50 protein-coding genes (2 of these 50 running past the window's edge) are annotated in these 57,671 nt (G+C 40.1%); 27 read left to right on the top strand and 23 right to left on the bottom strand.

What is annotated here, in order from left to right; genetic code table 11:
* Together pyrE and R2Q78_RS18690 are read left to right on the top strand one after the other, a co-directional pair.
* On the top strand, positions 1-483 hold the 3' portion of the coding sequence (gene pyrE, locus R2Q78_RS18695) for an orotate phosphoribosyltransferase (RefSeq protein WP_316794073.1). Its footprint begins 177 nt before the window's first position; the window shows 483 of its 660 coding nt (coding positions 178-660); its start codon lies off the left edge, out of view; it ends in the stop codon at positions 481-483.
* A gap of 7 nt (positions 484-490) precedes the next feature.
* The gene (locus R2Q78_RS18690) at positions 491-889 is read left to right on the top strand and encodes an SRPBCC family protein (protein ID WP_316794072.1); all 399 of its coding nucleotides are present in this window, start codon (positions 491-493) and stop codon (positions 887-889) included.
* A 58-nt stretch (positions 890-947) separates the two neighbouring features.
* On the opposite strand, the gene R2Q78_RS18685 is transcribed toward R2Q78_RS18690, so the two are convergent.
* The 4 genes from R2Q78_RS18685 to R2Q78_RS18670 form a co-directional block, all read right to left on the bottom strand.
* Positions 948-2,615 carry a DUF3472 domain-containing protein gene (locus tag R2Q78_RS18685; RefSeq protein WP_316794071.1) on the bottom strand — a complete coding sequence of 556 codons (1,668 nt, stop codon included), beginning with the start codon at positions 2,613-2,615 and terminating at the stop codon, positions 948-950.
* A gap of 548 nt (positions 2,616-3,163) precedes the next feature.
* On the bottom strand, positions 3,164-4,381 hold the full coding sequence (locus R2Q78_RS18680; RefSeq protein WP_316794070.1) for an MFS transporter: 1,218 nt from the start codon (positions 4,379-4,381) through the stop codon (positions 3,164-3,166).
* Entirely contained in the window at positions 4,382-4,726 is a 345-nt protein-coding gene (locus tag R2Q78_RS18675; RefSeq protein ID WP_316794069.1) for a DUF1801 domain-containing protein, read from the bottom strand.
* A gap of 95 nt (positions 4,727-4,821) precedes the next feature.
* Positions 4,822-6,444 (bottom strand): ATP-binding protein, encoded by a 1,623-nt coding sequence (locus tag R2Q78_RS18670; protein WP_316794068.1) that lies wholly within the window; start codon positions 6,442-6,444, stop codon positions 4,822-4,824.
* 476 nt (positions 6,445-6,920) lie between these two features.
* Between R2Q78_RS18670 and clpB the strand changes: the two genes are divergently transcribed.
* Positions 6,921-9,539, top strand: a complete 2,619-nt coding sequence (gene clpB / locus R2Q78_RS18665; RefSeq protein WP_316794067.1) for an ATP-dependent chaperone ClpB — start codon at positions 6,921-6,923, stop codon at positions 9,537-9,539.
* A 138-nt stretch (positions 9,540-9,677) separates the two neighbouring features.
* On the opposite strand, the gene R2Q78_RS18660 is transcribed toward clpB, so the two are convergent.
* On the bottom strand, positions 9,678-10,883 hold the full coding sequence (locus tag R2Q78_RS18660; RefSeq protein WP_316794066.1) for an MFS transporter: 1,206 nt from the start codon (positions 10,881-10,883) through the stop codon (positions 9,678-9,680).
* Between the two features lie 197 nt (positions 10,884-11,080).
* Here R2Q78_RS18660 and R2Q78_RS18655 point away from each other — a divergent pair, with 197 nt between their 5' ends.
* Both R2Q78_RS18655 and R2Q78_RS18650 read left to right on the top strand, forming a co-directional pair.
* A complete protein-coding gene (locus R2Q78_RS18655; protein WP_316794065.1) occupies positions 11,081-13,363 on the top strand; it encodes a glycosyltransferase family 4 protein in 2,283 nt (760 codons plus the stop codon).
* 11 nt (positions 13,364-13,374) lie between these two features.
* Positions 13,375-14,391: a glycosyltransferase family 4 protein gene (locus tag R2Q78_RS18650; protein ID WP_316794064.1), complete on the top strand. Its 1,017-nt coding sequence runs from the start codon at positions 13,375-13,377 to the stop codon at positions 14,389-14,391.
* 5 nt (positions 14,392-14,396) lie between these two features.
* Here the strand turns inward: R2Q78_RS18650 and R2Q78_RS18645 are convergent, their stop codons facing one another.
* Entirely contained in the window at positions 14,397-15,863 is a 1,467-nt protein-coding gene (locus R2Q78_RS18645) for a glycoside hydrolase family 130 protein (protein ID WP_316794063.1), read from the bottom strand.
* A 388-nt stretch (positions 15,864-16,251) separates the two neighbouring features.
* On the opposite strand from R2Q78_RS18645, the gene R2Q78_RS18640 reads away from it, so the two are divergent.
* Complete coding sequence (locus R2Q78_RS18640; protein WP_316794062.1) at positions 16,252-16,854, top strand: outer membrane beta-barrel protein; 603 nt, start codon at positions 16,252-16,254, stop codon at positions 16,852-16,854.
* A gap of 58 nt (positions 16,855-16,912) precedes the next feature.
* Here R2Q78_RS18640 and R2Q78_RS18635 read toward each other — a convergent pair whose 3' ends face one another.
* Positions 16,913-19,420 (bottom strand): S9 family peptidase, encoded by a 2,508-nt coding sequence (locus R2Q78_RS18635; protein WP_316794061.1) that lies wholly within the window; start codon positions 19,418-19,420, stop codon positions 16,913-16,915.
* A gap of 129 nt (positions 19,421-19,549) precedes the next feature.
* On the opposite strand from R2Q78_RS18635, the gene R2Q78_RS18630 reads away from it, so the two are divergent.
* On the top strand, positions 19,550-20,431 hold the full coding sequence (locus R2Q78_RS18630; protein WP_316794060.1) for a polysaccharide deacetylase family protein: 882 nt from the start codon (positions 19,550-19,552) through the stop codon (positions 20,429-20,431).
* Between the two features lie 13 nt (positions 20,432-20,444).
* On the opposite strand, the gene R2Q78_RS18625 is transcribed toward R2Q78_RS18630, so the two are convergent.
* The 3 genes from R2Q78_RS18625 to R2Q78_RS18615 all read right to left on the bottom strand — a co-directional run bounded on the left by R2Q78_RS18625 (position 20,445) and on the right by R2Q78_RS18615 (position 22,140).
* Positions 20,445-20,900 (bottom strand): 3-oxoacyl-ACP synthase, encoded by a 456-nt coding sequence (locus R2Q78_RS18625; RefSeq protein WP_316794059.1) that lies wholly within the window; start codon positions 20,898-20,900, stop codon positions 20,445-20,447.
* 3 nt (positions 20,901-20,903) lie between these two features.
* Positions 20,904-21,479, bottom strand: coding sequence for a nitroreductase (locus tag R2Q78_RS18620; protein ID WP_316794058.1), 576 nt, complete (start codon positions 21,477-21,479; stop codon positions 20,904-20,906).
* Between the two features lie 100 nt (positions 21,480-21,579).
* Entirely contained in the window at positions 21,580-22,140 is a 561-nt protein-coding gene (locus R2Q78_RS18615) for a hypothetical protein (protein WP_316794057.1), read from the bottom strand.
* An 80-nt stretch (positions 22,141-22,220) separates the two neighbouring features.
* Between R2Q78_RS18615 and R2Q78_RS18610 the strand changes: the two genes are divergently transcribed.
* The 8 genes from R2Q78_RS18610 (at position 22,221) to R2Q78_RS18575 (ending at position 27,833) form a co-directional block, all read left to right on the top strand.
* On the top strand, positions 22,221-23,852 hold the full coding sequence (locus tag R2Q78_RS18610; protein ID WP_316794056.1) for an ABC-F family ATP-binding cassette domain-containing protein: 1,632 nt from the start codon (positions 22,221-22,223) through the stop codon (positions 23,850-23,852).
* A 161-nt stretch (positions 23,853-24,013) separates the two neighbouring features.
* On the top strand, positions 24,014-24,385 hold the full coding sequence (locus R2Q78_RS18605) for a DoxX family protein (protein ID WP_316794055.1): 372 nt from the start codon (positions 24,014-24,016) through the stop codon (positions 24,383-24,385).
* A 67-nt stretch (positions 24,386-24,452) separates the two neighbouring features.
* On the top strand, positions 24,453-24,833 hold the full coding sequence (locus tag R2Q78_RS18600) for a MerC domain-containing protein (protein WP_316794054.1): 381 nt from the start codon (positions 24,453-24,455) through the stop codon (positions 24,831-24,833).
* 91 nt (positions 24,834-24,924) lie between these two features.
* A complete protein-coding gene (locus tag R2Q78_RS18595) occupies positions 24,925-25,056 on the top strand; it encodes a hypothetical protein (protein WP_316794053.1) in 132 nt (43 codons plus the stop codon).
* Positions 25,057-25,065: 9 nt separating this feature from the next.
* Complete coding sequence (locus R2Q78_RS18590) at positions 25,066-25,695, top strand: ABC transporter ATP-binding protein (RefSeq protein ID WP_316794052.1); 630 nt, start codon at positions 25,066-25,068, stop codon at positions 25,693-25,695.
* Positions 25,692-26,927 carry an ABC transporter permease gene (locus tag R2Q78_RS18585; RefSeq protein WP_316794051.1) on the top strand — a complete coding sequence of 412 codons (1,236 nt, stop codon included), beginning with the start codon at positions 25,692-25,694 and terminating at the stop codon, positions 26,925-26,927. The genes R2Q78_RS18590 and R2Q78_RS18585 overlap by 4 nt, the downstream gene beginning before the upstream one ends.
* A 31-nt stretch (positions 26,928-26,958) precedes the next feature.
* Positions 26,959-27,399: a hypothetical protein gene (locus R2Q78_RS18580; protein ID WP_316794050.1), complete on the top strand. Its 441-nt coding sequence runs from the start codon at positions 26,959-26,961 to the stop codon at positions 27,397-27,399.
* Positions 27,396-27,833 carry a Fur family transcriptional regulator gene (locus tag R2Q78_RS18575; protein WP_316794049.1) on the top strand — a complete coding sequence of 146 codons (438 nt, stop codon included), beginning with the start codon at positions 27,396-27,398 and terminating at the stop codon, positions 27,831-27,833. The genes R2Q78_RS18580 and R2Q78_RS18575 overlap by 4 nt, the downstream gene beginning before the upstream one ends.
* Positions 27,834-27,894: 61 nt before the next feature.
* Here the strand turns inward: R2Q78_RS18575 and R2Q78_RS18570 are convergent, their stop codons facing one another.
* Positions 27,895-28,395 carry a peptidylprolyl isomerase gene (locus R2Q78_RS18570; RefSeq protein ID WP_316794048.1) on the bottom strand — a complete coding sequence of 167 codons (501 nt, stop codon included), beginning with the start codon at positions 28,393-28,395 and terminating at the stop codon, positions 27,895-27,897.
* Positions 28,396-28,402: 7 nt separating this feature from the next.
* A complete protein-coding gene (locus R2Q78_RS18565) occupies positions 28,403-30,418 on the bottom strand; it encodes a thioredoxin domain-containing protein (protein ID WP_316794047.1) in 2,016 nt (671 codons plus the stop codon).
* Between the two features lie 51 nt (positions 30,419-30,469).
* On the opposite strand from R2Q78_RS18565, the gene R2Q78_RS18560 reads away from it, so the two are divergent.
* Positions 30,470-31,567, top strand: coding sequence for a dipeptide epimerase (locus tag R2Q78_RS18560; protein ID WP_316794046.1), 1,098 nt, complete (start codon positions 30,470-30,472; stop codon positions 31,565-31,567).
* Positions 31,568-31,570: 3 nt separating this feature from the next.
* Here the strand turns inward: R2Q78_RS18560 and R2Q78_RS18555 are convergent, their stop codons facing one another.
* Positions 31,571-31,996 carry a GNAT family N-acetyltransferase gene (locus tag R2Q78_RS18555; protein WP_316794045.1) on the bottom strand — a complete coding sequence of 142 codons (426 nt, stop codon included), beginning with the start codon at positions 31,994-31,996 and terminating at the stop codon, positions 31,571-31,573.
* Positions 31,997-32,035: 39 nt separating this feature from the next.
* Here R2Q78_RS18555 and cls point away from each other — a divergent pair, with 39 nt between their 5' ends.
* Positions 32,036-33,529 carry a cardiolipin synthase gene (cls, locus tag R2Q78_RS18550; protein WP_316794044.1) on the top strand — a complete coding sequence of 498 codons (1,494 nt, stop codon included), beginning with the start codon at positions 32,036-32,038 and terminating at the stop codon, positions 33,527-33,529.
* On the opposite strand, the gene R2Q78_RS18545 is transcribed toward cls, so the two are convergent.
* The 4 genes from R2Q78_RS18545 to R2Q78_RS18530 form a co-directional block, all read right to left on the bottom strand.
* Positions 33,526-34,470, bottom strand: coding sequence for a glycoside hydrolase family 25 protein (locus R2Q78_RS18545; RefSeq protein ID WP_316794043.1), 945 nt, complete (start codon positions 34,468-34,470; stop codon positions 33,526-33,528). The genes cls and R2Q78_RS18545 overlap by 4 nt on opposite strands.
* Before the next feature lie 91 nt (positions 34,471-34,561).
* Positions 34,562-35,329 carry a GLPGLI family protein gene (locus tag R2Q78_RS18540; RefSeq protein ID WP_316794042.1) on the bottom strand — a complete coding sequence of 256 codons (768 nt, stop codon included), beginning with the start codon at positions 35,327-35,329 and terminating at the stop codon, positions 34,562-34,564.
* A complete protein-coding gene (locus tag R2Q78_RS18535; protein WP_316794041.1) occupies positions 35,329-38,052 on the bottom strand; it encodes a TonB-dependent receptor in 2,724 nt (907 codons plus the stop codon). Before R2Q78_RS18535 ends, R2Q78_RS18540 begins: the two co-directional genes overlap by 1 nt.
* Positions 38,053-38,177: 125 nt before the next feature.
* Positions 38,178-39,548, bottom strand: a complete 1,371-nt coding sequence (locus tag R2Q78_RS18530; protein ID WP_316794040.1) for a dipeptidase — start codon at positions 39,546-39,548, stop codon at positions 38,178-38,180.
* Positions 39,549-39,632: 84 nt separating this feature from the next.
* Between R2Q78_RS18530 and R2Q78_RS18525 the strand changes: the two genes are divergently transcribed.
* A complete protein-coding gene (locus tag R2Q78_RS18525) occupies positions 39,633-40,100 on the top strand; it encodes an Lrp/AsnC family transcriptional regulator (protein ID WP_316794039.1) in 468 nt (155 codons plus the stop codon).
* A gap of 115 nt (positions 40,101-40,215) precedes the next feature.
* Here the strand turns inward: R2Q78_RS18525 and R2Q78_RS18520 are convergent, their stop codons facing one another.
* A complete protein-coding gene (locus R2Q78_RS18520) occupies positions 40,216-41,082 on the bottom strand; it encodes an RNA polymerase sigma factor RpoD/SigA (protein ID WP_316794038.1) in 867 nt (288 codons plus the stop codon).
* The gene (serC, locus tag R2Q78_RS18515; RefSeq protein ID WP_316794037.1) at positions 41,075-42,205 is read right to left on the bottom strand and encodes a 3-phosphoserine/phosphohydroxythreonine transaminase; all 1,131 of its coding nucleotides are present in this window, start codon (positions 42,203-42,205) and stop codon (positions 41,075-41,077) included. Before serC ends, R2Q78_RS18520 begins: the two co-directional genes overlap by 8 nt.
* Before the next feature lie 551 nt (positions 42,206-42,756).
* Here serC and R2Q78_RS18510 point away from each other — a divergent pair.
* The 5 genes from R2Q78_RS18510 to murA all read left to right on the top strand — a co-directional run bounded on the left by R2Q78_RS18510 (position 42,757) and on the right by murA (position 49,385).
* Positions 42,757-43,272: a PH domain-containing protein gene (locus tag R2Q78_RS18510; RefSeq protein ID WP_316794036.1), complete on the top strand. Its 516-nt coding sequence runs from the start codon at positions 42,757-42,759 to the stop codon at positions 43,270-43,272.
* Positions 43,273-44,799, top strand: coding sequence for a PH domain-containing protein (locus R2Q78_RS18505; protein ID WP_316794035.1), 1,527 nt, complete (start codon positions 43,273-43,275; stop codon positions 44,797-44,799). It abuts the gene before it with no gap.
* Between the two features lie 89 nt (positions 44,800-44,888).
* Positions 44,889-47,210, top strand: a complete 2,322-nt coding sequence (locus R2Q78_RS18500; RefSeq protein WP_316794034.1) for an ATP-dependent helicase — start codon at positions 44,889-44,891, stop codon at positions 47,208-47,210.
* Positions 47,211-47,329: 119 nt separating this feature from the next.
* Positions 47,330-48,016, top strand: coding sequence for a DUF4290 domain-containing protein (locus R2Q78_RS18495; RefSeq protein ID WP_316794033.1), 687 nt, complete (start codon positions 47,330-47,332; stop codon positions 48,014-48,016).
* Between the two features lie 43 nt (positions 48,017-48,059).
* On the top strand, positions 48,060-49,385 hold the full coding sequence (gene murA / locus R2Q78_RS18490; protein ID WP_316794032.1) for a UDP-N-acetylglucosamine 1-carboxyvinyltransferase: 1,326 nt from the start codon (positions 48,060-48,062) through the stop codon (positions 49,383-49,385).
* A 62-nt stretch (positions 49,386-49,447) separates the two neighbouring features.
* On the opposite strand, the gene R2Q78_RS18485 is transcribed toward murA, so the two are convergent.
* Together R2Q78_RS18485 and dprA are read right to left on the bottom strand one after the other, a co-directional pair.
* Positions 49,448-50,809 (bottom strand): pyridoxal-phosphate dependent enzyme, encoded by a 1,362-nt coding sequence (locus tag R2Q78_RS18485; protein ID WP_316794031.1) that lies wholly within the window; start codon positions 50,807-50,809, stop codon positions 49,448-49,450.
* A 151-nt stretch (positions 50,810-50,960) separates the two neighbouring features.
* Positions 50,961-52,049 carry a DNA-processing protein DprA gene (gene dprA / locus R2Q78_RS18480; RefSeq protein WP_316794030.1) on the bottom strand — a complete coding sequence of 363 codons (1,089 nt, stop codon included), beginning with the start codon at positions 52,047-52,049 and terminating at the stop codon, positions 50,961-50,963.
* 144 nt (positions 52,050-52,193) lie between these two features.
* Here dprA and R2Q78_RS18475 point away from each other — a divergent pair, with 144 nt between their 5' ends.
* From R2Q78_RS18475 to R2Q78_RS18465, 3 genes are all read left to right on the top strand, one after another.
* Positions 52,194-52,565 (top strand): BlaI/MecI/CopY family transcriptional regulator, encoded by a 372-nt coding sequence (locus R2Q78_RS18475; RefSeq protein WP_316794029.1) that lies wholly within the window; start codon positions 52,194-52,196, stop codon positions 52,563-52,565.
* Positions 52,562-53,893 (top strand): M56 family metallopeptidase, encoded by a 1,332-nt coding sequence (locus R2Q78_RS18470; RefSeq protein ID WP_316794028.1) that lies wholly within the window; start codon positions 52,562-52,564, stop codon positions 53,891-53,893. Before R2Q78_RS18475 ends, R2Q78_RS18470 begins: the two co-directional genes overlap by 4 nt.
* A gap of 67 nt (positions 53,894-53,960) precedes the next feature.
* Positions 53,961-54,755 carry a TlpA disulfide reductase family protein gene (locus R2Q78_RS18465; RefSeq protein WP_316794027.1) on the top strand — a complete coding sequence of 265 codons (795 nt, stop codon included), beginning with the start codon at positions 53,961-53,963 and terminating at the stop codon, positions 54,753-54,755.
* Between the two features lie 8 nt (positions 54,756-54,763).
* Here R2Q78_RS18465 and rsmG read toward each other — a convergent pair whose 3' ends face one another.
* Together rsmG and R2Q78_RS18455 are read right to left on the bottom strand one after the other, a co-directional pair.
* Entirely contained in the window at positions 54,764-55,396 is a 633-nt protein-coding gene (gene rsmG, locus R2Q78_RS18460; protein ID WP_316794026.1) for a 16S rRNA (guanine(527)-N(7))-methyltransferase RsmG, read from the bottom strand.
* Positions 55,387-56,508: a glycosyltransferase gene (locus R2Q78_RS18455; RefSeq protein ID WP_316794025.1), complete on the bottom strand. Its 1,122-nt coding sequence runs from the start codon at positions 56,506-56,508 to the stop codon at positions 55,387-55,389. Before R2Q78_RS18455 ends, rsmG begins: the two co-directional genes overlap by 10 nt.
* Positions 56,509-56,590: 82 nt before the next feature.
* On the opposite strand from R2Q78_RS18455, the gene tgt reads away from it, so the two are divergent.
* Positions 56,591-57,671, top strand: partial view of a tRNA guanosine(34) transglycosylase Tgt gene (gene tgt, locus R2Q78_RS18450; protein WP_316794024.1) — the 5' portion only. It continues 50 nt past the right edge of the window; the window shows 1,081 of its 1,131 coding nt (coding positions 1-1,081); the start codon lies at positions 56,591-56,593; its stop codon lies off the right edge, out of view.

The raw sequence follows: 57,671 nt of genomic DNA, 5'->3' as shown, positions 1-57,671 counted from the left end.
CTTAGCCAGCTGATTCAGGAAGAATTTGGCTCAGTAGACTTAATTGCAGGTGTCGCAACAGCAGGTATCCCTCAGGGTGCTTTGGTGGCTCAGGAACTGGGACTACCATTTGCCTATGTAAGATCAAAGGCTAAAGAACATGGTACAGGGAGTCTGATTGAAGGAGAAATTGTAGAAGGACAGCGTGTAGTAGTGATAGAAGACTTGATTTCAACAGGAAAAAGCAGCTTACAAGCTGTCGATGCACTAAGAAATGCTGGATTATCAGTAGCTGGCCTTGTAGCCATCTTTACCTATGGTTTTGATCAGGCTGAAGAGAATTTTGCCGCAGCTAAATGCCGTTACGCCACATTATCTAATTACAATACGTTAATCGAATATGCGGCAGAACATAGTTTCATCGCACAAAAAGATGTAGATCTTTTAACGCAATGGCGTAGAAATCCTTCTGAATGGGGGAAACAATTAGAACAACTAACCTAAGAATAATATGACAGTTATCGAAAGCAGTGCTGAACTGAACCTGCCCTTAGAAAAAGTTTATGCTTTTTTAGCCGACTTAAATAATCATCAGCAATTAATGCCCGAGAATATTTATAACTGGTCGTCCACTGAAGACGAAGCTAGTTTCACAATTCAAAATATGGCTAAACTTGCAATCAGAATCTCTGAACGTAAGGAAAATCAGGAACTCACAGCAATTCCTACCGAAAAGCCACCGTTTGATGTGGAATTAAAATGGACTGTAGCTGATAACGGAAAAGGCGGTACGACTGCTAAACACATCATTTCTGCTGATTTGAATATGATGATGAAAATGCTGGCCTCAGGACCATTGCAAAAACTGGCTGATCATCAAACACAAAAGCTAGCTGAGGTATTAAAGTAACCTCCTTTAAATAAAATAAAAAAGCTGATCCTAAAAAGATCAGCTTTTTTTATGGCTATTATTGAGGCTCTAGCACCCACTGTTGATTGTTTCCACCACTCGTTCCGCTCAACGTATACAAGATCATCTTTGTACCACTAGTAGTACTGCTTCCCGGATTATCCAAAACATAATGATTGGATAGGTTACTTTGAATATAGTACTTACCACTTCCGACTGAAACAAGGTTCCACTGCTGATTTAAATTGTTTGTAACCTGATATTGAATTAAGTTTACACCAGAAGTCTGAATACTACCTGCAACATCTATTGCTTTGTTACTATTTCTGTTAATCAACACAGTAGCCCCACTCTGACTGCTCAATTGCCATTGCTGGCCGTAGTTAGTGCTGCTTGTGCTTTGAACTACATAAGCATTATTCGCCGTGCTGTTGTTTTCTATAGAGAGGTACAAACCGCTGGAGAAATTTTTAATCTTATACCAGGTAGAAGAACCGGATGCTGCAAATGCAGCAGTAACTGCAGCGGAAACCTGGTTAAATATATCTGTAATCGTTACTCTTGCAGTATAGTTACCTGCAGCAAGAGTTGTAGGAATTGCAGCAGTTCTTTTTTGCGGCAGCACCTCTTCAACTGTCTGAACTACAGTACCAGATCCATTCAATATTTCTACTTTGGAAGATAACTGAGGTGTTTTGGTTGCATTAGTAGTCCAGCTAACATTTATGGTTCCGGCAGTATAACTTGCAGAAACAGAACTTACAGTACCTACAGTAAGCGTCGGCGCTGATCCCTGATTTGTTTGCACAGGTAAGCTAAGCGTGCGTCCGGTTCCGAAAGCAGCACTAGGCTGTACATTACCACCATGTTCCATAAAGTATGCATCTTCTGTAGCATCATATCCGGAATTGAACGCTCTATCATAAATACCGTTTCGCCCTGCATCATTTGCATTTGCACTGAATGTTCTGCTCGAGTGTTTTTGCCAGGTGTTACTTGTATTTAAATTCCAACAATCTTTAAAAAATGCCTTTCTAATAAAACTTCCATCATAATTGGGATTAGTACCCACCCAATTTTCCAGAAAGGAATCATTGCCTGAACCAAGAAATGTAGTCCTCTCTACCATCGCCAATGTATAAGTATGAAACCAGGTACCTGTAGACATATTTTGGATAAATGTACCGACGAATAATTCTCCATCTCTCTTCCATGCACGCAGCGCAATGTTATACCAGGTATTTAAGGACCATTGATAAGGATTGATAGTCTTCCAGCCATCACCTTCTCCTCCGAATCTACTGGTTACCGTATTCGAGGCAGAGTAGGCCACCCTGGAATAAACTCCTCCAGTGGTGTTAGGGTCCCATAGCGACGAAATCAGAATGTTTGGGGTACCGAAGGATTGGTCAGGAGTCTGTTGTAAGCCAGCATAACCTCCACTGTAATTGTGCACAGAAAAATATTCTGTATTGGCAGACTGAGTAATTTTAATCTTGTGAATTTTTGCTATAGCATCGGAAGGAAAAGTAAAAAAAATATGCTGTGAAGGTGCGGCGTTCTCTCCTGCAAGTAAAGTCACATTATTAGATTGTTGTGTTCCAACCGCTAGTTTTTCTTGCTTAACCGTGTCTGCCACTGGTATTTTCGCACATGAAAAGAGGGTAAATAAAAAAGTAAATGCTAACATTCTTTTAGTCAGTTGTTTAATAGTTGGTTTTTTCATTTTTGTTTAGGTTATATTAGGATAATTAAGAATTCGCAACAGTCATGAATCAACGCACTGCAAAAGCCTACCCATAAAATAACCCAGGGCTTTTGTCCCTGTCTTTAATTGTGTTATTTAAAGACGATAATCTAAATTAACTATTGATTTATTAATCATGCCTTAAAACACAACACAAACGGTTGCGCAGCAACTGAAAACCACAGCACACCTATTTTTTGGATGATTATTTTTTCCTAAAAAGATACTAAATACCTGTATTTATCTGATTCACAGTATATTTTACAACTCTAAACGCAAAAAAAGGCAATTTCCCTATTTTTTCCAATGCAAACGTTTGAGTAATAATTGTCCGACTGATACCAGGCCGGATATAATAGTCAGTCTAGGTTGTGTTATATTTCTAACTGGTCTTCAGACTGTGTTCATATTGTATAAATTTTGCCTTCCTGTTGCAAAAGCAAGACAATAGCAAGAGAGGAGCAAGAGAAAAGCAAGACAAAAGCAAGAGAAATATACACTTCAACATTATCTCTTATGCTTCATATTTATTGACTTATCCTCATTTTCTTCATGACGAAATAAAATCCTATGGCGGTAAGAACCAACACTACAACCGTACCCCACCAAAGCATACTAAAGCCATAAGCAGCGGCTATTCTTGTTCCCACAAAAGGTGAAAATATATGAGCGGCAGAAAAAGAAAGTGAGTTAACCCCCATATACGCACCCCTTTTTTTAACAGAAGATCTTTGCAAGGTGATTGTTGCCATGAATGGCATTGCAAGAATTTCTGAAATACAAAACACAAACATGGCAATGTATAGCACCCAAACTCCATGAGCAAGGTTCAGAATCATAAACGAAATTGAACATAATATTGCCCCCCAAACAATTACCGTCAATGATGTAAATCGCTTTTCGGCAATATGGACGAGAAGCATTTCCAGTGAAAATACCACCAGACCACTGAAGGCCAAAATGACGCCTATTTCTGCTTCAGACAATTGATACACCGTCCGATAATACAATGGAAGTGTGCTGAGTAATTGAAAAAAACAAATTGCAAAAACACAGCATAAAATACTAAATAGCATAAATGGGCTATCTTTGTAAGGCGATCTATCTACGTGTTCGCCCTCCTCCTCTTTCGCTTCTTCTTTTGTGTTTTTCTCATTCCCTTTGCGATTACGGAAATAGATATAAAACAATACCGCAGAGAAAAAAGCGGCTATAGCATTTCCGTAAAATAAGAAAGTATAAGAAACCGCAGCTAAAAATCCTCCTAAGGCCGGACCAATAGAAAATCCTAAATTTAACGCCATTCTATTCAATGAAAAAGACCTGATGACATTGTCTGGCTTTGAGTAATAAGCTATGGAAACAGAGTTTGCGGGCCTGAAAGTCTCAGAGATAATACTCAGCATAAACACACCTATTGCCATAGTAACGACCGTATTCAGTTCAGGAAGCAAAAAAAACATTGGCACGGTAAGTATGAGACTTGCAAGCTGTACTTTGAAATGTCCTATCTTATCGGTAAGCCATCCACCCAAAAAAGAACCCGAAACAGCACCAACTCCAAAGCAACTTAGTATGGTACCGGTATCTTCCAATGTAAACTGAAGATGATTGATCATATAAACCCCTAAAAAAGGAATTACCATCGCCCCGCTTCTGTTGATGAGCATCACCAGGGCAAGCATCCATGCAGGTGTAGATAAACCCCTATAGGCATCCAGGTATAAACGTATGAACTCTCTCATTTAATATTTGGCAAGTGCCAGCTTTAGTATACTATTAATAGCTTCAACCGGAAGATCCTCGACTGGATCAATCAGCATAATTTTCATCCTAGCCCTTTTTTCAATAATGAGGTCTGGATGTTCAATATGTTTACTTTCAACAATACCGATATATGGTCTCTGGTATTTCTTATGGTGCCATAAGTAACAAAACATTTTCCTTTTATAATAGAAAAAAGGCATTCCGTACTTCCATTCAGGGCTGATGTCCTTATCAAATTTCAGAATCAAATCCCTCAATGCCATAAAACAGCCTCCGAAGGGCTCTTCTTGCTGTAAATAGAAATTTTCAAGAGGAGTTAACATAAATAGATGAATGTAGGTCCTCAAAGTTCGGAAAATTTAAAGAGAATCTATCTCATCCGATAGCTTTTATCCAATGAAAATGTACTACATCTTATTTAGGATTTTATTCCCCTTGCTTTTGCAACCTTCAATAAAACTTCAAACATTTTTTCCGGTGCAAATGGCTTATTCAGAATATCATATACCTGTATTGCAGCAAATTTTTGCTTTACTGCCGCCATGATATCTGCTGTAAAAATAATTGTATGTATATCCTGATATTTACCGCGAATGATCTCGGCGAGCTCATAACCGTCCATACCTGGCATGTGCAAATCAGACATCGCGACATGGTAGTGATTTTTTTCTATCAGTTTCAGCGCTTCCCTTCCATCATGAGCACAATCAGCATGAATACCAAAATATTCCATCTGCTTGCGTGCCACCATTAAATTTATTGGATTATCTTCCACCAACAATACTTTCAGACCGGCAAGTTGATCTTTAAAAACAAAACAGGCCGGAGCGTCTGCGGAGTCATCTATATTTTGATCAGCAGCGATTTCCAGATTAAGGTCAAAATAGAATTTCGATCCTTCTCCTACTTTGCTTTTTAAATGCACTTTACTATGGTGGAGCCCGGCCAGCTTCTGTGTAATGGCAAGTCCGAGACCAGTACCAGAATGTTCACGCCTTGTAGATTGCTGAATTTGTTTGAAGCTTTCAAATACATGCTCTTGTAGCTCACAAGGGATACCCATCCCTGTATCTTTTACGGCAAAATGAATCTGTGCATGATTTGCTTGTGTAGAAACCAGCTTCACCATGAGGGTTACCTCTCCATTATCCGTAAATTTTATTGCATTACTGATTAAGTTATTCAACATCTGGCTCAGACGCACAGGATCAGCAACCAATTTATAAGGAATGCGGCTATCAATAATACTTTTGAGTTGAATGCCTTTTGATTTTGCTACTGATTTAAATTGATTTCTAATATTTTTCACCAATTTAAACAAATCAAGCTCTGTATGAATCAGATCTAATTTCTCACTTTCCATTTTAGTTAGATCCAGAATATCATTGATCAGTTGCATCAAATGATCTGCGGAAAAGATCAGATTGCCGATATATTCTTTTTGGTCTGTCGTATGGTTCAATTTTAATAAGTTGGCGATTCCAATAATCCCGTTTAATGGAGTACGGATTTCATGACTCATCACAGAAAGGAATTCCGATTTGGTTTTTGACGCCTTTTCAGCAATATTTTTTGCTTCAGTCAGAGCTGCATTACTAATTTCCAGTTGTTGTGTTGCCTTCGCCAGGGCAAGATCAGCTAGTTTACGTTCCGTGATATTTTCTATACTCAGTACCAGCAGGTAATCTTCAAGCTTTTCTGCAATTACCACTGGCTTTATCCTTGCCTTAAACCATTCATTAATTTCAGGACTCAAATGCGGATATTCCACTTCCTGTACGATACCTGTTTTTATAGCCTTATTTACAGATTCACTAAAAGTGACCGAATGGGGACCTAGTACTTCTGCTATTGTTTTGCCGAGAAAGTCCTCTTTTGGCATAAAAAGCATATGCTCATCAGACGTCCATACATGTTTAAAGGTATGATTACCATCGATTTCAAATACGATATCTTCCAGTGAAGTAATGAGAGATTGCAAATGGGTTGTTAATTCCTCGAGCTTTTCCTTACCGAACTCACGAGCGCACGTTTCATTCATATGATAAACAATACATTATTATAGTTCATTCAGTGTTTGGTGTAGGTAGATATTATCAAACCAATTGCCAAAAGTCAGATTACCGCAATTATACTTTTTTTAGCTTAAAAAACTTGGAAACAATGGCTTCTGAGCAGTTTTCTGTAATATGGAATTTGAGAGCACAAAACAGGATTATCCCGCCGAAACCCCAAACCGTAACGGTTTTACCCCAATTTCGGGCTATAATTTCTACTCAGCGGCTTACCAGCATCCCTCAACTTTTTAAAATAAGGTAAAATCACGATCACTAAAGAAAACCCTAGCGAATTCGGGCAAAAGCAGGTTGAATAAAACCGAAATATCATATTAAGTCATTTTTTCAGCATAAACCATTATTTATCAGCCATTTAGTCATCGTAAAATGATTTATACCGACAAAATTTCCGATATTATACAAAAAACTAAGATGGCATCTGCTTTGTTTAATACTTGCCATGAACTTCAACAATTTTACTATAAAAGCCCAGGAAGCAATTCAACAGGCTTCCGAAATAGCCCAGGGCAATCAGCAGCAGGCTATTGAGACAGCACACCTGTTAAAAGGTTTGCTTACTGTTGATGAAAATGTAGTCTCTTATGTCCTCAAAAAATTAAATGTAAATCTAAATGTTTTAAACCAGCACTTAGATGATCAAATATCAAAATTCCCCAAAGTAAGTGGAAGCAGCGCGTATTTGACCTCAGGAAGCAATTCGGCTTTGCAAAAAGCACAATCCTACCTGAAGGAATTTAAAGATGAGTTTGTTTCTGTCGAACATTTGTTACTTGGGATCCTATCTGTTAATGACAATACTTCAAAATTTCTAAAAGATCAGGGTGTAAATGAGAAAGACCTTAAAAAAGCCATCATTGCTTTGAGGGGTGATAACCACGTTACTGATCAAAATGCGGAAGCCACATATAATGCACTGAACAAATATGCAAGAAACCTAAACGAATATGCAGAATCCGGCAAGCTGGATCCTGTAATTGGCCGTGACGATGAAATCAGAAGAGTGATCCAGATCTTATCGAGGCGTACCAAAAATAACCCGATACTAATTGGTGAACCCGGTGTTGGTAAAACAGCTATTGCGGAAGGTATTGCTTTCCGAATCATCAAGGGTGATGTTCCTACGAACCTGAAAACAAAAACCGTTTATTCGCTGGACATGGGTGCGCTGATTGCAGGTGCGAAATACAAAGGGGAATTTGAAGAACGTTTGAAAGCAGTGGTAAAAGAAGTTACCCAAAGTGATGGGGATATCATCCTCTTTATTGATGAGATTCATACGTTAGTAGGTGCTGGTGGTGGTGAAGGTGCTATGGATGCAGCAAATATTCTAAAGCCGGCCTTAGCAAGAGGCGAGCTTAGAGCAATTGGAGCAACAACACTGGATGAATATCAGAAATACCTTGAGAAAGATAAAGCTTTGGAACGCCGCTTCCAGAAGGTAATGGTAGATGAACCTGATACCCAGGACGCCATTTCTATACTTAGGGGCTTGAAGGAACGCTATGAAACCCACCATAAAGTGCGGATCAAAGATGAAGCGATCATTGCAGCTGTAGAAATGTCACAGCGGTATATTGCTGATCGTTTCCTACCGGATAAGGCCATTGACTTGATGGATGAGGCGGCCTCAAAACTGCGTCTTGAAATGGATAGCGTACCTGAGAAAGTGGATGAATTAAATCGCAAGATCATGCAGCTTGAAATCGAACGTGAGGCAATTAAACGGGAGAATGATACTCAAAAGGTAAAATCATTGGGTGAAGAAATTGCGAATTTATCGGCAGAGCGCGATGAGATCAAAGCCAAATGGCAGGGTGAAAAAGACCTGGTGGACAACATCAATAACGAACTTGAACAGGTAGAAAACTACAAACTGGAGGCTGATCAGGCTGAACGTGCAGGGGACTATGGAAAAGTTGCGGAGATTCGTTATGGCAAGATTAAGGAAGCACAGGATAATGTAGAAAAATTAAAGCTTCAGCTTGAGGGCCTGCAAAGCGAAAGCCGCATGCTGAAAGAAGAAGTTACTGCAGATGACATTGCTGGTGTAGTGGGCAGGTGGACCGGTATTCCGGTAACTAAACTGGTTTCAAGCGAGCGTGAGAAGTTATTAAATCTGGAAAACGAATTACACAAGCGCGTTGCCGGACAAGATGAGGCCATTGAAGCTATATCTGATGCCATTCGACGTTCCAGGGCAGGGTTACAGGATAAGCGTAAGCCTATTGGATCTTTTATTTTCCTGGGGACTACCGGTGTGGGTAAAACAGAGTTGGCAAAAGCACTTGCAGAGTTTCTTTTCAATGATGAAAATGCAATGACTCGTATAGACATGAGTGAGTATCAAGAACGACATGCAGTTTCGCGTCTGATCGGGGCTCCCCCAGGATACGTAGGCTATGATGAAGGTGGGCAGTTGACAGAAGCGGTGCGCAGAAAACCCTATTCTGTGATCCTATTGGATGAGATTGAGAAAGCACATCCTGATGTATTCAATATTCTGCTACAGGTTTTGGATGATGGAAGGTTGACTGATAATAAAGGCCGAGTGGTGAATTTTAAAAACACGATCATCATCATGACCTCCAATATAGGTTCACACCTGATACAGGATAATTTTAAAGCACTTAGTGATGAAAATCGCGATGAAGTGATTGCTAAAACGAAAAGTGAGTTATTTGAACTGCTTAAACAGACGATCAGACCAGAATTTTTAAACAGGATAGATGAGCTGATCATGTTTACACCGTTGAACCGTAATGAGCTTAGAGATATTGTAACGCTACAATTCAGACATGTACAGGAAACACTCGCTGATATGGGAATAGAAATCGAAGCTTCAGAAGAGGCATTGGATTGGCTGGCAGAATTGGGTTATGATCCGCAATTTGGGGCTAGACCGCTAAAACGTGTGATACAAAAACGAATTCTAAATGAGCTTTCTAAAGAGATTCTTTCTGGAAAAGTGAATAAGGACAGCAAGATAAAGCTGGACATGTTTGATCATAAGTTTGTGTTTTTGAATGCAAAGGAAGAGACTAAAGATTTAGCTAAATAGAAGTAATCGAGCAACTATTTAGCACGTCATCCCGAAGAATGAGGGATCTCTTGGATGTGATTAAACAAGAGATCTCTCCTATCGTCGAGATGACGTTTTATTTTACAATGACAATAAGCCTACCTTTACCTAAGACGCTTATTTCTTTCTCGTTTCTATATTGGGTAGAAATGCAGTTAGCATCCCGATCAAAGGCAGGAATGAACAGATATGAAACACATATTCGATGCTGGTACTATCGGCCAGTTTGCCCAGTAGAGCTGAGCCAATGCCCCCCATCCCAAAAGCAAAACCGAAGAATAGTCCCGCTACCAAACCTACCTTTCCAGGTATCAATTCCTGGGCATACACCAGGATCGCCGAAAATGCAGAAGCTAAAATCATTCCTATTGGTACAATTAATACGCCTGTCCAGAATAGATTTGCATAGGGCAATAACAGCGCAAAAGGCGCTGTCCCCAAAATAGAGAACCAGATTACATATTTACGCCCGAATCTGTCCCCCACGGGTCCGCCTACCAGAGTTCCTGCGGCAACTGATACTAGAAAAACAAACAAATAAATCTGTGAAGCCTGTACAGAAACATTGAACTTATGAATCACGTAGAAAGTGAAATAACTAGTGAGACTGGCCATGTAAAAATACTTCGAGAAAATTAATATTAGTAAAATAACAACAGCAGATACCACCTTTTTCCTCGAAAAAGTATTGACGATACTCTGTGTTTTACCTTTTTGCTGAGCTTTTGTAAGCATGTACCCTTTGTACCAGTTGCCCACCCTGCTTAATATTAAAATTGCTATTAGAGCTATTGCCGAAAACCAAATTACGCTGGTTTGCCCATAAGGCACAATGATCCAAGCTGCAAGCAACGGACCCAATGAACTTCCAAAATTTCCGCCCAACTGGAAGATAGACTGAGCCAGCCCTCTCCTGCCCCCTGAGGCTGCATGCGCCATCCTCGAAGCCTCGGGATGAAAAATAGATGAACCTGTACCTACTAGAGCAACCGAGATCAGCATCATATAAAATCCTGTAGACTGGGACAAAGTAACCAGTCCAAGTAAGGTAAATCCCATACCTATAGCTAGAGAATAAGGCTGAGGCTTTTTATCAGTATATAGACCCACAAATGGCTGAAAAAGGGATGCTGCCATTTGAAAGGTCAGGGTGATCAATCCAATTTGTGTAAAAGTGAGGTGATAGGAAACTTTCACCACAGGATAGATCGCCGGAATAAGCGACTGTATGGTATCATTTAAAAGATGAGAGAAGCTAATCGCAAAAAGTATAGGAAATACGGTTTTTTCTACTGCATTTCCAGTAGTAGAGACAGAATTCATTGATAGTTATTTATTAAAATCCAAAGGTAGGCATTCAGTTGCTCCATTCTGGAGGAATATTGAAACAAACCTGTTTCAATCGGCTGATTTTTGTTTAACAAAAAACAAAATTACATGAATAAAACCAATTAAAGGAGAACATTATAGGCTTAAGGTTGTTATACTTCATAGTTTCAATTATTATAATTACAGTTCACATGAAAATTGCTTATATTTCCTCTTACCCGCCACGTGAGTGTGGCATTGCAACGTTTAATCAAAATCTATTAAAAGCGATTGGTTATAATAAAAATGCTGTTTCTGAAGATAGTTTTGTGGTGGCGATGAATGACACCGAATCTTTGGACGAATATGAATATCCCAAAGAGGTTAAATACATCATCAGACAGGAAAACCAAAAAGATTATATCCGTGCTGCAGACTACATTAATACAAGTCTTGCAGATGCCTGTATATTAGAGCATGAATATGGCATTTTTGGCGGTGAGAACGGGGTTTATATCCTTCCATTTATAGCCCGTCTTCAAAAGCCCTTAATTACCATCTTTCACACCATATTAAAAGATCCCAACTACATGCAGCTTACTGTCCTTAGGGAAGTTGCCAAGCATTCTTCGAGAATTGTGGTGATGAGCCACCGTGCGGTAGGTTTTCTAACCAGTATCTACGGTATTCCTTTCGAAAAGATCCAGTTGATTGAGCATGGAGTTCCCGATCTGGAGCCCAAAACAGATAATCCGGTTAGGCAATCACTGGCTTTTAAAGGGAAAAAAGTATTATTTACGTTTGGTCTGATCAGCCGTAACAAAGGACTTGAAACAGTGATAGAAGCGCTACCTAGGATCGTAGCTCAAAATCCTGATGTGATGTATGTTATCTTGGGCACAACACACCCTGGGGTAATCCGGAATTCCGGAGAGGAATATAGAGATAGTCTGAAACGGCTGGCGCGAAAACTGAATGTAGAAGACAATATCACGTTTGTCAACAAGTTTGTGTCGGAAGAGGAACTTCACGACTATCTGACAGCGTGCGATATGTACATCACACCATACTTAAACGAAGCACAGATCACCAGCGGGACTTTATCATATGCCATCGGAGCCGGTGCAGCGGTAATCTCTACTCCATACTGGCATGCACAGGAACTTTTGGCTGACAACAGGGGCCGGTTATTTGATTTCAAAGATTCGGAAAGCCTGGCAAATATTGTCAACGAATTATTTGCTGATAAAAACAAACTGCAACAGCTTAAATCAAATGCATTTGAATATGGATTGCATTTGAGGTGGCCGACTACCGGTGAGGTATTTGTTGATGTACTCGACGAGGCAATAGCTAAATTCCTATCGGAAAATGAGCAAGGTGGTAAACCTATTATTGATCCTGATATGATGCCGACCTTCAGTTTAGCACATATCCAGCGACTTACAGATGATACCGGTATTGTACAACATGCGAAATACGGGATTCCAAACTTAAAGGAAGGTTACTGTTTGGACGATAATTCCAGGGCCTTAATTCTAACTATACTGGCATATCAGCAAAATAAAAGTAAAGTCGCCTTAGAATTGTTGCCAATTTATCTGAGCTACATCCAATATATGCAGCTGGAGGATGGAAATTTCAGGAACTTTCTAAGTTTTAAACGTGAATATCTGGATGAAGTAGGCTCTGAAGATTCCTTTGGGAGAACAATATGGTCATTGGGTTACCTGATCAAAAATGCACCAAATAACTCTTATCGGGAATTTGCAAAAGATCTCTTTTTAAAATCGGTTCCTCATTTTTCGCAATTGAAACATTTGCGCGGAATTGCAAATACGATGATTGGTTTATCGAACTTTATGAAAGCACACCCCTATGACGAACATATAGGAAATCAGTTTGATCGATTGGCAACTCCATTAAAAGACGCTTATAAGGCTAATAAAGAAGGTCATTGGCATTGGTTTGAAGAAAAGATGACTTATGACAATGCCATATTGCCCCTTGCTTTATTGTGTCATTATGAAATCACCAAGGATCAGGAATCGATGGATATTGCGCTGGAAAGTATGGAGTACCTAACACAAAAAACGCTGATCAAAGGATACCTCAATCCGGTTGGAAATGATGGGTGGCTATATAGAGATAGTGGAGAAATGGCAATTTATGATCAGCAGGCTATTGAAACAATGGCAATGGTACTCATGTATTTTAAAGCCTACGAGATCACACATGATCTGGTGTACATTAAACAAATGTATTTAAGTTACCAGTGGTTTCTGGGTGAAAACAGTCTAAGATTGCCTTTGTTTGATTATGAAACCAAGGGATGTGGTGATGGTTTACAGGAATATGGGATCAATCGAAATCAGGGAGCAGAAAGCACCCTGGCTTATTGGATTTCACATCTTATTGTTTTAAAAGCGCTGGAATCTGAATATCAATTTATACAAAGCAGCGACCTCACAGCAGCACAAAAGCAAGAGTTCTAAAGCCGATTGAAATGAAAATTGCGGCATTAGCACCAGTAGCCTGGAGAACCCCACCCCGACATTATGGGCCATGGGAACAAATGGCTTCTAATTTAACGGAAGAATTGATAAAAGCAGGTATCGAGGTTACCTTATTTGCTACCGGAGATTCGGTAACTGCCGGATCTTTGGATGCAGTTGTCGACAGAGGCTATGAAGAAGATAAATCCATTGATGCAAAGGTTGCTGAATGTCTGCACATCAGCAACCTGATGGAAAAGGCAGAAGATTTCGACCTTATCCATAATCATTTCGACTTTCTCCCGCTCACTTATTCTGCATTGATCAATACACCGTTAATCACAACCATACACGGATTTTCATCTGAAAAAATCATTCCCGTTTACAAAAAATACAACGACCATACCTACTATGTTTCAATCAGCAATTCAGATCGGCATCCCGATCTGAATTACCTTGATACGGTATACAATGGAATAGTTACAGATGAGTTCGACTTTGTGGCACAGCCGGAAGATTACTTATTATTTTTTGGCAGAATTCATCCTGATAAAGGTACGGCTGAAGCCATAGAAATTGCGCTAAAAACAGGCAGAAAGCTACTCATTGCAGGAATCATTCAGGATGAACGCTATTTTCTGGAAAAAGTAGAACCCTTTTTAGGAAAATCTGTAGAATTTTTGGGTGCAGCCGGCCCTGAAGAGCGCAATGAACTACTGGGGAAAGCAGCGGCTTTGTTACATCCCATTAATTTTGAAGAACCATTTGGCCTGAGCGTGGCCGAAGCCATGACCTGTGGAACACCTGTGATTGCTTTCAACAGAGGGTCAATGCCTGAACTGATTATTGATAAAAAAACAGGGTTCTTAGTAAAAGATGTCGAACAGGCAGTTCAGGTGATAAAAATGTTGTTACCCGGTGTCAACAGGAAAAAATGCAGAGCACATGCCATCGCTAAATTTTCGGCAAAAAAAATGGCAGAGGATTATTTAGCCCTCTACCAGAAAATATTGTCAGAAAAGTATTGAAATTTTTAGCTATTCGAACCCTTAAGCTTATTCAATAACAGCTCCAGACTTACTGTTGCAAAAGAAGAGCAATAATCAGACAGGCCGTATGGGATCACCAGCAGATCGTTGTGTACAATGGAACCACATGAGTAAAGCACATTGGGCACGTAACCTTCTCTTTCATCTGTATTCGGTATCACTAAAGGCTCACTTAATCTTCCTATCTCAATAGATGGATCATCAATATCAAAGAGGCTGGCACCAAGGCAATAACGGCGCATCGGACCTACACCATGCGTGATCATCAACCAGCCTTCAGCGGTCTCTATCGGCGAACCGCAATTACCAATTTGTATAAATTCCCATGGAAATTTTGGCTCTTGTAACATTACAGGATTGTCCCAGACCGTCAGCTTATCTGAATACATCAGGTAATTATTAAATCCATCAATCCTGGACATCATTACATATTTACCGCCAATTTTTCGGGGAAATAACGCCAGATTTTTATTCTGGGCCCCTATCCCATGAAGCGGGCTAATTTTAAAATCATAAAAATCAGTGGTTTGCAGCAACTTAGGCATAATCATCGCTCCATCAAAAGCAGTATAGGTTGCATAATAAATTACAGAGCCATCATCTTTTACAAAGCGTACAAACCTGGCATCTTCTATTCCTTTACGTTCAAATTCTGAAATAGGAAAGATGACACGGTCTGAAATATCGGTGTCTCTTGAAAAACTGATCTCATGATAGGTATCAGACAACCACAATATTTTATCATATTCAAGCTTTCTAAGGTCATTTTCCTGCAGACTTTTACCATCCAGGATAACTTTCCTAAGGGTAGCATAGTCAAATTTATCCTGAAGTTTGGTACCCACCTCATCCAATACTTCTATATCTATTTTTGAATCGGCAGCTTTTTTCAGGAAGAGTTTCTTATTATATACAGCATTTTTTATGACCTCTGCCTCGTCTATATAATTACCCGCAGGAATAACTGTAATGTCATTATTACGATCAATCAGCGCTCTTCTAAATACTACAGAAGAAATATGCCCTTCACCTACAGCTCTGAAGCTGATGATTAATCTTCTTTCACCCTCCACCAGATCCGATTGATCCGGATCTTCCACTACCGAAGGATTAAAAAAGGCAGCAGATTCAATGGAATATTCGTGTGTAAAATAAGATCCTAACAGTAACTTCCTGTATTTATCGATGTCATCAAAATCAAATCCTGCGCGTTCAACTGAGTTTCTGACCTTCTTACTGTGACGGATAAGTATCTTCGTTATATTCCTGTGTCTTTTTGAGTATTCCTGCAATAACGGAGAAATGAGTCCAAATACCTCTTCATCTGAAAGGTTCATCACATGCTTTACCACCTCTACCGCACGCTCCTCTCCATTGAAAAAAAATCTTGCTATTACTCGCTTAGGGTCTGGATAAACTTTAACCGGTTTTCGTTCTATTGATAATCTCATATGCTAATAACGTTTTAGAGGGGTATAAAGGTTTTATGAATATAATTTTTTTTAATGGGATTATTTTGATGCTACATGAATTGTTACTAAAACTTGTCAGATATGCTGACAAAAATGACATCAAAAATGCTGACAATTAAACAAAAATAGTCAAATTGACTACATTCATAGCTATCGAAAATATTATAAATTCAGGGCTATTGTCATGGCAAAATAACAAAGACATTTTTTAAAAAACCTATTCCTCTATTAATTAAGTATTTACAAAAAATTGCATTTCATTAAAAAAAATGAAGATTACGTCTGGCACATCTATTGACTATATAACACAAATGGTCAGAAAACAAAACACAATACTGGCCTTATTATAAATTAAAAAAACAAAGAGATGAAAAAATTATTATTATCATTAGTCGCAGTTGCAGCATTTGCTTTTACCACTCAGGCACAAACTGAAAAAGGAAAATTTCTTGTTGGTGGAAATGTAGGTTTCAGTACTTCAAAAGTTGATGGTGCCAATAAATCTGATTTTAGTTTTAAAGTGATTCCAAGTGCGGGATATTTTGTAAGCGACAATTTTGCAGTAGGTACTGGTGTAGGTTATTCTTACGATAAGTCCGTAAGTCAGAAAAACTTAAACCAGGCTTTTGAAGTAGCTCCTTTCGGACGTTACTATGTAGGCTTGTCAGACCAGTTTAAATTCTTCGGTCAATTGTCAGTTCCTATGGCATTTGGTAACGATAAAGCTGTAGACGTTGATGGCAATACTGGCGACAAAACTGCTTCTACTACAAGCATAGGAGCTTATGTTTCACCGGGCTTTGCATTCTTCCCTACTAAAAGAGTTGGAATTGAGGTTTCTGTAAACGGGTTGGGTTATAACAACTATCAGGTAAAAAATGAACTGACAGGCAATAAAGTAAAAACCAATTCATTTGGCTTAGATGCAAATACCGCTGATATCAACTTAGGTGTTCAGTTTCACTTTTAATAATTAATATAGTTTTACAAAAAAGGCCTGAACAAATGTCCAGGCCTTTTTTGTAAGCTTATCTTTTCCGCTCAACCTCTCTGTCCATCTCCAGAATGCTCACATCCTCAGATCGCGAGAAATCCCCGATCAGGTATTTATTAAAATGATCTGCCAGTTTCCAGAAAGTATATTCTGTAAGATCTCCAAAGGCATGACGTTGTCCCGGAACAATTACAAATTCAAATCTTTTGCCCGCCTTCATTAAAGCATTTGCAACCCTTATCGTATTTGCCGGATGTACGTTGTTATCTATATCTCCGGTCATTAACATCAGGTGTCCTTTAAGATTCTTAGCCAGGTCTGGATTCTTATCAATGCTATACGTAAAAGTGGTATCACCTTTAGCAGTAACCACTTCTTTTATCCCGTGATGCTTTTCACTCCACCACCTGTTGTAAATGCTATTGTCGTGGTTACCAGCATTAGAAACCGCCGCTTTAAAGAAGTCAGGATAAACTAGCATTGCTGCTGTAGACATAAATCCACCTCCAGAGTGCCCTGTTATGCCCACTCTGCTCGCATCTATAAATGAATATCTATCTGCAAGCTGTTCTACAGCAGCTTTTTTATCGGCCAATCCATAATCACGCAAATTGCCATAACCAAAAGTGTGGTACCATTTAGAACGTGCAGGATTGCCCCCACGATTACCTACGGTAATAACGATATAGCCAAACTGAGCCAGCCTTTCTGTTCTGTCCATACTCCTGCTGAAGGATTTATTTACGGCTTCTGTTTGCGGACCAGGATACACATATTCTATAATTGGATATTTTTTATTCGGATCAAAATCAAATGGTTTATACATGACCCCATAGATATCTGTAATTCCGTCATCAGCCTTTACTTTAAATGGCTCTGGAAATTTATATCCGGTAGTCATCAATAGAGAAAGATCTGTTGTTTCCAGATTCATGACTACCCTACCATTATTATCCATAAGCACAGACTTAGGGACAGTATTTACCCTGGAGAAGTTATTTACAAAGAACTTATTGTCATCATCCATGCTTATAGCATGATCAAAATCACCAGGATTCAACAGTTTCATTCCTGAGCCATCAAAATTAATGCGGTACAAATGAAAGTAGTAAGGATCTTCCTTAACTTCTCTTCCGTTGGCTGTAAAATAAAGTACCCGGTTCTTTTCATCGATATTTACGATGCTTTCACAATGAAATGCACCCTTAGTAATCTGATTTTTCAATTTCCCGTTGCCATCAAACAAATAGAAGTGGGCCCATCCATCTCGCTCAGACCAGTGAATGATCTCCTTACCGTCATTTACTAAACCAGGGCGGTTAATTTCTACGTATGTGTTGAACCGCTCATCGATCAGCGGAGTTACTGCGCTGGTATTGATATCTACCGTACATACATCTACCCGTTTCAAATCACGACTGGTGCGCTGAAAATAAATCTTACTATTGTTACCCAGCCAGATCGAAGGTCTGAACTCATTATCCCGGTCTCTGTTCAGCACCGGAGCTCCCCAAACTGATACAGTCTGATCTTTAAAAGCAGAAATATTCAACTTTTTAAAGGTCTTTGAAGCAAAATTAAACAGCAGGATTTCAGTGATAGGAGATTCTTTTTCTCCTGGCATCTGATACTTATAAGTTTCCAACGTGGGTCTGCCCGGGGCAATACTATTGATAACCCAAAGGTCCTTTACCTTACGGGAATCTGTTCTGTTTAACACAAAATGTCTGGAATCCGGCGACCACATTACCCAGGCACCACGTCTTTTCTTTTTATTCTTTTCACTCTCCTCATCATCTCCGTCGTCACCGCCACCTCCGCCATAAGCATAGAACTTTACGCCGTCTTTGGTTAGCTGGTGCTCTACTATTGTACTGTCATCTTCATTTTTGACTGCTTTTTTATAGTTTTCCTTATCCATCCAGTACAGATTATAATTTCTGGAGAAAACAATAGCTGACGAATCCGGAGCTACAGATCCCCACGATGGCTTGGCCTTTGGTTTACTATAATTCGGTACTTCAGTAAGTTTCTGCGTAGCAATCACATAATTAAAGAAAAAGATTTTTTTCTGCATTGAATCTGCAGCTTTCTTATCTTTTCTATCTTTTTTCACTTCATCAATAGTACTTCTCACTTCAAAAGTGATGTTTTTCTCATCCGCAGAAAATTTCAGATTCTCCAGCGGAAGATGCTGTGCATCAAATGGATCACGAACAACATTGGTGATATCTGCTGCCAGCTTCGCATTGTCAAATATTTTGGTTTTGTTTTTTGCGACCGGGTTTACCATATACCATTCTTTACCGTTTGGCGTTTCGTATTCATACCAGAAACGGTTACCCAGCTTTAACCAATGAGGATCTACTGCTGTTGAATAAATGATCTTCCTCAACTTGTTTGGTGAAAATCGCGAAGCCAACTGGTAATTTGCTTTTGGAGCAGGCGCAACTGCTTCGGTAATGGTGAAAGTTTTGGTTTGAGCGGTTGCATTAAAACATGCAGAGAGCACTAATAAAAATAAAATGTAAAGTCTATTCATTTGTGTTTTAATTAAGCCGACTAAATTATTGATTAATAACGTGCAGAGCTGGTTTTATTTGTAATAAATATGTTAGTTAATGCAATAATATATCAGGTGTTTTCATAGTTTTGTATTAAATACTTACACATGAAACAACATTTTTTACCCTTATTAACTGCAGTCGCTATTTTTACAGCCGGATGTCAGTCTAAATCCCAAACAAATACCGATTCTTCAATACAAAAAGACAGTACTGAGCAAGTTACCTCTTCAGAAGCACCTGCTGAAAAGGTTGATGTCAGTAAAATAAAGGTAGCCGATGCCAAAACTATTTTGGCAAGAAAGCAGGTTCCGATCTTATGTTACCATCAGGTACGCAACTGGAAACCTACAGACGGAAAAGTAGGTAAAGACTACATTGTTGAAGTACAAAATTTTAAAGATCAGGTAAAACTACTTGCTGATAGCGGCTATCATTCTATTCTTCCAGATCAGTTGTATGCTTATTTAAATACCGGCGCACCACTGCCAAGCAAGCCAATCATGTTCACTTTCGATGATACTGATATGGACCAGTTTACAATTGCGGCCCCAACTTTAAAAAAATATGGGTTTAAGGCAGTTTATTTTATCATGACTGTTACCATTGGAAAAAAAGGCAAGTTTGTTGATTATATGACCAAGGAACAGATCAAACAATTATCTGATGATGGAAATGTGATTGGAAGTCATACTTATGACCACAAAAACTTTAAAAAATATGAAGGTAAAGACTGGGAAGAGCAACTGGATAAACCAACAAAGAAGCTGGAAGAGATCACAGGCAAGAAAATGACCGAATTTGCTTATCCGTTTGGTTTGTGGAATGCTCAGGGCATCCCTCAATTAAAGAAAAGAGGATTTAGAATGGCCTTTTCTCTGGCTGACAAACGTGACCAAAATGACCCCTTGTTTACCATCCGTAGAATCATCGCAAGTGGTTATTGGAGCCCTAAAACTTTACATAACAGCATTAAGAACAGCTTTTAAAAACTGTTCTTAATTATTGAAATCCATTTACGGTGAATTTTTTATCATTGAAGGTAAAAGATTCACCTTTTTTCTTTTCCAGCAATAGCTTTCCTATGGGCGAAGCGGGTGAAATGGCAAATATAACTTTACCGTCCACATTTAACTGACCTGCACTAACGCTAATGTAGAACATGCCCTGATTGGTATCGACAAGACTTCCATGTTTTACCCTATCGGCATTTGCTGTATTGATTTCTACAGCCCTCAGCACCCTCAGATTTTCCTGAGCATCCAATAACAATCTTTTATTTCTGTCTATATCCTGCTGCATCATTTCCCTGCTGGTTTCATATTTATCACCTGCACTGCTTTTGGTATCGTCATTACTCGCTTCTCTGGCTTGCTCCAAAGCCGTTTCAGCAGTTTGAATCCTTTGCTCAATAAATTCAAGGCAAAGTTTATATAAGGTTTCTTTAATGTGCTGCATAAATTAGTCTATCCATTTTACTTTATCTTCAATGGGTCCGCGAATAGCTCCTTTCGGCTCTTCGTTATGATATCCCATATAAAACAGTCCAAAACATTTTTCCTGTTCCCCTAAGTTAAGATAATCATTGAGATTTGCAATCATACCTGGAGAGCTCCAGTATGCACCCACATTTAATGCTTCAGCAGTCAATGCCATATTCTGAACTGCGCAAGCCAGTGCGGCAAGCTCCTCCCATTCAGGCACTTTATCTGAGTGCAGTTCGGCATTTAAAGTAATGATACAACTTGCCTGGCTCGCTTTTTCTAATATACTATCGTATTTTTTTTGAAGAAACTGATGCCCAGGAGTAGTTTCCTTGTATAAACGGGCCAGCTCCTCAGCGAGTTTTGTTTTGCCCTCAGCTCTGAAGACAATAAAACGCCATGGCTGGGTGAACTTATGGGTAGGTGCGTAATTTGCACTTTCTAAAATCTGTTTTATAACATCAACAGGGATTTCCTCCTGCGTATAACTGGCCGGAAAGATACTGCGTCTGCGCTTAATAATTCGGGTTAAAATTTCTATTTCCTGATCCATACTCTATTTTTATATTTTTAGTGATAGCCACAAAAATAGAATTTAGCACTTATCAAAATGTTTGCAGGATGTAATAGTTTACCTTCTTGTCCTAAAAAGTTTAGCGCTTTCTGTTCAATTGCTTTTTTACCATTTTTGCCCTGGCAAAAAAAGCGACACTTTCAATATCGATCAAATAATCAATCGTTTCAAGTAATTCTTCCTTAATCCAGTCATACCTTGGCGACAAATTAGCCAGCGACTGCATACAATGGACTTTAGTGGCAACAAGCATTTCAGGCTCTACCAGCCAGGTAAAAAGCACTTCAATCACAGACTCAAAATCTATCTGCTTTATGGCATCTCTATATTCTGAAATTGCATTCTTAGCGGTAAGTAAGGCTATGATCTTAACATAATGCCGCATAGCTGAAGGATTTTTCTGCTCAGGCAATAGCTTAAGTAAATCAGCAATATATGGAAGAAATGAAGCTGGCTTATTGCTCATCATGTATTCGAGCATCCATGCAGCTCTAAAAGCAATCTCTTTCTTTTTATGAAAGCTGATTTCTAGCAGATCACGGATGTCCAGATCATTGTTTTCAATAATAGCCATCGAATTGGCCACCATCTGAAACTTCATTGGCGTATCCAGTCTTGCAATTAGTTCTTCTTTCTCCACATGTATAAATTCTAAACTTCAAAACTAATAAAAAGCATTTTGTAAATTATAACTACCTTTGCGGCTTATTTTTCAGCAATATGATTTCAGTATCCAATCTATCACTCCGCTACGGAAAGCGTACCTTATTCGAAGATGTTAATTTAAAATTCACCCATGGCAATTGTTATGGTGTAATTGGTGCTAACGGAGCGGGTAAATCTACCTTTCTAAAAATACTTTCAGGCGAAGTAAACCAAACTACCGGATCGGTGGCATTTACTCCTGGTGAACGTATGGCAGTTTTAAAACAAAACCACTATGAATTTGATGAGTTCACTGTGATTGAAACTGTAATGATGGGGCACAAGGAATTGTACGACATCATGAAAGAGAAAGATGCCATCTATTTGAAAGAAGACTTTACTGATAAGGATGGTGAACGTGCCGGCGAACTGGAAAACAGATTTGCGGAAATGGATGGCTGGAATATGGAAAGCAATGCCGCTACCATGCTCAGCAACCTTGGTATTAAAGAGGAACATCATTATAAGCAGTTAAAAGAACTCGATGGTAATCAAAAAGTTCGTGTATTACTTGCTCAGGCGCTATTTGGTAATCCGGACATTCTTTTGCTGGATGAGCCTACCAACGATTTGGACATCGATACGATCGCATGGCTGGAAAACTTCCTAGCCGATTACCAAAACATAGTACTGGTAGTCTCTCACGACAGGCACTTTTTAGATGCAGTTTGTACGCACATTGTGGACATCGACTTCAGCAAAATGAGCATTTACTCTGGTAACTATACCTTCTGGTATGAATCAAGTCAACTGGCATTGAAACAACGCAGTGATCAGAATAAGAAACTGGAAGAAAAAGTCAAAGAACTTCAGGAATTCATCCAGCGTTTTAGCGCTAATGCATCGAAATCTAAACAAGCTACCTCGCGTAAGAAGGCTTTGGATAAGATCGACATTTCTGAGATCAAGGCCTCAAGCAGAAAATACCCGGCTATTTTATTCAACAACCTAGGCAGAGAAGCTGGTGACCAGATCCTTCAGGTAGAAAACCTTTCATGTACACTGAATGGTGAAGTGATGTTTAAAAACATCAACTTCATGGTAAATAAAGGTGATAAGATTGCTGTGCTTTCTCAGAATAGCTTAGCGACTACTGCATTTTACAATGTATTGACAGGCCGCGAAAAAAACTATACAGGGGAATTTAAATTTGGGGTAACCATCAATGTTGCGGATATCCCGAATGATAACACGCCTTATTTTGAAGGTAAAGACGAAAATCTGGTAGACTGGTTACGTGAATATTCAGGCACTGATCAGGATGAGCAATTCGTCAGGAGCTTCCTCGGCAGAATGCTTTTCTCCGGAGAAGAGGTACTTAAAAATGTTAAAGTACTGTCAGGTGGTGAAAAAATGCGTTGCATGTTCTCACAAATGATGCTTAGACATGCCAATTTATTATTATTCGATGAGCCAACCAATCACCTGGATCTGGAATCTATTACCGCATTAAACAATGGATTAAAGGACTTTAAAGGAACGGCATTATTCACATCACGGGATCATGCACTTACTGAATCCGTTGCGACAAGAATTATTGAACTTACGCCTAATGGTACAATTGATAAGATGATGACTTATGATGAATACATTACAAGTGATGACGTAGCTCAACTTCGTGCTTCGCTTTATAAAGGAATCAAATAAAGTCAAACGATATATAACAAAAAGGGCACTGAATGACTTCAGTGCCCTTTTTGTTATAATCCGTCGCAAATCCCCCCTTATTTTGTCGCTACTCTCCATACAAATTCATTTAACTCTTATTTACCTTTGTTTAGTTAAATGATCACCACAAGCTAAACATTATGAAAAAAGACAAAATTATTTATTGGGTCAGCACCATCCTGATTTTCCTATTCGAAGGTGTAATGCCTGCCCTCACTTCTCAAACAGAACTGGCCAAAGAAGGAATCAGACACCTGGGTTATCCTGAGTATTTTGGCACCGCACTGGTGGTATTTAAAGTACTGGGTTCTATCGGACTTGTTGTTCCACAAATTAAAGGCAGACTAAAAGAGTGGATCTACGCTGGCTTTACTTTTGATTTTATTTTTGCCAGCATCAGCCACGGTGCAGTAGATGGTTTTGGCGGACAGGCTGTATTCCCATTAGTGGTACTAGCCATTCTGATGATATCGTATGTATATTATCACAAAATAAATAAAACAGAAGGATAGTTGTAAATGTAACTAAATTGCATTTATATTTGCAACTTAGTTACATTTAACTCTTATTCTTCATTTCATGAAACGATTTATCAGAACAGCAAAACTTGATCAACTGGGCATGACCGCCTCTATCGCCTGTGCTATACATTGTGCAGCACTGCCATTTTTCATTACCACACTCCCGCTTATGGGATTGGGCTTTCTTGCGCACAGTTGGGTTGAGCTTACCATGATTGGGATATCCCTTATTATAGGGATATGGTCTTTGAGCAGTTCCTATCCAAAGCACAAAAAGATAGTGCCTGTACTGGTCCTCATTATTGGTTTTTTATTGATTGGTTCGGGACATTATGTCATTCACGAACTTGAATCAGTTTTGATTCCCCTGGGTGGATTCACCATCGCCTTTGCGCACTTTATCAATTGGAAATACAGCCGTAGCTGTGCCCATCGTTAGTCTGTTACCGACGTGTTAAGCGGCAGTAGCAAATCCTTTACACTTCAGACAACTGCAATTTAATTGCATATACTATTTTTGCATAACACATATGATGAACAAAAAACTGATATTTGGTGCATTCTTACTTTTTGTAAGTATGATCAATCCGGGCTGCAGGCATGAAAAGATAGATGGCAGGCAGCTTTACCTCCAGTATTTGAAAAGCCATTTAAAGAAATAAGGATTAAATATGATCTCATTAAAATCTGTATCTCATAATTACAACGAAAAGGCCCAAATCGGGTTTAAGGACTGGCAGATCAACAATGGGGAGCAATGGTTGCTTCTGGGTGCATCAGGAAGTGGAAAGACTACATTACTACACATCCTTACCGGTATCCTAAGACCTTCTAATGGAGATGTTAGCATCAATAACACATCCGTATACACACTTTCCGCAAAGCAACTGGATCAATTCAGGGGTAGAAATATTGGGATTGTATTCCAGCGGCCACACCTGATTAAAAGCCTTACTATTGCAGAAAATCTTTTGATGGCTCAAAGTTTCGCAAAACTGCCGGAAGATATGAACCGGGTCGATGAAGTATTGACCTCGCTGGGTATCGCCGACAAAATAAAAGCATATCCTAACGAACTGAGCCAGGGACAATTGCAACGGGTATCAATTGCGAGGGCGGTGATCAATAAACCGGCATTGCTGATTGCAGATGAACCTACTTCGAGTCTGGATGACAAAAATGCCGTCGCCGTACTCGATCTATTACTCCAACAGTCAAACATTAACCAGGCTACACTTATTGTCGCTACCCACGACAAAAGAGTTAAAGACGCATTTACCAACACCTACGAATTAGCATGAGTCCATTAAAAATCAGCTGGAAAAGTTTGTGGTCCAAACCACTAAGCTCTGCATTAAACATCATGCTCGTTGCTTTTGGCACTGGAATTCTCACAATCCTACTCCTGGCCTCAACGCAGATCAGTAACAAACTGGAAAACAACTCAAAGGACATAGACCTTGTCGTAGGAGCTAAAGGAAGTCCTCTGCAATTGATACTCAGCAGTATCTATTACATAGATTTCCCTACGGGCAATATCCCGTTAAAACAAGCTATGGAGCTTGCCCATAGTCCCTTTGTTAAGAAAGCGGTACCACTAGCACTGGGCGACAACTACAATGGGGTAAGAATTGTGGGTACGGACAGCAATTTTGTAAGCCTTTATAAACTAAAGGTAAAAGAAGGAAAGTTCTGGCAAAAGGATTTCGAAACTACAATCGGGGCGGCCGTAGCCCAAAACCAGAAACTCAAAATTGGAGATACCTTTAACGGCGCGCATGGCCTCACAGGCAGTTCAGATGTACACAAAGATCATCCATATATTGTAGCGGGCATACTTGAACCTCAGGGAAATGTAACAGACAACCTCATCCTGACGAACGTAGCGAGTGTATGGAAAATGCATGACGAACACGATCATGAAGCTGAAGAACATGAACATCATGAAGGTGAAGAACACGAGCATAAGCATGGAGAAACTCATGACGAGGACCGTGAACTGACTTCCTTACTGATCCAGTACCGCTCTCCGATGTCTGTAGTGATGTTTCCACGTATGGTCAATGAATCTACCAATATGCAGGCGGCTTCTCCAGCGCAGGAAAGCACCAGGTTATTTTCACTCATCGGTGTCGGTGTAGATACGCTTCAATGGTTTGCCGTACTCATCATGCTCATTGCTGCCATCAGTGTATTTGTCAATTTATACAACTCTTTAAAAGAGCGCAGTTATGATCTGGCCATTATGCGAACGCTTGGCGCATCCAGGGGAAAACTGTTTGTCATTGTCATTGCCGAAGGGATTATACTTACCTTAGCCGGAACGGTTATTGGAATAGCACTTGGACATCTGGCATTGCAATTGATTGGAAGTTACCAGGAAAGTAACCAGGCCAGACTGACGGGCATTGTTTTACTTTGGGATGAAATATATTTGTTTGCCGCAGGGCTTGCTATTGGTATATTTGCGGCTATAATACCGGCTATACAGGCGTACAGGTCAAATATTTCTAAAATACTGGCTAAAAATTAACAAAAGACAGCAGCTTTAAATAATACAGATCATGACAAAAAGAATAATGCTTATAATATTACTGTTTACAGGCTTGGCGGTAAAAGCTCAGCACAACCCGGACGATCAGGTAATGTCTGATAACTGGGATGTGATTGGCAGTGTAGACTTCAAGATTGTTAAAGATTCTGAAATGTTTCCGGTTTACAACGCCAACATTAAAAAGTTCGCCAATAAACCTTTTGAACTGGAAGGTTATATTGTTCCCATCAAAGATGGAATGAAACAGACCAAATTCATGCTTTCTACATTACCGATCAATCAATGTTTTTACTGTGGTAAAAATGGGGTACCGATCATGGTTATGGTAGAGATGGCAGAGCCGATTAAATTCACCTACCAGACTATAACTGTTAAAGGAACGTTAAAATTAAGTACAGGAAATGCGATGGACAACCCTCCCATTTCACTGGTAGCCGCAAAATCAATATGATCAAGATAAACCCTGTCGACATATTAAAAGAGCACGATTTAAAACATACCAAACAGCGTGTTCGTGTACTTGAAGAGATTTCTATGGATGAAGTAGCCATCTCTCAGCCTGAACTTGAAAAAAAGCTGGGCAAAGAGATTGACCGGGTTACTCTATACAGGATTTTAAATACGTATGAAGACAAAGGAATCCTGCATAGGATTATGGATATGAATGGAACAGCTAATTATGCCATCTGCTCATCATCCTGTTCTGAGCATCATCACCACGACGAGCATGTACATTTCAACTGCACCAGTTGCTTTAAGATCTATTGCCTGGAAGTCCGCATTCCAAAAATAAAAATGCCTGATGGTTTTACCGCAAAAACCATGAGCACCACAGCATATGGCACATGCGAAAAATGCAATACCAATCCGGTAAAACCGGACTAGATACAAAAAAGGGCTGCTCGTTTACACAAGCAGCCCTTCTATTTTACGTAATTCTTAAATTCTAGTGACCAGAATGACCATCAGCACCATGTGCGTGACCATGAGCCAATTCATCTTGAGTAGCTTCACGTACAGTAAGGATTTTACCTGCAAAAATCAGGTTTTTACCAGCCATTGGGTGATTTAAATCAACAGATACGCTGTCTTCATGAACTGCAGTTACACCAGCTCTGAAGTGATTTCCCTGATTGTCCTGTAAAGGAATAACATCTCCTACTGATGGAAGATCTACATCTTTAAACATATCTTTCGGTAAGTCAGCAAAAGCTCCCGGATCAATTTCTCCATAACCATCAGCAGCTGTCAATTCGAAGCCGTAATCATCACCTACATTTAAACCGCTTAAATGCTCTTCAAATTTTGGCAACATCATTCCTGTACCATAAAGAAATACGAGTGCATTTTGCTCATCTGCTTTCTCTACAAAAACTTGTTGTCCTTCTTCATTAGTCGTATGCAATTCGTACGTTAATGATACTACTGTATTGGGTTTAATACTCATTGTGATGTTATTTAGTTATCAATTTTAATGCTTCATCAACAGTAGCTACTGGCAACTGGCATACTTTATTTCGGCAAATATAGATTTTTGTTTCAAAGCTTTGCTTATCTTTTAACAAAGGAAGTTCAGAATTTGTTCCCGATAAAGTAATTTTATTGGGGATGTAATGGGTATTTAGCAAACGCTTCTGTTCAGAGACATCTTCACCTGTCAAAGCAATCTCATTCACCCCAAATACCTCATTTAACAATTGTATGGCCCAATTAGAATAAGCAGAGCCATAAGTTTTTATTTGCGGGTGAACTGCAGCCAGCATATCCGCAGCCTTACGGCTATATCCTTCATGATCAAATAACAATCCCAGTTTATGTAAATTCTGGGCCATTACCGAATTTGAAGAGGGGATCACATTGTCCATCACCTCATGTTTGCGGGCAATCAGTGCCTCACCGCTATCTGCAGTATAAAACAACATTGGACTTTCCATATCCTCAAAGTTAGAAAGCACATAGTCTGTGAGCCTCCTTGCTTCCCTTAGCCAGTGCTCGCTAAAATCACACTGATAAAGTGAAATCAGGGCATCAATAAAAAAGGCATAATCATCCAGAAAACCCGGAATACTTGCCTTTCCATTTTTATAATTGCGGTACAAACCACCATCTTCCGCTCCAAGATCACCAATTATAAAATCGGCCGCCCTTACGGCAAGCTGATAATAATGTTCCTGATTGAATATCTCAGCTGCTTCAGCGAGGCCTTTAATGGCCATAGCATTCCATGCCGTCAGACATTTATCATCCAGTCCCGGCCTTACCCGCTTACTTCTGGCTTCCAGCAATTTTGCTTTTGCCGCACGGATTTTTTTCTGAAGGTCTATGATCGTAAGTCCCCTTACATCGGCATATTCATCCAATGAAAATCTTGTCAGCAATATATTGGTTTGCTCTTCTTCCCAGTTCCCTTCTTCAGTAACGTGGTAATAGCCTGCTAGTAATTCGGCGTCTTCGCCTACTATGGCTTCAAATTCCTTCTTGTCCCACACATAAAACTTACCTTCCACACCCTCACTGTCAGCATCTAATGCAGAATAGAACAATCCTTCTTCAGAGGTCATTTCCCGTTCGAGCCATATTACAGTTTCTGCTACAATATCTTTAAATAAGGGATTATGTGAATATTGATAAGCTTCAGCATAAAGACTGATCAGCTGACCATTGTCATACAACATCTTTTCAAAATGTGGCACATGCCATTGTCCATCTACAGAATAGCGGGCAAAACCTCCTCCAACATGATCATAAATACCTCCCATGGCCATTTTTTCCAATGTGAGCAATGCAGAAACATGCGTAGCATCGTCATTCATCAATCTGCTGTAGCGCAGCATAAACTGCCAGTTATTGGGCAGCGGAAATTTAGGCGCGCGATTATACCCACCTTCTGACATGTCAAAGTACAGTTTCCATGGATCTGTTATTTCTTTAAGCTGAACTTCTGTATAATCTTCCTGTTTAATATTCGGAACAATCTTTTCTGCATTGCGGATACCGTCAGTCAACCTGTCTGCGTATTGTTTTGCTTTGTCAGGATCATTTTTCCACAAGTCAGCAACGCTCAACAAAACGTTGATCCAGTCTTCCTTTTTAAAATAAGTACCACCGTATATCGGACGCTGGTCTGGCAGACAAATACAGTTCAGCGGCCAGCCCCCACTCCCGGTCATCAATTGTATGGCCAGCATATATATCTGATCGATATCGGGTCTTTCCTCTCTGTCTACCTTAATACATATAAAATGCTGGTTCATCACTTCGGCCACCTCGTGATTTTCAAAACTTTCACGTTCCATCACATGGCACCAGTGACAGGCAGAGTAACCAATACTCACCAGAATCAGTTTATTTTCTGATTTGGCTTTCTCCAGGGCTTCAGTTCCCCATTCATACCAGTTTACCGGGTTATAAGCATGCTGTAACAAATAAGGTGAGGATGCCTTAATGAGGCTATTGGGTTCATGATTCATACACTAAAGGTAAAGATTAATTGTATTTTTACTAGATAAAACAGCATCCGTATGAAGATCAGCCATATCGAAATCTATCGGTTCAGCATACCTACAGAACCTTTTGTAATTGCTACAGGAACCATGCATTACGCTCAGAATGTGCTCATTAGAATATACTGTAGTAATGGTATCTATGGAGTAGGCGAATGTTCTGCATTTCCAATGATTGTCGGTGAAAGTCAGGAAACTTGCATAATAATAGCAAAGGAATTTTCTAAGGTACTGATTGGCAAAGATCCGCTTGATATTCCTGAACGCATGAATGACATTCTGGGATACGCCGCACACAATAGCACCATTAAGAGCGCTTTTGATATGGCCTTGTTTGATATTGCTGCCAAACATGCACGCCAGCCATTATACCAATTCCTTGGCGGAGAAAAAAGGACCATAGAAACAGACATGACCATCGGCATCGGCACTCCGGAAACTATGGCTGCCGCCGCATTGTCATTTGTAACGAAGGGTTGCCGCATCATTAAGATTAAGCTCGGCAAAGACGTGCATTCTGACATTGAACGAGTAAGACAGATCAGGAATGCTGTTGGAGATGAAGTCATTTTAAGACTGGATGCCAACCAGGGATGGAGCTTTGATGATGCTTTACTGGCCCTTGGGATACTTGAACCTTTCAATATCCAGTTTTGTGAGCAGCCCATGAGGACATGGTATGACGATAAATTGCCTGAATTAAAAGCCAATTCTTCAATTCCGATCATGGCGGATGAAAGCTGTTATAACCATCACGATGCCCGTAAACTCATCAATAGTGGGTCTACGGACTACATAAACATCAAATTCTCAAAATCAGGCGGGATTCTCGAAGCTCAGAAAATTCATGAAATAGCATTGCAGACAGGCACCAAATGCATGATTGGCGGCATGTTGGAAAGCAGAATCGCATTAAGTGCCAACCTGCACTTCGCATTGTCCAGTCCAAATGTAGTCTTCTTCGATATGGATTCCTGTTTACTTGGGCACCTTATTGATCCGGTAGTCGGCGGATTAACCTATAACGGATATTTGATAGACGCTCCAGAAACACCAGGCATCGGCGCAGATGCAGCTCCTTCGTTTTTAAAAACCTGCGAAAAATGGATCATTTAAAGCTTAAAATAGTTTCTTGATAAAATCCTTTGGATATTCTATAAAACCCTGTCTCAGGTAAAATCGGTGTGCATCGGTTCTTCTTGCATTACTGTGTACCATTATGCGCTTGCATTTCCTGGCGGTCGCAAGCTCCGTGCAATATTCTTCTAATGCCTTACCTACTCCCTTGCTTCTTACCTGATCATCTACAATCAGGTAGCTAATGACAGCATAATCTCCATCAAATGCAATCTGGGGAATAAAATGAATAGATATAAAGCCTACAACAGCACCTTCCATTTCACAAACAAAGTCTGCATGTTCAGAATTCCTGGATAACACCTCCAGTCTTCTTTCTATAAAACCATCCTCGGTAGGGTAACCAAGCTGGTTCATCAAATTCTGAATGGCTTTTGCATCGCCTGCTACAGCTGTCCTGATATTCATATTTTGGGGTCAATTTAGCAGCCAATTTAAAAATGCTTTTTGTATTTTGCCACAAATGGCGATACTTTTATGAATCTGGATTGGCTGCTCATTGCGGAAATTGTTTACTTAATTGTTCTCGGACTAGTCTGTCTGCGCATCATCTATGATACCCGCAGCACGACCAAGACCCTGGCCTACCTGCTTTTTGCAGTCTTTGTTCCATTTTTCGGGATGATATTTTATTTCTTCTTTGGCATCAACTACCGACACAGAAAGATGTACAGCAAAAAACTTTATGAAGACGATGAGCTGGCAACCAAATTCAGGGAAGACCTGATGCTTTACTCCAGACAAACGATCCAGGAAAATAATGAAAAAATACTGAGTAATAAGGAACTTGCTTTTATGTTGTTAAAAGACTCCATGAGCCCTTTGACAACCAATAATGAAGTAAAACTGCTGATCAACGGTGAGCATAAGTTTCCGGAGGTACTACTGGCCATCAAAGCAGCAAAGCACCACATCCATATTGAATACTACATTTTTGAAGATGACGATATTGGCCGGCAGCTTGCTGAGGCACTCATCGAAAAATCTAAAGAAGGAATAAAAGTGCGTTTTATCTATGATGACTTCGGTAGCAGGGATATCCGCAAAAAGCTGGTGCCTAAGCTAAGAGAAAATGGGATAGAAGCGTATCCGTTCTTAAAGGTGCACTTCATATTATTGGCTAACCGGCTAAATTACAGGAACCACAGAAAAATCATTGTCATAGATGGCATCACTTCTTTTGTTGGTGGAATTAATGTGAGCGACAGGTACATCAACAACAGTAGCAAGCCTCAAAGAACATTCTGGAGGGATACTCACCTAAAGATTGAGGGACCGGGTACTCAATATCTTCAATACCTATTTTTGTGCGACTGGAACTTCTGCACGGAGGAGCCACTGAAACGGGATCCTGCTTTTTTCCCTCAGAAGTCAGTGGAGCCTACTAAGGACAACACCATTGTACAGATTGCAGCCAGTGGCCCCGACTCAGAATCACCCACCATCTTATTCTCTATCCTTCAGGCCATCAACCTTGCCGAAAAAGAGATCCTCATCACAAGCCCATATTTTATCCCCGGCGAGAGCCTGCTCGATGCCCTGAGTATAGCATCATTGAGTGGGATAGCTGTAAAGCTGCTTGTGCCCGGAAAGTCAGACTCTGTGCTGGTCAACTCTGCCGCCCGCTCCTATTACAACGACCTGTTGAAATCAGGAGTTGAAATTTACCAGTACAAAAAAGGCTTTGTTCACGCCAAAACATTGGTATCCGATAGCAAACTAGCTATGATCGGTACTGCAAATATGGATTTCAGGAGTTTTGATTTAAACTTTGAAGTGAATGCAATTGTCTATGACACCAAAATAGGAACTCAGCTCACGGAAGTATTCTACCAGGATCTTCAGGATGCTGAAAAAATAGATCCTGAAGAGTGGGCCAACAGGCCGAGCTACAAACAATTACTGGAAAAAGCAGCCCGATTACTCTCACCGCTGCTTTAAAAATTTGTCCGTTTAATCAGCATGCGATCAAATGCCAGGCTATCGCCATTAAAGGCATTGAAATCGACAACATGGTTGATGCCTGATATCTTAGCCTTATCAGAATGTTGCCAGAAGTGCCAGTTCGTCGCCTTGCTTACTTTTAATTTTGGCTGGTGGTAATGCGCGATCCATAAAGGATATTCATCAAAATGACCCTGCAGGTAATCTTTATAAAAAGACAATCCCGTATAAATAATCGGCTTTACTCCGGTTTTCTTTTCGATATACTTTAGAAACTCAGTGAGCTGAACACGCATTTTTGAAGCAGGCACACCATTAAGCTCTTCAATATCTGCCACAGGAGGAAGATCACCCACCTCAAATTTAACAGTCTGCAGAAAGAACTTCGCCTGCCACTCTCCCGATTTTTGCGGCCTGAAAAAGTGATATGCACCACAGATCACTCCAGCTTTTGGTGCTTCACGCCAGTTGCGCTGAAAATATGGATCTACTTTAAACAGCCCTTCAGTTGCTTTAATGAATGCAAAATCAACGTTCACATCATCCTCCTGCATGGTTTTCACCTGCTTCCAGTCTATTTTGCCCTGGTAATAAGAAACGTCGATTCCATGAATGCCGTAACCCTTTGGAATCTTGATATCAAAGCTGCTATACGTACGATAGTTGGGATCCTCTCCTATGTCTTTGATCCAGCGCCATGTAGAACTAAAGCCCTTTATGATATACCCATAGTAAAATGGAGAAAGCAATACCAGCAATAATGCGGCTATTGAAAACTTGAGCCATACCGGCCATGGCTTTTTCTTTGTAGTTTTCTTCCTTGAAGTAGTTTTTCTTGTAGTAGTTTTTCTGCGGGGAAGACCGGAGGCGTCTGACTCGTAAGTCTGACGGAAAGTAGGTTTTCGGGAAGCAGGTGTTTTTCTTGGGGCTGGCGACATATTACGACAAAAATACAATTTCGACGGCTATATGTCTACTTGTAAATAACCGGAATTAGATATCAGACAGGATTCTTAGACTGACAGCATCTCATAACAATAGACCTTTAAGCTCGACTATAGCAAAATCACCATGATTGCCAATTGCTTTCATGATCTCTTCCTTCATCACCTTGTTATTTACCTCTTTGCCTTTTTTGGGGGCTAAAAGCATTTTGGGGTCTACAATCTTTTCTTTAACAGATGTTGCAAACCAGGTCACATTTTCATGAGGTACCGCCACACCTAATATCATGCCCGGCAAGCCATTAAATGATTCAGGGCCACCAGACACATGGATATCCTCCGTGTAAAAGGCCACTACATAGATAGAATCCAGCATCACCCCATTTGCTCGCCTGCATTTGTACCCGGCGATCTCCCGGGTTTCATCTGTTATTTTCCACTTGATCTGCCGAATGCTGTCTTTAACCAGATAAGTACGTTCGTAAAACTCCTTTTGGACGATGCTGGTACCATTTTTCAAATCAGAAAACACGATGTTGATTTGATTTGCCATCGGACTATCGTACCACCAATGCACGTTTGGAACCTGGAACGGAACAAATGCTGAAGTATTGGCATCAAATGTCAGGGTGCTTTTCAGTTTCCTAAATTGTGGCTCTGTTCTTAAATACTGGTCGTAATACCGCTGATTTTCCATGGTACTTTTGGTAATCTTCTTTTTTACCAGGGCAAACATATTGGCCGTCCTTTCAAATTCAATAACGCCACTGGTGATGAAGTGCTTGTTCTGCGCGAAAGCCGAGTTCACTTTCAGCAGTAATATAAAGGCGAAAAAAATAATTGGCTTTTTCATTATTGTTGTTTTTGAAGTGATTTACCATACTTTGCAAAATCCCAGATCATCGAAACCATGAAATATCTTTTGATGGTGACATTACGTGTTTCTGTAAACCGGTCTGTTGATCCGTTTCTGCTGTATCCCGTATTCTGATTGAGCAGATCATTCCCTTTAATGGTCATTTTCAAGCTTTCATTTTTCAGGAAGGATTTACCAACGTAGGAATTTAAGATCAACTGCTCAAAATTCTGGTCAAACACCTGGTTTTTTGCAGTAAACTTGTAATTGAGATCAGAACCCATAAAAAAGTTATAAGGCAACTTGACAAAGTAATTCATAGTTGTAAAAAAGCCCTTGCTATTGTTATTAACACTTTGCAACGAAGATGAGTTTACCAGGTAATTTGGCCCAAGACTCATACCGTAAGAATACTCAGCTTTGTTTTTACCTATCATCACTTGCGGGGCATAATTCACATATATTACCTTGTTCAACTGCCCGTTCACATAATTGTAGTTCGTACTCCCTGATACTGTAGTACTGATGTAAAGGATGAAATCCAGCTTGGTCGCATGCCCATACACCTCCGCATAAACATCCCAGTTTTTGTTATTCCTTCCTTTTAGATTGGAATATTGAAAGGTATTTATACCTTCCGCATCGGTAAACCGGTCGCTGACAATCGCATTGCTCGTCATCGCATAATTACCGCGAAAATTAAGTCCACGGTCTAATGTAGGCTGATATACCCGATAAAAGTAATACAAATTGCTCCTGAATGATGGACGCAAGTCTGGATTCCCCAGAGTAATGTTAAGGGGATCACTATTCTGACGCAATTGCTGAAGCTGATAAGCACCAGGTTGTTCCGTAGAACCTGAATAGGTCAACGTTAAGGAAGTTGCCTTATTCAACTGGTACCGAAAATAGGCAGAGGGAGTCCAGTTTAAGAATTTCCTGTTGAGCACAACATCTGAAAACCGATCAGTTTGCTTAAATTCAGCATCGGCCAAACTGTTACTTATATTTGCTGATGCCTTCGTTGAAGTATAAGCCATAGTAATATAGTAAGTACCTGAACGGTTAACCAACCTAAAATCACTGCTAAATGCAGAATCCAGCTGACTGTAGGAATTAGATGACGACTGATTAAAAGACAATTGACTATTCTTGTTCAGTGTTCTTGAAAAACTATAACCCGCAGTAAAAGACAATGATTTGCTCAATATATCGGAATAAGTAACCCCTGCGGTTGCAACGTTCGTTGTGTTAGAACCTGGTTTGTATTGATCAACATTATCAACACGATCAGGAAGGACATCGCCGTCGTAAAAGTTCAGCTCAGATTTCAAATAATTTTTAGTTTTCGCATCACCAAAACTCGAGCTCGCATTTACCGAGAGGTTCCTGCCTTTCTTTTTAAACCGCTTGGTATAGTTAGCGCTCGAATAAATGTTTTGATTATCATTATCCCCAATAGTAGCAATCGTACTGGAATTTTGCAACATGCCATTACCTCTTACGGTTGTAGCAGTAGTAATGCTCTCTGGCTTAGATTTACCCATATATCCAAATCCACTGATCCTCAAATCTGAGGTTGAATCCAGTTTGGAAGTAAAACTTGCATTGAAGCTTTGGTTGTACGAGTAATTGTGAAATTTCCTGTCCCTATTGCTAACATTGAAACTACCTGGCAGGTTATCCTGTGTAATATTATTCGTTATTCCATCTGTAGTTAAGGCGCCGGTAGTATAGTTTATATTGACCGACTGTTTGTCTTTATTCCATTTATTATCATAGTGGGCACCTCCATCGCGTGCAAAGGGGATGCCTATCCCACCATAGTTGCCCTGACTAAATCCACTTCCAAATTTATTATTATCAGCCCCACTCAAGCCTACTTTTCCGGTATTACCTATATTACCAAAAGCAGAGATCTTTTGTTTCGGGCTGAATTTATTGAACATTGTTTGCACTGCATAAAAATCATCCGTACCATAACCTGCATCCACTTTACCAAATACACCCTTTCTTTTATCCTCTTGGAGCACGATGTTGATTGTTTTTACCTTTACCCCATCGTCAATCCCAGTCAGCTTCGCTTTATCACTCTTCTGATCGTAAACCTGTATTTTATTGACCATGTCTGCCCGGATGGTTTTGGCAACGAGAGCGGGATCATCACTAAAAAATTCTTCTCCATCCACGAGCATTTTGCTTACTGCTTCACCCTGAAACAAGATCTCACCATTTTGGTTGATCCTGACACCCTGTAGCTGTTTTAGCAAATCTTCTACTTTTGCATTCTTCTGTGTAGCATAAGCAGCTGCATTGAATTCCGTAGTGTCGCCCTTTATTTTCATGGATGCCACCCTGGATTTAATGATGACCTCATCCAATAGTCTGGACTTAAGGATCATCTTAATATTTCCAAAGTTATGTAAGGGCTTATCTGCATCAAGTGCAAAGGGCGATACAAAATCTGCATAATCCGGATAGGTAACCATCAGCAGAAATTTACCAGGATTTAGATTACTGATCTCAAAGTTTCCTTTATTAGTGTAAGCAAATTTTTGTAAAACGGAATCTTTGATACTAAGAATGGTGATTGTTGCATTATCAATTTTGGAGCTTGTAGCGGTATCAACAACCAATCCTTTTACTATAAAAGTTTTTTGGGCTAAAGCAGAGATGCTAAAAAAGCAAAATACAGCAACTACTACAATTTTAAATTTCATGAGAGCTTAATTATTCTTAGCAAGATATAACTAAAAATTAAGTTATCAAATATTGTAGCGTGATAATGGCAAAATAATCTTAAAATAGTCATCCTGAATTTAATTCAGGATGACGGTACGAACAATTACTTACTCAGTTCTGCAAAATACTTGTGGAAAAGAGGCAATGTCTCGATTCCTTTATAATAGTTAAAAATGTCGTATTTCTCATTTGGCGAGTGCAAAGCATCACTATCTAAACCGAAGCCAAACAATACCGATTTAATACCCAAAGCACTTTCAAACAAGGCGACAATAGGAATACTACCACCACCTCTTGTTGGAATAGGAGCTTTACCAAACGAATCTACAATGGCTTTTTCCGCAGCGCGGTAGGCTACGCTGTCAGTAGGTGTAACTACCGGTTCGCCACCATGATGTGCTGTTACTTTTACCTTTACATAACCAGGAGCAATACTTTCAAAGTGTTTTGCGAAAATCTCAGAGATCTCTTCTGAGCTCTGGTTAGGTACCAAACGCATAGAAATCTTAGCATTTGCTTTTGAAGGAAGTACAGTTTTAGCCCCTTCTCCTATATAACCGCTCCAGATACCATTAACCTCTAAAGTAGGTCTTGTTCCGGTACGCTCTAAGGTAGAATACCCCTTCTCACCCCACTCTGAGTTGATATCTAAATCAGTTTTATATTCATCCAGATCAAATGGAGCAGAATTCAACGCTTTTTTTTCCTCGTCTGTCAACTCTACAACCTTATCATAGAATGCAGGAATGGTGATGTGGTTGTTTTCATCATGTAATGAAGCGATCATTTTGCAAAGAATAGTTGCAGGATTGGCTACAGCACCACCATATACCCCGGAGTGCAAATCGCGGTTAGGCCCCACCACTTCTACTTCCATATAAGCCAGACCACGTAAACCTGTTTCAATCGATGGATTTTCCATACTGATCATCGAGGTATCAGAGATCAAAACTACATCTGCTTTCAAACGTTCAACATTTGCATTGACAAAGATTCCAAGGTTTGCAGAACCTACCTCTTCTTCACCTTCGATCATGAATTTAACGTTACAGGCAAGTGTATTTGTTTTCATCATCAATTCAAATGCCTTTACATGCATATAAAACTGGCCTTTATCATCACAGGCGCCGCGTGCATAAATTTTACCATCTCGCACTGTAGGCTCAAAAGGAGGAGTTTTCCAAAGCTCTAATGGATCTGGCGGCTGAACATCATAATGTCCATAGATCAAAACAGTAGGTAATTTTTCATCGATGATCTTCTCACCATAAACGATTGGATAACCAGCTGTTTCACAAATTTCTACTTTATCGGCACCTGCTTCTCTTAACTTAGCAGCCACAAAATCAGCTGTTTTAAGCACATCACCTTTATATTTTGGATCGGCACTTACAGATGGGAAACGCAATAACTCAAACAGCTCATCTAAAAAACGCTGCTTGTTCTCTTCAACATATTTTTTGATCTCTTGCATAACAAATTAGTTTATGCAAATATATGTAAACTCCTTGTTTCAAACCCAAGAACTTACATACCTTTACCAAACCAAATGTAGAGTATGAGTCAAAAAGAACTGGACACCACGGACATTAGCATTCTCAATCTGATTCAAAAAGATGCGCGGCTGACCCATAAGGAAATCGCCTACAAAACGAATAAATCTCTATCCGCGACACAAGCTCGTGTCCGAAAGCTGATGGAAAATGGCATCATCAAAAAGTTTGTCACCCTGCTTGACCGTAAACGGGTCGGACGCGGTCTGGCTGTATTTACATTAATTAAAATAAACAATTGCAACCTTGAAGCCTTGGTCGATATTCAGCAAAACACCAATGCATTTGAAGAAGTAATGGAATGTTATCATGTAAGTGGAGAAAATGACTTCATTTTAAAAGTAGTAGTCGGCGATATCGACGACTACAATGATTTCATCATGAAAAAACTTTCTACCTTACCCAACATTGCATCAGTCAAAAGTATGTTTGTTATCGCAGAGTCTAAATATGAAACGTCATTCAAGCTATAACCACTGAGAATCATCATCTTCTTCAACCACCTGCTTGTTGATGCTACCCATTTTATACGCCACAAGAAGTAAAACAACAATTACAAGAAAGATAATTGAATAGATATCGTTTGTACTAAGCATACTCTCTGAGTCTTAAAGCCTCTGGGATTCCTTTCAGTTTACGGATAGCACCTGTACGCAGCTGTCGGACCCTTTCTTTGGAAAGCCCCAGTCTAATCGCAATATCTTCATTTTCCAATGGCGGATAACCTCCCAGGCCAAAAGATAACCTTAAAATCTTTTGCTCTCTGGGACTCAATCTGGACAACAGTATATTAAATTCCAGGCTCAATGCTTCCTTCCTGATCCATTCGCCCGTATGATCTCCGCCTTCCTCAGGCAGGAAGTTCAGCAAAGTATTGCATTCACTATCCCCTGACGGAAGATGATCCTCAAGATATTTGGTACGTGCATTTGACTGTATATATTCAGTCAGCTGGCTTTGCTTTTTGCCGATCGCTTCAGAAAGCTCTTCCAATGTAGGCTCGCGTTCCAGGATTTGCTCCAGCTTCTGCGCCTCTGTATTGATTGCATTCATGCCCAGTTGCTGGTTCATCGGAACCCGAATGATCCTGACCTGCTCATTAATCGCACTCAGCATAGCCTGTCTAACCCACCAAACAGCATAACTGATAAATTTAAAACCCCTTGTTTCATCAAAAAGACGCGCTGCTTTGATCAGACCGAGATTACCTTCGCTAATCAAGTCTCCCATACTCAAACCCAGATGCTGGTATTTTTTTGCACAGGAAACTACAAAACGCAGATTAGCGGAAATAAGTCTGTTTTCGGCAGACCGGTCGCCCTCTCTGATTTTCCTCGCCAGCAAAACCTCTTCTCTGGTGTCTATCATATTGATCTGTCCGATCTCATTTAGGTACCGAAATAAAGAATCTTCAGTCCGGTTGGTAATGGATTTGGTTATCCTCAGGTCACGCATAAAGTTCGGCTTTATTCAATTCTTTCTCAATATCAGAAGCTATTGACGATGAATACTTTAACCTTTCAAAGTCCTGCATCGCGGTTGCCAGTACATTGACACTGCTTAATGGAAGTGCATTATATAATGATGCCCTGAAACCGCCGAAAGTCCTATACCCTTTAATTCCCACCACACCTCGTTCAGCAGCAAAATTCAGGAATTCGCGCTCCAGTGAAGGATCTGTCATTTTAAAAGTAACATTCATACGCGAGCGGTGCGCTACATTGGCGAGACCATAGAACAATGTATTTCTGTCTATTTCTGCGTATAAAGCATTTGCCTTTCTGATGTTCAGCTGTTCCACTCCCTCAACGCCTCCTTTGTCCTTCAGCCAGATCAGGTTCAGCATAGAAACATAAATAGAAAACACAGGTGGTGTATTGTAGAGGCTGTTATTGTCACGGAAAACCCTGTAATCCGACATAGAAGGCAATGCTTTCTCTACCGTTTTCAGCGATGCATTTTTCACAATAATCATCGTCATTCCGGCAGGTCCCATATTTTTTTGAGCACCTGCATAGATCAGATCAAAATCCCTCACATTGATTGGTCTCGAGAAGATATCCGAAGACATGTCACAAAAATGAGGTATACCAAGCTTAGGGAAATTGAAAATCTCCGTTCCTTCTATCGTATTGTTTGACGTGGTATGAATATAGTCAGCGTCATAATCGGTATTGTCGCAATCTGGAATGTAAGCATAGTCTCTATCGCTTGATGATGCCACTATTTGTACATCCCCATAAAACCTCGCTTCTTTAATTGCTTTTTGGGCAAAATATCCGGTATCCAGATAAGCCCCCTTGGTCTTTAAAAAACTTTGAGGAATCATCGAAAACTGGGTACTTGCACCTCCCTGTAAAAACAAAACGGAATAATCATCAGGAACTTTCAGCAGTTCGCGCACCAAAAGCTGTGTTTTAAGTACTACGGATTCAAATTCAGGAGACCTGTGAGAAACCTCAAGAATACTAAGTCCGCTTTGGTTCCAATTGATCACTGCACTGGCAGCCTGTTCCATTACCGATTTTGGCAGGATGCAAGGACCTGCTCCGAAATTATGCACTTGGGGTGTTTCCATTAATTAGGTATATTTGGTTTATTGACGAGTCAAAGTTCTGTGCTTTAATGATTTGAATTTTGACATTAGTGTTTTTCAGGAAATATTCCTGTTTTTACGAGAAGAAACAATGTATTTAACAGTATTTGAACTTTTTAGATGCCTTTTTTAGTATAAAATGCGGTTAAGAGCCTCAAAAAAAGGGTTTTTACGTATTTTTTACACTAAGCGAAAAGGGCGGAAAAACGCGCGGTTAGGATACAAAACTCTGCAATATATTGGCCGTTGGAAAACCTCCGTAGACGTATTATTTTAACCCCATATCCCGAAATTTATTTACTCTGCCTTCGCCCTGAGTTCGTATCATTTGGGGTGATGTTCCGTACCATCTGGGGTGTTGGTTCGATTGCAATCGAACCAACCCTTAAGAAAATGTGTAGAAACCCTTAAGCAGCAGCGAAGACATAGCGATCGGAGCCCTGGAACACACTCAAATTATCCTTCTGAAATAACCTGAATTTAAGAATGAGCAAATTATTTTTAACTTCGTTATTCACGATAATCAGATACAGATGCTGGATTTTTCAAACGCTAGTTTAGATACGGATTCGCTCCCAAAATATGAGGAAGTATCATTAACCCCCTTACACCGCAAGTACTGGAATATTGTTCTGATCAATATCACCATCTTTTTACTGATCATTGGTGCAGGCCTTACCACACTTTTGATTTTGAGTACAGGAGCCAGGACATATATATACGTTATAGTATCAATTTACCTGGTCTTTGCAGCTTTGCTCTTTTTTTTATACCGCTTAAGTATCAAAAAAAGAGGATTTGCATTGCGTGAGAAAGACATCATGTACAGGAATGGCATCATTGCATCATCGACTACCATCATCCCATTTTCCAGAATCCAGCACATCGCACTCGATGAAGGTCTATTCTCCAGAATGTTTGGATTAGGATCTCTGAGAATCTTTACAGCAGGCGGTGCTTCCGGAAGCTTACACATACCAGGCATTGAAATAGAACAGGCGAAAAGCATCAAAGAATTGTTGATGAAACAAATAAATGACGCCGGGTAAATGGAAAACATAGCACAGGATTTCTCTGAACCGAGGAAACAATCGGCTTCAGGTATTGTCGTTTTATTTGCCAATAGCTTTCAAAAAACGATACGGGCTGTTGCGCTTCCGCTGGTATTCGTTGTCATTAAAACGAAAGGTACCGGACATCTTGGACTCATTCTGATCGCTGCATTTGTATTGATCGCTTTGGTATTGGCCATCATCTCCTATCTGCGATACCAAAGATTTACCTTCTTTCTGGATGAAGGAAAACAGGAGTTCATCATCAACGAGGGTATTTTTAATAAAACCACGTTAACCATTCAGCTCAATAAAATCCAGCAGGTAAACATCAATCAGTCATTGATCCAGCAAATGATTGGGGTTTACAGTCTGGACATAGATACAGCGGGCAGCGAAAAAAAAGAAGCAAGCATCAAGGCAATAGATCATGAAACCGCTACGCTTTTAAAACAGAAGCTACTGAGCAGGGAGCCTGACCTGATAGAGGAAACACAGGCCTCCGCCCCTGATGACCAATCAGCGACTCATGCAGCCGCTCCTGTACTGAAATTAAGTACAAATACATTATTTAAAATAGGTATTACTTCCAACTACGGAGCGAGTTTGCTATTGATCTCCGGTTTCATTTTCGGTGCGCTGCAGCTTTTTAAAGATTACACGGATGCTTTTGAGATAGAAAGAGAACAGATCAGTGCGGTAATAACCAAAGGATTTACGTTTGTTTCCTTATGTATTTTACTTGTTTTTGCACTGATTATTATCTTAAGCACCAATATCATCAGGACTTTCTTAAAGTACTTCAATTTTGAAATGGTCAGGCAAAAGCGCTCGCTGGCCATCAGTTCCGGATTATTTACAAAGCACAATACACTCTTAAAACCCAACAAAGTGCAGTTGAGTGCCTTTAGTCAAAACTATTTTCAGAAGAAACTAAACTTGCTGAACATGAAGATCAGGCAGGCATCCTTTGATGAAGCAAGTACTGAAGAGAGTAAAAAGACGGACATAGAAATTCCGGGTTGTAATGTAGCGGAGCGTGATGAGGTGCTAAAAATGATATTGGGACAGGTACCGGAGAAAGGCATCTCTTTAAAACCCAACTATCGCTTCATTTTTCTCCAGTGTATGATCAAAATCGTACTTCCGGTTGCTTTGTTTATCATTACGGGACTTATTCATCAGCCCTATCGCAGCTATTTCTGGGTAATCATACCTTATATACCCTTGGTAGGCACCATGCTGTATTTTGAATTCAAACGCCACAGACTTTATGTGAATGAGCAGTTCATCATCAAGAGAAGCGGAATATGGGATGTGGAACATGAGATCATCGAACCCTTTAAAATACAAGCCATTACAGCCAAACAATATTTCTGGCACAAGAAGGCAGATGTAGGCCACCTAATCGTACATACAGCAGCTGGGATACTTCATTTCAAATATGGAAATTATACCCGGATCCAGCAATTGGTAAACTATTGGACGTATCAGGTAGAGTGTTCGGAAAAAGATTGGATGTAGGCCAATAAAAAGCACAGAATTTCCTAAGTTTGTATTCTAAAAAGATTATACTTTTTCAATAGCTTATTTTTAAACAGCAGGAACGGATTTTGGATTATTTAGCAGGTTTAAACCCCCAACAACGCGCAGCAGTAGAGAACACACAAGGCCCGGCAATGATTGTGGCCGGTGCGGGATCAGGTAAAACACGTGTAATTACCTATAGAGTAGCTCACCTCATTCAAAAAGGTGTGGATCCATTCAATATTCTGGTGCTGACCTTTACCAACAAAGCTTCAAAAGACATGCGTGAGCGTATCATGAAGGTAGTGGGCACCGAGGCTAAAAACATCTGGATGGGTACTTTCCACTCGGTATTTGCTAAGATATTAAGAGTTGAAGCTGAAAAAATCGGCTACCCTTCCAACTTTACCATCTATGATACAGACGATAGTAAAAGTCTGATCAGGTCGATTTTAAAGGAAATGCAGCTGGACGACAAACTGTACAATGCCAATTTTGTGTACAACAGGATGTCATCAGCAAAAAACAACCTGATTTCCTATTCTGAATATATGCAGAGCGCTGAAATTCAAGCTGAGGACATCAGTAATAAACGTCCGCTCATGGGGGCAATTTATGAAACTTATACCAAAAGATGTTTTAAAGCGGGCGCTATGGATTTTGATGATTTGCTGTTCAAAACCAATGTTTTGCTAAAAACACATCCTGATGTGTTGAATAAGTATCAGCAGAAATTTAAGTACCTGATGGTAGATGAGTACCAGGATACTAACTTTTCACAATATACGATTGTAAAAAAACTGGCCGCTGCGTACCAGAACATCTGCGTGGTGGGTGATGATGCACAAAGTATTTATGCCTTCAGGGGTGCAAATATTCAAAACATCCTGAATTTCGAACGTGATTATCCTGAATTACAGGTCTATAAATTGGAGCAAAACTACCGCTCTACTCAAAATATTGTGGAGGTGGCCAACAGCATCATTGCCAACAATAAAAACCAGTTGGAGAAAAATGTATTCTCTGACAATGAATCTGGCGACAGGATTAAAGTTCAGCGTGCTTTTACTGACAATGAAGAAGGTAAGCTGGTAGCTGAGGCGATCGTTCAGGAACGTTCCTCAAAGGGCTACGATTATCAGGACTTCGCAATTTTGTACAGAACAAATGCACAGTCGAGGGCTATGGAGGAGGCTTTGAGAAAGCTGAACGTACCTTATAAAATATATGGCGGACTCTCCTTCTATCAGCGTAAAGAGATCAAAGATCTGATCGCTTATTTTAGACTGACGTTCAATCCTGCTGATGAAGAGGCCGTAAAAAGGGTTATCAATTATCCCCGTCGCGGTTTAGGTGACACTACAGTGGAGAAAATCATTGTAGCTGCTGATAAGCACAACATTACGATGTGGCAGGTGATCTGCAATCCTCAACAATACATTGAGGGCAGGATTGCCAACCAACTGAATGATTTCGCCATGCTGATCCAAAGCTTTGCGGCAGAATCTAAAAAGCTTGATGCTTATGAAACTGCATTATACATAGCGCAGCATTCAGGAATATTAAAAGAATTACATACGGACGATAGCATTGAAGGCCGCAGCCGCTATGAAAATATACAGGAATTGCTAAACGGTATCAAAGAATTTGCTGAACGTGAGGACATTGAAGACCGTAGCCTGGCAATCTTTATGCAGGACATCGCATTGCTGACAAATGATGACCGTGGTGACGACAAGAATAAGGATACAGTTTCGCTGATGACCATCCACTCTTCTAAGGGACTGGAGTTCAAAAACGTATTCATCGTAGGTTTGGAAGAGAATTTATTCCCATCGCAGATGAGCCTGAATTCGCGGACTGATCTGGAAGAAGAACGCCGTTTGTTTTATGTGGCGATTACAAGGGCGGAAAAGAAACTTACGCTAACGTATGCGACATCGCGGTACCGCTGGGGAACGCTGACCAACTGTGAGCCAAGCCGCTTCATCAATGAAATAAACGCAAAATACCTGGAGCTGGAAGTGGTAAAGCCTACGAAGAGCAATTTCGGGGAAGACAGTTTTGACAATGAAAGGAGGAGCTGGACACAGCAAAGGGATAGTTTCAGTAAGCCAAAACCAGCAATGTCATCAGGTTCATCTTCATCAGGCACTGCAAGCGCTGCTGCGCCGCGACCTAAGACCACTTCTTTATTACCAAAAGCGCACGTGCCTACTCCGGGCTTTGCTCCTGACCCGGCAAATGCGTTCCAGAATGGTATGGATGTAGAACACGAGAAGTTTGGGTTTGGTAAAATTGTGAGTTTGGAAGGCACATTACCTGACGTAAAAGCTACTGTATTTTTCCAGGGATTGGGTAACAAGCAGTTATTATTAAAATTTGCTAAATTGCGAATTGTGAAATAAGCCATATATTTGCTATCTCTGTAAAAGCTTTTGGCTTCCTACTTAAGAACTATTATATAAAAACTGGCATTTGCTCGTTATCAATGGATAACAGACAGCCATAGAAATAAAAAACAAGAATGAATTTCGATTATAATACCACAAGAAATGAACTGATATTGGCAGAATATGGCCGCAATGTTCAGAACATGGTGAAATATATCATAGAGTTAGAAGATCGCGAAGAGCGTAATAAATATGCGCAGGCAGTAATTGATCTGATGGGCTTCCTGAACCCACATTTACGTGATGTGGCGGATTTCAAACACAAACTTTGGGATCACCTTCACATTATATCTGGTTATCAGATAGATGTAGACAGTCCATACCCTAAACCTACACCCGAAGCGGCATTGATAAAGCCTGACCATATCGGCTATCCTCAGCAAAAAATCAGGTACAAACACTACGGAAAAACTGTAGAGGTGATGATCGAAAAAGCAAAGGCAGTGGACGAGCCTGAACGTCGTGCTGCAATGGTACAGGGCATCGCCAACTTCATGAAAATGGCTTATGTAACCTGGAATAAAGATAGCGTAGCAGATGAAACCATCTTTAAAAACCTAAGGGAGCTATCCAACGGGGCATTGGAACTGGATGAAAATGTAAACCTCGCCAAAGTTGAATTTAAACCTCAGGTAGTTGCCAGACAAAGTAACAATAACAATCGCGGCAGACAAAACAATAATAAAGGCAGACAAAACAACAACAACAATAACAATAACAATAACCGTCAGCGTAATAACAATCCGAAGCAAAGACACTAAAATTCACCATACTTTTTAACATAGATCCCTTTATTTACCTAATATGAATGCATTTGAAATCATTGGTGGAAAGAAATTAAAAGGAGAAATTCAGCCTCAGGGGGCGAAGAATGAAGCCTTACAAATTATTGCCGCTGTTTTACTGACAGATAAAAAAGTGACGATCAGCAACATCCCTGACATTAAGGATGTAAATAAGCTGATCGAACTCCTTGGCGACATGGGAGTTACTGTTGAGCGCCTGTCAAAAGACACTTATACTTTCGAAGCTAAAAATATCAACCAAAACTTCTTTACTTCAGATGTCTTTAAGGCAAAAGGTGGTGGTTTAAGAGGATCAATTATGATTGTTGGGCCACTTCTCGGCCGCTTTGGTACTGCTGCTATTCCTAAACCGGGTGGTGATAAAATCGGTAGAAGAAGATTGGACACACACTTCCTGGGCTTTGAAAAACTAGGCGCCAAATTTGTGTATGACACTAAAAAAGAGTTCTTTAACGTTGATGCCACCAATTTAAAAGGCGCCTATATCCTTTTAGATGAGGCTTCCGTGACTGGTACTGCCAATATTGTAATGGCAGCTGTACTTGCAAAAGGTACTACAACTATATATAATGCTGCCTGCGAGCCATATTTACAGCAATTGTGTAAAATGCTGAACCGCATGGGTGCAAAAATCTCTGGCATCGGTTCTAACTTATTGACCATTGAAGGTGTGAGCGAACTGGGTGGAACTGAACACAGAATGCTTCCGGATATGATTGAAATCGGTTCTTTCATTGGTTTAGCAGCCATGACAGAGTCAGAAATCACCATTAAGAATGTATGCTACAATGAATTAGGTGTAATTCCTGATGTATTCAGAAAATTAGGGATCAAATTCGAACTGAAGGGTGATGATATCTATATTCCTTCTCAGAAACACTATGTAATTGAGTCATTTATTGATGGTTCCATGCTAACGATTGCTGATTCTCCATGGCCAGGCTTCACACCTGATTTGCTGAGTATCGTATTGGTAGTAGCTACTCAGGCCAGAGGAAATGTGCTTATTCATCAGAAAATGTTTGAAAGCAGGTTGTTCTTTGTAGATAAACTGATCGATATGGGCGCACAGATTATTCTTTGTGATCCACATAGAGCAACTGTAAACGGTATTGATAAAAAATACAAACTAAGAGGAATCAGCATGACCTCTCCTGATATTCGTGCAGGAGTTTCATTATTAATCGCGGCGCTGTCTGCTGAAGGAAAGTCTACGATTTTCAATATTGAGCAGATAGAACGTGGTTATCAGGACATTGACACCCGACTTCGTGCGTTAGGTGCACAGATTAAACGTGTAGATGCCGCTGCACCAAGTCACTAAAAAATTAATTATGCATAAAAAAGGCCTCTTTAAGGAGGCCTTTTTTATGTTTACCAAACTTGCTAAGCCGATATTGCATTAATGATGTCGTATTGCGTGATGATCTCAATCTTACCCGCCTCTGTTTCTACCAACACCGCGCTATTTTCTTTGTTGATCAATGCGGAAATACGATCGATAGAAGTATTGAGGTCGACAAACGGGAAACTTGCTGACATGATTTCTTCCACTTTTGCCGACTTTAAAGAAGGATTTTCCATCAATGCTTTCAGAATATCTCCATCTACCAGCTTTCCGACAACCATTTCTTTTTGAGTAACCGGAATCTGAGAAATATTCAGGCTGTGCATGGTATTTATGGCTTCCAAAAGTGTCTTCTCGCAGTCGATAGTCACAATTTCTGCACTCTCCTTCTTCGAGATAATTGATCTCGCAGTTAGCTTTTCGTCTTTTAAAAATCCTCTTTCCCTCAGCCAGTCCTCATTATACATTTTACCCATATACCTGCTGCCATGATCATGAAAGATGACAACTACAACGTCTTCAGCTTTCAATTGATCTTTCAATTGCAATAGTCCGGCGATTGCTGAACCAGCTGAATTGCCCACAAAGATTCCTTCTTTACGCGCAATATCACGGGTCATCAGCGCCGCATCTTTATCAGTTACCTTTTCAAAAAGGTCGATGATATCGAAATCTACGTTCTTAGGCAGAAAATCTTCTCCTATACCTTCGGTAATGTAAGGGTAAATCTCATTTTTATCCAGTATTCCGGTTTCCTTATACTTCTTAAAAACCGAGCCGTAAGTGTCAATACCCCAAACTTTGATGTTCGGATTTTGCTCCTTCAGGTATTTTCCGGTACCTGATATGGTACCTCCCGTACCCACTCCTACCACCAGATGGGTTATTTTCCCTTCAGTTTGTGCCCAGATTTCAGGTCCAGTCTGCTCATAATGAGCCTGACTATTGGCCAGATTATCATACTGGTTAGGCTTCCAGGAATTTGGCACTTCCCTTTCCAGGCGTGAGGACACAGAATAATAGGAACGAGGGTCTTCCGGTTCAACATTCGTTGGACATACAATTACTTCAGCACCAAAAGCACGTAAAGCATCCACCTTTTCCTTGGATTGTTTATCCGTAGTCGTGAAAATACACTTGTAGCCTTTGATAATTGCAGCCATAGCCAGTCCCATCCCGGTATTTCCCGATGTACCTTCTATGATTGTACCACCCGGTTTCAGTTTACCACTCTTTTCAGCATCCTCAATCATCTTTACAGCCATCCGGTCTTTAATAGAGTTTCCAGGGTTGGTCGTTTCGATTTTTGCCAGCACAGTGGCGGGTATTTCCCTGGTAATATTATTCAATTTTACCAAAGGAGTATTACCTATCGTTTCTAAAATATTGTTGTACCACATGACACAAAAATACAGATTGAAGATTGGTATTTTATTTATTAATATAAAATCAAAATATAATATCAAATAAACCAAAATAACAGCACTATATTTTATTCTACTTAACCAGTAGATTAAAAAACAAACATTATAAGGCGAAAAAGAAAATATTTTAATTGAGTCTGTAAACTTTACCAGGCAAAGCAACCAATATTCCTTGCATTTCCAGGTTCAAAAGGTACATCGCCAGCTTACTTTGAGGGATACCTGATTGTATTGCCAATTCATCTATTCTTGCAGAAGATGTTTTCAGCACCCCAATCACCTTAAGCTCTTCTTCTGATAACCCAAGAGGCAACTGGATCTGTTGTATTTTCTTCGGTGTCGTTTCCTCCCATCCAAGTTGATAAATGAGATCTTTCGTATTGTTGATTAATGCCGCTCTATTTGTCTTGATGAGGAAATTACAACCTTCAGATGAAACGTCTGTCGCCCTGCCCGGAAAAGCGTAAACATCTCTGTTGTAAGAATTTGCTATATCCGCGGTAATGAGCGCACCTCCTTTTGCCGTTGCCTCTACTAAAATGGTTGCATCAGATATGCCGGCGATTATACGGTTACGCTGAGGAAAATTCTCTTTATCGGGAATGGTCTTCAATGGGAACTCTGTTAAAAGTCCCCCATTCAGCACCATTTTTTGAGCTACTGGTTGATGTAAGGGCGGATAAATTCTATCCAAACCATGCGCTAAAACGCCTATGGTCGGTATATCGTTGGCCAGACTTTCCTTATGTGCAGCGATATCGATCCCAAATGCAAGACCACTTACGATGATTACATTATAAGAGGCCAGTGCTTCAGCTAACTGCCTGCACAGTTGTCGCCCATACTCCGTAGCCCTTCTGGTTCCTACCACACTGATTATCCTCGGATGATTCAGATCTATAGTACCTTTATAATACAGCAATATCGGTGCATCAAAGCAATTGCGTAATCGCTTTGGATAGTCATCGTCAGTAAAGAATAAGACTTTGACCTGGTGCTGTTCGATAAATCTAAGCTGTTTCTCTGCTTCCGGTAAAGCATTGTTATTCAAAATATGGCTGGCAGTTTGAGGGCCAATGCCGGGTACCTGGATCAATTCGTGCCTTTTTGCTTTAAAAATAGCTTCTGCTGAACCAAAATGACCAAGCAGATTTTTTGCTGTTACGTGCCCTACTTCCGGGATGAAAGTCAGTGCAATGTTGTGGATTAAACTCATTGGCAAAATTATAAAATAAGACCAGACACAACCAACAAACTATTTTAAATAGCTAATATACAGTGATTTAAAATTAAACTACAAAAATAGTTTGTAAACTATAAAAATAGTAGTAGCTTTAAATAACATTAAATATTTGATTCGATGATGAGAGAACTAACAAAAGCGGAAGAGCAGGTTATGCTGATTTTATGGGAAATAAAAGAAGGACTAGTGAAGGAAGTAATCGAGAAAATGATGCCTCCAAAGCCTGCCTATAACACCGTATCTACCGTAATCAGGGTACTGGAAAGCAAAGGATTCGTTGACCATAAAGCGGTAGGGAATACACATATCTACTTCCCATTGATCTCTGAAGAGCAGTACAAGCATTTTGCTTTTGATAAAGTAATGAACAATTACTTTGAAAACTCCTACCAAAGTTTGGTTTCTTTTCTCGTAAAGGAAAAAAACATAGACATGGATGAGCTGGATGAATTGATCCAGATGGCTGAAAAACTTAAAAACAAGAGATGATGAACTGGCTATATTATTTACTGGAAGCTAACCTGTATCTGGCTGTATTCTACGGGTTTTACCGATTGTTTCTGCACAAAGAAACTTTCTATACCCTGAACAGGTATTACTTGCTTGGTGCAACGTTATTTGCATTTACATTGCCCTTGCTGCAGGTTGGGTACCTGAACGAAATGTTAAATCATACCAGCGGCAGACAACTGGTTGACGGCAGTCCGGAAATAAATAAGACCAGCGGGAATTATCTTTTCAACCTCAATCAAATGATAGTGGGCAGCTACCTGCTTATGTCATTCGGCTTCCTGGCCCGGCTGGCTTACAATTTATATCGCGTGATCTCAATTGCCGCTGCTGCGAAAAAACAAAAGCACGGCAATATCATCCTTATAGATTTAAATAACTCAGCAACAGCATTTTCATTCTTTAATATGCTGTTCATCAATCCTTCAATTAAGGAGAAGAATACCATTCTAAAGCATGAAATGGTTCATATTTCACAAAACCATAGTTTAGACATCCTCTTTTTCGAGTTCATTCAAATCCTAAATTGGTTTAACCCAATTACCTGGATGATCAAAAAGGACATCAAGTTACTACACGAGTACATTGCTGATGACATTACAACGGGCTCAGATATTCCAAAACACGATTATGCGATGTTTTTAATCCAGAATTCCTTTGGAAATATTCCGAGCCAACTTACCAATCAAATATTCAATCAATCAATATTAAAAAGGAGAATCAACATGTTAAACCAAAAAAAATCAGCGGGGAGAGCCAGACTCAAGCTGCTGCTGACAGTCCCCATCGCCGGGGCGATGCTCTGCGCATCCACACTAGCATTTAGTAAAGATTATGCATTAGTAGACCTGTATCCGGAGAAATACAGAGCTGATTATGCAATGAATCAGGAACCTAAAAAAACAAAAAAAATAAGCACAGCTAAAAAGGAGCAGGTGCCACCGCCGCCGCCAGTAGCGCCACCGCCGCCAAAACAGGAACAGGTTAAGTTTCCACCGCCGATTGTAAAACCTGATGTGGCAAAACCAAAGGCCAAAAAATCAGTCAGACGCGAACAGGTAAAATTCCCGCCACCAATAGTAAAACCTGATGTGGTTAATGGTGAAGTACCGCCACCGCCGCCGGTACAACCACCGCCACCGAAAGTAGATCAGGTGAAATTTCCTCCACCGGTAGTGAAAAAAGACCAGGTTAAATTTACACCGCCGAGGCCAAAAAAAGTAGAAGTAGTAAGCAACGAAGCAGTGTATGACGTACCACCACCGCCGCCAGCACAACCGAAATCTCAAACAAAGAAAACAGAGTAATTGGAGGCCAGGTCTGTAATGAACTATGTATTACAGACCTGGCTTTTTAATTTCATTAAGGCATAAAATGATAACAAGATTTAAAATCAGATTAACGATCAATACCATACTGATCATTTCATGCGGATTTTTTAAGCTATACGGCCAAAGCTCTAAACTGGGCGCTCCGGTTGTTCCGGCAAAAAAAATCCTGGAAGACACGATGAACTGGTTGTATTACGATAGGGATCACTTACGGTTAAGCGATGAATTTATTGCTTATAACCAATTTTCTAAACCGATTAGCAAGGCTGAATTTCTAAAGCAAACAGCTAGCGGGGGGTATCTTCCTTTAAAATTGACGACCAGCCCTTCCTCGCTTGCTTACCAGCTATATAAAATGCCTGCGGGAACAGATCAATATACAATAGCCGTAATTCAGGATTACTGTAAGACCATTTATGAACACTACAAAAAAGAAAGAAAAAAGCTACCTGGATTTAATTTTACAGATATAAACGGAAAAAAGTACAATGAAATAACGACTAAAAATAAGATAGTTGTATTTAAATTCTGGTTTGTGAGTTGCCTGCCCTGCAGACAGGAAATGCCCGAACTAAACCGATGGGTAGCTAAATATAAAGACCGCAAAGACATACTTTTTGTAAGTCTTGCTTTTGATGATAAAAAAGACCTGAACAATTTTCTCAAAAAAACAAAATTCGACTATGCTGTTGTAGCCAATCAGGAAAATTACCTCAGTAAGGTGTTGGGAATTCGTCAGTATCCAACGCACCTAATCATAAACAAAAAAGGTCTGGTAGCCAAAGCTGGCGATGCAAATGTCATCCTGAAAGAATTGACCAAAGAAGCAGCTCAATAATCCCGCTTTTATTGCGGGATATAAACAACGTATTTAGTATCAAAAAACTCTTCATTAAAATAGGCTGAAAGCGGATACAATTCTGCTTTCAGTCTTGATTCAGCAATTTCCTCTGCCAAATCACCACCTTTTAAATAAAGTATTCCGTTTGGAATCGCATTCTTGGAGTCTTTATTGAACTTTCCTTTTACCCATGGATAAAAATCAATCAGACGCGTAACTGCCCTGGAAACTACAAAATCATACTTATCTGTCACCTGCTCTGCTCTCAAATGACTTGCTTTCAGATTCTGAAGACCTAAAGCAGCAGAAACTTCGGTAACAACCTTGATCTTCTTTCCAATAGAATCTACCAGATGAAACTGTGTTTCCGGAAATAAAATCGCCAGGGGAACTCCGGGAAACCCTCCGCCAGTACCAACATCAAGCACCTTTTCACCAGGTTTAAAAGTACAAAACTTCGCAATTCCCAATGAATGAAGGATATGGCGTTCATAAAGTTCATCAATGTCTTTTCTCGATATCACATTGATCTGGGCGTTCCAGAAACTGTATAAATCATACAACTGATCAAACTGGGCAATCTGCTTGTCAGTTAGCTCCTTGAAATACTTTTGTATTAATGTCGACTTTATTTCCACGTTACTTTTTTAACAAATATAGATACAATGGCATTAAACACCAGAAAAATGAACAACAGCACATCCAGAAGCGGAAACCAAATGCTCAATCTACCATAATTAAGCCGTTTCAGCAATCTCGGATAAATAAAGCACCTGATGATGATACTCAAACCAAGAATACCCAATGCGATATACATAGCAGGCTTGAAAAACATCAACGCCACGAAAAATGCGTAAAACAGGAATTGAAATATAATCTGCAAAGACAGGATGAATTTATGCTTGCCTTTATATAATTTACCCGCTCCAAAATGCCTCTTTTTCTGCCTTAAGTAAGCACTAAAGCTGGTATTAGGCTCACTCCATACGTGCGTATCTTTATGTATACAGATCTCTGTATTGTTTTTATGTGCATGGGCATTTACAAATAAATCATCATCGCCGGAGGGGATGTGCATGTGTGCAGCAAAACCTTTGTTTTTAAAAAAAAGCGACTTTTTATAAGCCATATTACGTCCGACGCCCATATAAGGCATTCCTTTTATAGCGAAAGCGAGGTAGTTAACAGCTGTAAAAAAGGTTTCAAAACGGATCAAAGCATTCAGAACTCCCTTTTTTTTCAGGTAAGGTGAGTATCCCAGCAAAATTTCAGTCTTTTCATCAGCAGGCTGCTGCATACCCAAAAGCCAGTTTGGAGATGCCGGCACACAATCTGCATCGGTAAACACCAACCATTCATACGCTGCTGCTTTAATACCCATGGTCACCGCAAACTTCTTTCCTGCAATGAACTTCTCTCCTTCAGCAATCGTAACTATTTTAAGGCGTTTATACTGTTTGGAAAATTCCTCCAGAAGATCCCTTGTCCCATCCCATGAGCGGTCATTCACAACAACTACCTCAAAATCAGGATAATTCTGCTCCAAAACCACGGGAAGATATTGCCTCAGGTTCTCCACTTCGTTACGCGCGCAGATGATGACGCTCAGCGGTTTCCTGCCGGACTCAGCTATAGGGTTGATTTTGATCAGCGCTAATTTTAAGTGTACGAAAAGGCTAAAGTATAACTGTATTAAAAAACAAAAGATTAAAGCGCCGAGCAGGCAGCTCTCTATTAAGGTTAATTCCACGATGTATTTTTGTAACCGGCAAATTTCTCATTTTTAACTGGTTTTTTTGCTACTTTTGCCCAGATTTTTTGAAGGCAAGATTATGAAGTTTAGTTTACAGGCAAAAGACATACATTCCAAAGCAAGAGCAGGAACAGTTACTACGGACCATGGAGAAATCCAAACGCCCATTTTCATGCCTGTAGGCACCGCTGGCACGGTTAAGGCCGTTCATCAGCGCGAACTGAAACAAGACATCGATGCCAAAATCATCCTTGGAAATACCTATCATTTATACCTTCGTCCGGGTCTTGACATATTGGAAAAGGCAGGCGGACTGCATAAATTCATCGGCTGGGACCGTCCGATTCTTACAGACAGCGGAGGTTACCAGGTATATTCTTTAAGTAAAGTAAGAAAAATTAAAGAAGAAGGCGTGACCTTCAACTCTCACATTGATGGTTCGAAACACCTTTTCACACCTGAATATGCAATGGATATCCAGCGCACCATTGGTGCCGATATCATCATGGCGTTCGATGAATGTACGCCTTATCCATGTGATTATAAATACGCGGCTTCATCTATCAACATGACGCACCGGTGGCTGAAACGCTGCTGTGCAAGATTTGACAGCACTGAGCCGAAATATGGTTTCAACCAGACATTGTTCCCTATCGTTCAGGGATCTGTATATAAGGACCTTAGGGTGAAATCTGCAGAATTTATCGCTTCTATGGAGCGCGAAGGTAATGCGATCGGCGGACTGTCCGTTGGAGAACCTGCAGAAGAAATGTATGGCATGACAGAAGTGGTATGCGATATACTACCCTATGAAAAACCACGTTACCTTATGGGCGTAGGCACTCCTATCAACATACTGGAAAACATTGCTTTAGGTGTAGATATGTTCGACTGTGTAATGCCTACCAGAAATGCACGTAACGGAATGTTGTTTACAAGAAACGGAATCATCAATATCGGCAATAAAAAGTGGGCAGACGACCTATCTCCTATTGATGCTGAAAGCGATCTTCATGCCGACCAGGTGTATTCCAAAGCTTACCTGAGGCACCTAATGCACTCAAAAGAAATGCTTGGCGCACAGATAGCCACACTTCACAACCTCCATTTTTACCTGTGGCTGGTTAAAGAAGCAAGAGAAAAGATCATCAGCGGAGAGT

This window comes from Pedobacter frigoris (assembly GCF_032678645.1).
Lineage (GTDB): Bacteria > Bacteroidota > Bacteroidia > Sphingobacteriales > Sphingobacteriaceae > Pedobacter > Pedobacter frigoris_A.
Note: the sequence above shows the minus strand (reverse complement) of the source record. Positions and strands in the feature narration are given on the sequence as shown.

What these genes read in the sequence shown, in the direction of transcription:
- R2Q78_RS18570 (WP_316794048.1), bottom strand. Translation starts at nt 28,395, where the DNA reads ATGAGTATTAAACCCAATACAGTAGTATCATTAACGTACGAATTGCAT.
- R2Q78_RS18600 (WP_316794054.1), top strand. Translation starts at nt 24,453, where the DNA reads ATGAAACGATTTATCAGAACAGCAAAACTTGATCAACTGGGCATGACC.
- R2Q78_RS18475 (WP_316794029.1), top strand. Translation starts at nt 52,194, where the DNA reads ATGATGAGAGAACTAACAAAAGCGGAAGAGCAGGTTATGCTGATTTTA.
- R2Q78_RS18610 (WP_316794056.1), top strand. Translation starts at nt 22,221, where the DNA reads ATGATTTCAGTATCCAATCTATCACTCCGCTACGGAAAGCGTACCTTA.
- R2Q78_RS18510 (WP_316794036.1), top strand. Translation starts at nt 42,757, where the DNA reads ATGCTGGATTTTTCAAACGCTAGTTTAGATACGGATTCGCTCCCAAAA.
- R2Q78_RS18520 (WP_316794038.1), bottom strand. Translation starts at nt 41,082, where the DNA reads ATGCGTGACCTGAGGATAACCAAATCCATTACCAACCGGACTGAAGAT.
- R2Q78_RS18545 (WP_316794043.1), bottom strand. Translation starts at nt 34,470, where the DNA reads ATGTCGCCAGCCCCAAGAAAAACACCTGCTTCCCGAAAACCTACTTTC.
- R2Q78_RS18505 (WP_316794035.1), top strand. Translation starts at nt 43,273, where the DNA reads ATGGAAAACATAGCACAGGATTTCTCTGAACCGAGGAAACAATCGGCT.
- R2Q78_RS18645 (WP_316794063.1), bottom strand. Translation starts at nt 15,863, where the DNA reads ATGAGATTATCAATAGAACGAAAACCGGTTAAAGTTTATCCAGACCCT.
- R2Q78_RS18590 (WP_316794052.1), top strand. Translation starts at nt 25,066, where the DNA reads ATGATCTCATTAAAATCTGTATCTCATAATTACAACGAAAAGGCCCAA.
- R2Q78_RS18620 (WP_316794058.1), bottom strand. Translation starts at nt 21,479, where the DNA reads ATGGATCAGGAAATAGAAATTTTAACCCGAATTATTAAGCGCAGACGC.
- serC (WP_316794037.1), bottom strand. Translation starts at nt 42,205, where the DNA reads ATGGAAACACCCCAAGTGCATAATTTCGGAGCAGGTCCTTGCATCCTG.
- R2Q78_RS18670 (WP_316794068.1), bottom strand. Translation starts at nt 6,444, where the DNA reads ATGAATGAAACGTGCGCTCGTGAGTTCGGTAAGGAAAAGCTCGAGGAA.
- R2Q78_RS18690 (WP_316794072.1), top strand. Translation starts at nt 491, where the DNA reads ATGACAGTTATCGAAAGCAGTGCTGAACTGAACCTGCCCTTAGAAAAA.
- R2Q78_RS18485 (WP_316794031.1), bottom strand. Translation starts at nt 50,809, where the DNA reads ATGTGGTACAACAATATTTTAGAAACGATAGGTAATACTCCTTTGGTA.
- R2Q78_RS18635 (WP_316794061.1), bottom strand. Translation starts at nt 19,420, where the DNA reads ATGAATAGACTTTACATTTTATTTTTATTAGTGCTCTCTGCATGTTTT.
- R2Q78_RS18680 (WP_316794070.1), bottom strand. Translation starts at nt 4,381, where the DNA reads ATGAGAGAGTTCATACGTTTATACCTGGATGCCTATAGGGGTTTATCT.
- R2Q78_RS18650 (WP_316794064.1), top strand. Translation starts at nt 13,375, where the DNA reads ATGAAAATTGCGGCATTAGCACCAGTAGCCTGGAGAACCCCACCCCGA.
- R2Q78_RS18625 (WP_316794059.1), bottom strand. Translation starts at nt 20,900, where the DNA reads ATGCAGCACATTAAAGAAACCTTATATAAACTTTGCCTTGAATTTATT.
- R2Q78_RS18655 (WP_316794065.1), top strand. Translation starts at nt 11,081, where the DNA reads ATGAAAATTGCTTATATTTCCTCTTACCCGCCACGTGAGTGTGGCATT.
- R2Q78_RS18530 (WP_316794040.1), bottom strand. Translation starts at nt 39,548, where the DNA reads ATGCAAGAGATCAAAAAATATGTTGAAGAGAACAAGCAGCGTTTTTTA.
- R2Q78_RS18470 (WP_316794028.1), top strand. Translation starts at nt 52,562, where the DNA reads ATGATGAACTGGCTATATTATTTACTGGAAGCTAACCTGTATCTGGCT.
- murA (WP_316794032.1), top strand. Translation starts at nt 48,060, where the DNA reads ATGAATGCATTTGAAATCATTGGTGGAAAGAAATTAAAAGGAGAAATT.
- R2Q78_RS18555 (WP_316794045.1), bottom strand. Translation starts at nt 31,996, where the DNA reads ATGAATATCAGGACAGCTGTAGCAGGCGATGCAAAAGCCATTCAGAAT.
- R2Q78_RS18640 (WP_316794062.1), top strand. Translation starts at nt 16,252, where the DNA reads ATGAAAAAATTATTATTATCATTAGTCGCAGTTGCAGCATTTGCTTTT.
- R2Q78_RS18580 (WP_316794050.1), top strand. Translation starts at nt 26,959, where the DNA reads ATGACAAAAAGAATAATGCTTATAATATTACTGTTTACAGGCTTGGCG.
- R2Q78_RS18525 (WP_316794039.1), top strand. Translation starts at nt 39,633, where the DNA reads ATGAGTCAAAAAGAACTGGACACCACGGACATTAGCATTCTCAATCTG.
- R2Q78_RS18565 (WP_316794047.1), bottom strand. Translation starts at nt 30,418, where the DNA reads ATGAATCATGAACCCAATAGCCTCATTAAGGCATCCTCACCTTATTTG.
- R2Q78_RS18675 (WP_316794069.1), bottom strand. Translation starts at nt 4,726, where the DNA reads ATGTTAACTCCTCTTGAAAATTTCTATTTACAGCAAGAAGAGCCCTTC.
- R2Q78_RS18585 (WP_316794051.1), top strand. Translation starts at nt 25,692, where the DNA reads ATGAGTCCATTAAAAATCAGCTGGAAAAGTTTGTGGTCCAAACCACTA.
- R2Q78_RS18560 (WP_316794046.1), top strand. Translation starts at nt 30,470, where the DNA reads ATGAAGATCAGCCATATCGAAATCTATCGGTTCAGCATACCTACAGAA.
- clpB (WP_316794067.1), top strand. Translation starts at nt 6,921, where the DNA reads ATGAACTTCAACAATTTTACTATAAAAGCCCAGGAAGCAATTCAACAG.
- dprA (WP_316794030.1), bottom strand. Translation starts at nt 52,049, where the DNA reads ATGAGTTTAATCCACAACATTGCACTGACTTTCATCCCGGAAGTAGGG.
- R2Q78_RS18660 (WP_316794066.1), bottom strand. Translation starts at nt 10,883, where the DNA reads ATGAATTCTGTCTCTACTACTGGAAATGCAGTAGAAAAAACCGTATTT.
- R2Q78_RS18465 (WP_316794027.1), top strand. Translation starts at nt 53,961, where the DNA reads ATGATAACAAGATTTAAAATCAGATTAACGATCAATACCATACTGATC.
- R2Q78_RS18595 (WP_316794053.1), top strand. Translation starts at nt 24,925, where the DNA reads ATGATGAACAAAAAACTGATATTTGGTGCATTCTTACTTTTTGTAAGT.
- R2Q78_RS18685 (WP_316794071.1), bottom strand. Translation starts at nt 2,615, where the DNA reads ATGAAAAAACCAACTATTAAACAACTGACTAAAAGAATGTTAGCATTT.
- R2Q78_RS18540 (WP_316794042.1), bottom strand. Translation starts at nt 35,329, where the DNA reads ATGAAAAAGCCAATTATTTTTTTCGCCTTTATATTACTGCTGAAAGTG.
- R2Q78_RS18495 (WP_316794033.1), top strand. Translation starts at nt 47,330, where the DNA reads ATGAATTTCGATTATAATACCACAAGAAATGAACTGATATTGGCAGAA.
- R2Q78_RS18630 (WP_316794060.1), top strand. Translation starts at nt 19,550, where the DNA reads ATGAAACAACATTTTTTACCCTTATTAACTGCAGTCGCTATTTTTACA.
- R2Q78_RS18575 (WP_316794049.1), top strand. Translation starts at nt 27,396, where the DNA reads ATGATCAAGATAAACCCTGTCGACATATTAAAAGAGCACGATTTAAAA.
- R2Q78_RS18605 (WP_316794055.1), top strand. Translation starts at nt 24,014, where the DNA reads ATGAAAAAAGACAAAATTATTTATTGGGTCAGCACCATCCTGATTTTC.
- R2Q78_RS18535 (WP_316794041.1), bottom strand. Translation starts at nt 38,052, where the DNA reads ATGAAATTTAAAATTGTAGTAGTTGCTGTATTTTGCTTTTTTAGCATC.